60 protein-coding genes (2 of these 60 cut by a window edge) are annotated in these 57,671 nt (G+C 41.2%); 23 read left to right on the top strand and 37 right to left on the bottom strand.

Annotation, left to right across the window (positions count from 1 at the left end):
- From ABWV45_RS07485 to ABWV45_RS07410, 16 genes are all read right to left on the bottom strand, one after another.
- On the bottom strand, nt 1–1,299 hold the 5' portion of the coding sequence (locus tag ABWV45_RS07485; protein WP_353350248.1) for a DUF6701 domain-containing protein. 1,740 nt of this gene lie to the left of the window's left edge; 1,299 of the gene's 3,039 nt are visible here — the first part of the coding sequence; its start codon is at nt 1,297–1,299; its stop codon lies off the left edge, out of view.
- On the bottom strand, nt 1,296–1,712 hold the full coding sequence (locus tag ABWV45_RS07480) for a hypothetical protein (RefSeq protein WP_353350246.1): 417 nt from the start codon (nt 1,710–1,712) through the stop codon (nt 1,296–1,298). The genes ABWV45_RS07485 and ABWV45_RS07480 overlap by 4 nt, the downstream gene beginning before the upstream one ends.
- Complete coding sequence (locus tag ABWV45_RS07475; RefSeq protein ID WP_353350244.1) at nt 1,702–2,529, bottom strand: type II secretion system protein; 828 nt, start codon at nt 2,527–2,529, stop codon at nt 1,702–1,704. Before ABWV45_RS07475 ends, ABWV45_RS07480 begins: the two co-directional genes overlap by 11 nt.
- Nucleotides 2,529–3,029, bottom strand: a complete 501-nt coding sequence (locus ABWV45_RS07470) for a prepilin-type N-terminal cleavage/methylation domain-containing protein (RefSeq protein ID WP_353350242.1) — start codon at nt 3,027–3,029, stop codon at nt 2,529–2,531. The genes ABWV45_RS07475 and ABWV45_RS07470 overlap by 1 nt, the downstream gene beginning before the upstream one ends.
- Nucleotides 3,019–3,534 carry a pilus assembly FimT family protein gene (locus tag ABWV45_RS07465; RefSeq protein ID WP_353350240.1) on the bottom strand — a complete coding sequence of 172 codons (516 nt, stop codon included), beginning with the start codon at nt 3,532–3,534 and terminating at the stop codon, nt 3,019–3,021. Before ABWV45_RS07465 ends, ABWV45_RS07470 begins: the two co-directional genes overlap by 11 nt.
- An 11-nt stretch (nt 3,535–3,545) precedes the next feature.
- Complete coding sequence (locus ABWV45_RS07460; RefSeq protein WP_353350238.1) at nt 3,546–4,037, bottom strand: type II secretion system protein; 492 nt, start codon at nt 4,035–4,037, stop codon at nt 3,546–3,548.
- A gap of 71 nt (nt 4,038–4,108) precedes the next feature.
- The gene (locus ABWV45_RS07455) at nt 4,109–4,648 is read right to left on the bottom strand and encodes a pilus assembly FimT family protein (protein ID WP_353350236.1); all 540 of its coding nucleotides are present in this window, start codon (nt 4,646–4,648) and stop codon (nt 4,109–4,111) included.
- 5 nt (nt 4,649–4,653) lie between these two features.
- Entirely contained in the window at nt 4,654–5,874 is a 1,221-nt protein-coding gene (locus ABWV45_RS07450) for a type II secretion system F family protein (RefSeq protein ID WP_353350234.1), read from the bottom strand.
- 4 nt (nt 5,875–5,878) lie between these two features.
- Entirely contained in the window at nt 5,879–7,609 is a 1,731-nt protein-coding gene (locus tag ABWV45_RS07445; RefSeq protein ID WP_353350232.1) for a GspE/PulE family protein, read from the bottom strand.
- Nucleotides 7,599–8,501, bottom strand: a complete 903-nt coding sequence (locus ABWV45_RS07440) for a hypothetical protein (protein ID WP_353350230.1) — start codon at nt 8,499–8,501, stop codon at nt 7,599–7,601. Before ABWV45_RS07440 ends, ABWV45_RS07445 begins: the two co-directional genes overlap by 11 nt.
- 12 nt (nt 8,502–8,513) lie before the next feature.
- The gene (locus ABWV45_RS07435) at nt 8,514–9,422 is read right to left on the bottom strand and encodes an ExeA family protein (RefSeq protein WP_353350228.1); all 909 of its coding nucleotides are present in this window, start codon (nt 9,420–9,422) and stop codon (nt 8,514–8,516) included.
- A complete protein-coding gene (gene mshL, locus ABWV45_RS07430; RefSeq protein ID WP_353350226.1) occupies nt 9,415–11,007 on the bottom strand; it encodes a pilus (MSHA type) biogenesis protein MshL in 1,593 nt (530 codons plus the stop codon). Before mshL ends, ABWV45_RS07435 begins: the two co-directional genes overlap by 8 nt.
- Nucleotide 11,008: 1 nt before the next feature.
- Nucleotides 11,009–11,347 (bottom strand): hypothetical protein, encoded by a 339-nt coding sequence (locus ABWV45_RS07425; protein ID WP_353350224.1) that lies wholly within the window; start codon nt 11,345–11,347, stop codon nt 11,009–11,011.
- Nucleotides 11,344–11,991 (bottom strand): hypothetical protein, encoded by a 648-nt coding sequence (locus ABWV45_RS07420; protein ID WP_353350222.1) that lies wholly within the window; start codon nt 11,989–11,991, stop codon nt 11,344–11,346. The genes ABWV45_RS07425 and ABWV45_RS07420 overlap by 4 nt, the downstream gene beginning before the upstream one ends.
- Nucleotides 11,954–12,586, bottom strand: coding sequence for a PilN domain-containing protein (locus tag ABWV45_RS07415; RefSeq protein ID WP_353350220.1), 633 nt, complete (start codon nt 12,584–12,586; stop codon nt 11,954–11,956). The genes ABWV45_RS07420 and ABWV45_RS07415 overlap by 38 nt, the downstream gene beginning before the upstream one ends.
- Nucleotides 12,573–13,505: a hypothetical protein gene (locus tag ABWV45_RS07410; RefSeq protein WP_353350218.1), complete on the bottom strand. Its 933-nt coding sequence runs from the start codon at nt 13,503–13,505 to the stop codon at nt 12,573–12,575. Before ABWV45_RS07410 ends, ABWV45_RS07415 begins: the two co-directional genes overlap by 14 nt.
- Before the next feature lie 141 nt (nt 13,506–13,646).
- On the opposite strand from ABWV45_RS07410, the gene trmL reads away from it, so the two are divergent.
- Nucleotides 13,647–14,111, top strand: a complete 465-nt coding sequence (gene trmL / locus ABWV45_RS07405; RefSeq protein ID WP_353350216.1) for a tRNA (uridine(34)/cytosine(34)/5-carboxymethylaminomethyluridine(34)-2'-O)-methyltransferase TrmL — start codon at nt 13,647–13,649, stop codon at nt 14,109–14,111.
- A gap of 60 nt (nt 14,112–14,171) precedes the next feature.
- On the opposite strand, the gene secB is transcribed toward trmL, so the two are convergent.
- Together secB and ABWV45_RS07395 are read right to left on the bottom strand one after the other, a co-directional pair.
- Nucleotides 14,172–14,648: a protein-export chaperone SecB gene (secB, locus tag ABWV45_RS07400; protein ID WP_353350214.1), complete on the bottom strand. Its 477-nt coding sequence runs from the start codon at nt 14,646–14,648 to the stop codon at nt 14,172–14,174.
- Nucleotides 14,649–14,666: 18 nt separating this feature from the next.
- A complete protein-coding gene (locus ABWV45_RS07395; protein ID WP_353350212.1) occupies nt 14,667–15,083 on the bottom strand; it encodes a rhodanese-like domain-containing protein in 417 nt (138 codons plus the stop codon).
- 186 nt (nt 15,084–15,269) lie between these two features.
- Between ABWV45_RS07395 and gpmI the strand changes: the two genes are divergently transcribed.
- From gpmI to ABWV45_RS07375, 4 genes are all read left to right on the top strand, one after another.
- Complete coding sequence (gene gpmI, locus ABWV45_RS07390) at nt 15,270–16,817, top strand: 2,3-bisphosphoglycerate-independent phosphoglycerate mutase (RefSeq protein ID WP_353350210.1); 1,548 nt, start codon at nt 15,270–15,272, stop codon at nt 16,815–16,817.
- A complete protein-coding gene (locus ABWV45_RS07385; RefSeq protein WP_353350208.1) occupies nt 16,817–17,953 on the top strand; it encodes a murein hydrolase activator EnvC family protein in 1,137 nt (378 codons plus the stop codon). Before gpmI ends, ABWV45_RS07385 begins: the two co-directional genes overlap by 1 nt.
- 126 nt (nt 17,954–18,079) lie before the next feature.
- The gene (locus ABWV45_RS07380) at nt 18,080–19,423 is read left to right on the top strand and encodes a S41 family peptidase (RefSeq protein ID WP_353350206.1); all 1,344 of its coding nucleotides are present in this window, start codon (nt 18,080–18,082) and stop codon (nt 19,421–19,423) included.
- A complete protein-coding gene (locus ABWV45_RS07375; protein WP_353350204.1) occupies nt 19,389–20,288 on the top strand; it encodes a divergent polysaccharide deacetylase family protein in 900 nt (299 codons plus the stop codon). The genes ABWV45_RS07380 and ABWV45_RS07375 overlap by 35 nt, the downstream gene beginning before the upstream one ends.
- Here the strand turns inward: ABWV45_RS07375 and ABWV45_RS07370 are convergent.
- Entirely contained in the window at nt 20,281–22,191 is a 1,911-nt protein-coding gene (locus tag ABWV45_RS07370; protein ID WP_353350202.1) for an ATP-binding cassette domain-containing protein, read from the bottom strand. The two genes, ABWV45_RS07375 and ABWV45_RS07370, sit on opposite strands and share 8 nt — an antisense overlap.
- A 64-nt stretch (nt 22,192–22,255) precedes the next feature.
- Here ABWV45_RS07370 and ABWV45_RS07365 point away from each other — a divergent pair, with 64 nt between their 5' ends.
- Nucleotides 22,256–22,708, top strand: coding sequence for a TIGR02444 family protein (locus ABWV45_RS07365; RefSeq protein WP_353350200.1), 453 nt, complete (start codon nt 22,256–22,258; stop codon nt 22,706–22,708).
- Between the two features lie 9 nt (nt 22,709–22,717).
- On the opposite strand, the gene ABWV45_RS07360 is transcribed toward ABWV45_RS07365, so the two are convergent.
- Both ABWV45_RS07360 and ABWV45_RS07355 read right to left on the bottom strand, forming a co-directional pair.
- Nucleotides 22,718–23,617, bottom strand: coding sequence for a hypothetical protein (locus tag ABWV45_RS07360; RefSeq protein ID WP_353350198.1), 900 nt, complete (start codon nt 23,615–23,617; stop codon nt 22,718–22,720).
- Nucleotides 23,618–23,706: 89 nt separating this feature from the next.
- On the bottom strand, nt 23,707–24,438 hold the full coding sequence (locus tag ABWV45_RS07355) for a nucleotide-binding protein (protein ID WP_353350196.1): 732 nt from the start codon (nt 24,436–24,438) through the stop codon (nt 23,707–23,709).
- A 160-nt stretch (nt 24,439–24,598) separates the two neighbouring features.
- Between ABWV45_RS07355 and ABWV45_RS07350 the strand changes: the two genes are divergently transcribed.
- Nucleotides 24,599–25,057: a DUF4124 domain-containing protein gene (locus tag ABWV45_RS07350; RefSeq protein WP_353350194.1), complete on the top strand. Its 459-nt coding sequence runs from the start codon at nt 24,599–24,601 to the stop codon at nt 25,055–25,057.
- Here the strand turns inward: ABWV45_RS07350 and ABWV45_RS07345 are convergent.
- The 3 genes from ABWV45_RS07345 to ABWV45_RS07335 all read right to left on the bottom strand — a co-directional run bounded on the left by ABWV45_RS07345 (nt 25,054) and on the right by ABWV45_RS07335 (nt 27,249).
- The gene (locus ABWV45_RS07345) at nt 25,054–26,001 is read right to left on the bottom strand and encodes a WD40 repeat domain-containing protein (protein ID WP_353350192.1); all 948 of its coding nucleotides are present in this window, start codon (nt 25,999–26,001) and stop codon (nt 25,054–25,056) included. The two genes, ABWV45_RS07350 and ABWV45_RS07345, sit on opposite strands and share 4 nt — an antisense overlap.
- Nucleotides 26,002–26,101: 100 nt before the next feature.
- Nucleotides 26,102–26,578 carry a sigma D regulator gene (gene rsd / locus ABWV45_RS07340; RefSeq protein WP_353350191.1) on the bottom strand — a complete coding sequence of 159 codons (477 nt, stop codon included), beginning with the start codon at nt 26,576–26,578 and terminating at the stop codon, nt 26,102–26,104.
- Between the two features lie 167 nt (nt 26,579–26,745).
- Nucleotides 26,746–27,249, bottom strand: coding sequence for a disulfide bond formation protein B (locus ABWV45_RS07335; RefSeq protein WP_353350189.1), 504 nt, complete (start codon nt 27,247–27,249; stop codon nt 26,746–26,748).
- A 114-nt stretch (nt 27,250–27,363) separates the two neighbouring features.
- Here ABWV45_RS07335 and ABWV45_RS07330 point away from each other — a divergent pair, with 114 nt between their 5' ends.
- A complete protein-coding gene (locus ABWV45_RS07330; RefSeq protein WP_353350187.1) occupies nt 27,364–27,783 on the top strand; it encodes a flagellar basal body-associated FliL family protein in 420 nt (139 codons plus the stop codon).
- A gap of 48 nt (nt 27,784–27,831) precedes the next feature.
- On the opposite strand, the gene rmf is transcribed toward ABWV45_RS07330, so the two are convergent.
- From rmf to ABWV45_RS07315, 3 genes are all read right to left on the bottom strand, one after another.
- A complete protein-coding gene (gene rmf, locus ABWV45_RS07325) occupies nt 27,832–28,035 on the bottom strand; it encodes a ribosome modulation factor (protein ID WP_353350185.1) in 204 nt (67 codons plus the stop codon).
- Between the two features lie 121 nt (nt 28,036–28,156).
- On the bottom strand, nt 28,157–29,719 hold the full coding sequence (gshA, locus tag ABWV45_RS07320) for a glutamate--cysteine ligase (RefSeq protein ID WP_353350183.1): 1,563 nt from the start codon (nt 29,717–29,719) through the stop codon (nt 28,157–28,159).
- 128 nt (nt 29,720–29,847) lie between these two features.
- Complete coding sequence (locus tag ABWV45_RS07315) at nt 29,848–32,178, bottom strand: Tex family protein (RefSeq protein WP_353350181.1); 2,331 nt, start codon at nt 32,176–32,178, stop codon at nt 29,848–29,850.
- 245 nt (nt 32,179–32,423) lie between these two features.
- Between ABWV45_RS07315 and ABWV45_RS07310 the strand changes: the two genes are divergently transcribed.
- The 9 genes from ABWV45_RS07310 to ABWV45_RS07270 all read left to right on the top strand — a co-directional run bounded on the left by ABWV45_RS07310 (nt 32,424) and on the right by ABWV45_RS07270 (nt 41,024).
- Nucleotides 32,424–32,822 carry a hypothetical protein gene (locus tag ABWV45_RS07310; protein ID WP_353350179.1) on the top strand — a complete coding sequence of 133 codons (399 nt, stop codon included), beginning with the start codon at nt 32,424–32,426 and terminating at the stop codon, nt 32,820–32,822.
- Between the two features lie 11 nt (nt 32,823–32,833).
- On the top strand, nt 32,834–33,550 hold the full coding sequence (locus ABWV45_RS07305; protein WP_353350177.1) for a hypothetical protein: 717 nt from the start codon (nt 32,834–32,836) through the stop codon (nt 33,548–33,550).
- A gap of 202 nt (nt 33,551–33,752) precedes the next feature.
- The gene (locus ABWV45_RS07300) at nt 33,753–34,148 is read left to right on the top strand and encodes a YybH family protein (RefSeq protein ID WP_353350175.1); all 396 of its coding nucleotides are present in this window, start codon (nt 33,753–33,755) and stop codon (nt 34,146–34,148) included.
- Nucleotides 34,149–34,206: 58 nt separating this feature from the next.
- Entirely contained in the window at nt 34,207–35,049 is an 843-nt protein-coding gene (locus ABWV45_RS07295; RefSeq protein WP_353350173.1) for an RNA polymerase sigma factor, read from the top strand.
- 422 nt (nt 35,050–35,471) lie between these two features.
- Nucleotides 35,472–36,170 (top strand): helix-turn-helix domain-containing protein, encoded by a 699-nt coding sequence (locus ABWV45_RS07290; protein WP_353350172.1) that lies wholly within the window; start codon nt 35,472–35,474, stop codon nt 36,168–36,170.
- A 102-nt stretch (nt 36,171–36,272) separates the two neighbouring features.
- Nucleotides 36,273–37,274 carry an AvrD family protein gene (locus tag ABWV45_RS07285; RefSeq protein WP_353350170.1) on the top strand — a complete coding sequence of 334 codons (1,002 nt, stop codon included), beginning with the start codon at nt 36,273–36,275 and terminating at the stop codon, nt 37,272–37,274.
- A 12-nt stretch (nt 37,275–37,286) separates the two neighbouring features.
- Nucleotides 37,287–38,057 (top strand): AAA family ATPase, encoded by a 771-nt coding sequence (locus tag ABWV45_RS07280; protein WP_353350168.1) that lies wholly within the window; start codon nt 37,287–37,289, stop codon nt 38,055–38,057.
- An 8-nt stretch (nt 38,058–38,065) separates the two neighbouring features.
- On the top strand, nt 38,066–38,704 hold the full coding sequence (locus tag ABWV45_RS07275) for an HAD-IB family hydrolase (RefSeq protein ID WP_353350166.1): 639 nt from the start codon (nt 38,066–38,068) through the stop codon (nt 38,702–38,704).
- Nucleotides 38,688–41,024 (top strand): efflux RND transporter permease subunit, encoded by a 2,337-nt coding sequence (locus tag ABWV45_RS07270; RefSeq protein WP_353350164.1) that lies wholly within the window; start codon nt 38,688–38,690, stop codon nt 41,022–41,024. Before ABWV45_RS07275 ends, ABWV45_RS07270 begins: the two co-directional genes overlap by 17 nt.
- 194 nt (nt 41,025–41,218) lie before the next feature.
- On the opposite strand, the gene ABWV45_RS07265 is transcribed toward ABWV45_RS07270, so the two are convergent.
- The gene (locus tag ABWV45_RS07265; protein ID WP_353350162.1) at nt 41,219–42,754 is read right to left on the bottom strand and encodes a phosphoenolpyruvate carboxykinase; all 1,536 of its coding nucleotides are present in this window, start codon (nt 42,752–42,754) and stop codon (nt 41,219–41,221) included.
- A 566-nt stretch (nt 42,755–43,320) separates the two neighbouring features.
- On the opposite strand from ABWV45_RS07265, the gene ABWV45_RS07260 reads away from it, so the two are divergent.
- Both ABWV45_RS07260 and ABWV45_RS07255 read left to right on the top strand, forming a co-directional pair.
- Nucleotides 43,321–46,203: a hypothetical protein gene (locus ABWV45_RS07260; protein WP_353350160.1), complete on the top strand. Its 2,883-nt coding sequence runs from the start codon at nt 43,321–43,323 to the stop codon at nt 46,201–46,203.
- Nucleotides 46,204–46,291: 88 nt separating this feature from the next.
- Nucleotides 46,292–47,161 carry a hypothetical protein gene (locus ABWV45_RS07255; RefSeq protein WP_353350158.1) on the top strand — a complete coding sequence of 290 codons (870 nt, stop codon included), beginning with the start codon at nt 46,292–46,294 and terminating at the stop codon, nt 47,159–47,161.
- Nucleotides 47,162–47,243: 82 nt separating this feature from the next.
- Here the strand turns inward: ABWV45_RS07255 and hslO are convergent, their stop codons facing one another.
- From hslO to ABWV45_RS07235, 4 genes are all read right to left on the bottom strand, one after another.
- Complete coding sequence (gene hslO / locus ABWV45_RS07250; RefSeq protein WP_353350156.1) at nt 47,244–48,131, bottom strand: Hsp33 family molecular chaperone HslO; 888 nt, start codon at nt 48,129–48,131, stop codon at nt 47,244–47,246.
- A 50-nt stretch (nt 48,132–48,181) separates the two neighbouring features.
- Nucleotides 48,182–48,583, bottom strand: coding sequence for an RNA-binding S4 domain-containing protein (locus ABWV45_RS07245; RefSeq protein ID WP_353350154.1), 402 nt, complete (start codon nt 48,581–48,583; stop codon nt 48,182–48,184).
- Nucleotides 48,576–49,250, bottom strand: a complete 675-nt coding sequence (gene yrfG, locus ABWV45_RS07240) for a GMP/IMP nucleotidase (protein WP_353350152.1) — start codon at nt 49,248–49,250, stop codon at nt 48,576–48,578. The genes ABWV45_RS07245 and yrfG overlap by 8 nt, the downstream gene beginning before the upstream one ends.
- 157 nt (nt 49,251–49,407) lie before the next feature.
- A complete protein-coding gene (locus ABWV45_RS07235; protein WP_353350150.1) occupies nt 49,408–50,997 on the bottom strand; it encodes a hypothetical protein in 1,590 nt (529 codons plus the stop codon).
- Between the two features lie 299 nt (nt 50,998–51,296).
- Between ABWV45_RS07235 and nudE the strand changes: the two genes are divergently transcribed.
- The 3 genes from nudE to ABWV45_RS07220 all read left to right on the top strand — a co-directional run bounded on the left by nudE (nt 51,297) and on the right by ABWV45_RS07220 (nt 53,212).
- Complete coding sequence (gene nudE / locus ABWV45_RS07230; RefSeq protein WP_353350148.1) at nt 51,297–51,860, top strand: ADP compounds hydrolase NudE; 564 nt, start codon at nt 51,297–51,299, stop codon at nt 51,858–51,860.
- Between the two features lie 7 nt (nt 51,861–51,867).
- Nucleotides 51,868–52,683, top strand: coding sequence for a 3'(2'),5'-bisphosphate nucleotidase CysQ (cysQ, locus tag ABWV45_RS07225; RefSeq protein WP_353350146.1), 816 nt, complete (start codon nt 51,868–51,870; stop codon nt 52,681–52,683).
- Nucleotides 52,684–53,005: 322 nt separating this feature from the next.
- The gene (locus ABWV45_RS07220) at nt 53,006–53,212 is read left to right on the top strand and encodes a hypothetical protein (protein ID WP_353350144.1); all 207 of its coding nucleotides are present in this window, start codon (nt 53,006–53,008) and stop codon (nt 53,210–53,212) included.
- 75 nt (nt 53,213–53,287) lie between these two features.
- On the opposite strand, the gene ABWV45_RS07215 is transcribed toward ABWV45_RS07220, so the two are convergent.
- The 5 genes from ABWV45_RS07215 to ABWV45_RS07195 form a co-directional block, all read right to left on the bottom strand.
- Complete coding sequence (locus ABWV45_RS07215) at nt 53,288–53,650, bottom strand: response regulator (protein WP_353350142.1); 363 nt, start codon at nt 53,648–53,650, stop codon at nt 53,288–53,290.
- A 35-nt stretch (nt 53,651–53,685) separates the two neighbouring features.
- Complete coding sequence (locus tag ABWV45_RS07210; protein WP_353350140.1) at nt 53,686–54,048, bottom strand: response regulator; 363 nt, start codon at nt 54,046–54,048, stop codon at nt 53,686–53,688.
- Nucleotides 54,049–54,125: 77 nt separating this feature from the next.
- On the bottom strand, nt 54,126–55,238 hold the full coding sequence (locus ABWV45_RS07205) for a GGDEF domain-containing protein (protein WP_353350138.1): 1,113 nt from the start codon (nt 55,236–55,238) through the stop codon (nt 54,126–54,128).
- Between the two features lie 106 nt (nt 55,239–55,344).
- Entirely contained in the window at nt 55,345–56,058 is a 714-nt protein-coding gene (locus ABWV45_RS07200; protein WP_353350136.1) for an LrgB family protein, read from the bottom strand.
- Entirely contained in the window at nt 56,055–56,417 is a 363-nt protein-coding gene (locus ABWV45_RS07195; RefSeq protein WP_353350135.1) for a CidA/LrgA family protein, read from the bottom strand. The genes ABWV45_RS07200 and ABWV45_RS07195 overlap by 4 nt, the downstream gene beginning before the upstream one ends.
- A gap of 605 nt (nt 56,418–57,022) precedes the next feature.
- Between ABWV45_RS07195 and hemC the strand changes: the two genes are divergently transcribed.
- Nucleotides 57,023–57,671 carry the 5' portion of a hydroxymethylbilane synthase gene (gene hemC, locus ABWV45_RS07190; RefSeq protein WP_353350134.1) on the top strand. The gene runs 290 nt beyond the window's last position, so only the first 649 of its 939 coding nucleotides appear in the window; the start codon lies at nt 57,023–57,025; the stop codon falls past the right edge of the window.

The raw sequence follows: 57,671 nt of genomic DNA, 5'->3' as shown, positions 1-57,671 counted from the left end.
ATCATATAAAAACCGGAAGATAGAAGTTTGAAATATAATATCTTCATCATCCGCTTGATTCGCATTACCTGTTGTCTCTGAAATATTAAAACCATCTACAATATTAATATTGGTTGTTTCCACATGCGTATTAGATAAATACAACTGCACGGAGCCATTATCAAGAGATGAAAATTGGTATTCAGCAATACCTGAATCGCTTGCACCAGTGATCAGCGTACCTTGCGTACTACCACTAATGGACCAATCACCATTGGATGTTGTTGTGGACAAGTCTATGGTGCCAGTGTAATTACTCATAATGCTATTATCCGAACGCATAGCATCAATAGTAATCAACTCCGCTTCACAGTTTACACCGATACCCGTGTGAGTAATTGAAAAGTGATCCGCCAAAGAGGCTTGTATTATTGTGATTTTAGCAACTTGATCAACAACATCCGCATTAGTTGCACTTTCTATAGTCATAAAAAAATAACTATCTACTGAATTATTTGTATCTATCGTATCAACATTTACAGTAACTTGAGTTTGACCTGCGCTTATCGTCACACTGCCTGATTTTAAAATATAATCTGTACCCGCAGCGGCATCACCATTTACCGTGGTATAATTAATCACTACATCACTAGTAAAAGAAGTATTTAAAACAAATGTCAGCACTGCACTACCACCTTGACTCACTACAACATCTTCTAAAAAACTCAGGCTAGGTGCTCCAGCAGGCAGTGGAGGTGGCGTCGAGTTATCTTCCCCTTCTGTAGGAGGAACTGAATTCCCTGTAGGGACTTGCCAGTCTCCCACACCATCTGGAGTTCGATATGTTCTTCGAGTAGAAGCAGCACCACTTGCTGAAATAGGGAATGGATAAACACAGTTTTCAAATTGTGGATTCACATTATTAACCGTTAAATAGTCAACAACATCATCATTTTCATCAGTTAATATAATATCAAACCCACCAATCCAATCGATGTAACTTGAAGGCTCAGGGGAACCGGAGTATACCCAATACTTTCCCGTTCGATCAGCATCGGATAAAGACAAAACACTAGAACAAGAGTAAAAAATGATAAATATAGTTTCACATATTTGTATATTCCAATTATCTAATAGTGAATTATTGATCGTATTATCTAGTTTTTTAATCTCGATAAAATCATCATCATTATTAAAAAATTGATGCTCTTTACTCACTTCATTAATACTAACCAATCCGGCATATGGAGAACAATCAGACCAAACTGGGTTAGTTAATAATAAAATAATGAATCCGAATATGAGCGATAAATTCATCATGGTACGACCCGAATTTGAACAACCCTTATGGCCTGATCCTTCTCTAAGCCACAACTACCCTCACTGGTAAACGTGTAGTAATTTTTACTAGAAACGGTTTTAACATCACAGCTTACGTTGAGTATGCATTCAGAAAAACCTATACCCGTCATTAACTGATCTTGAATAAAGTTAGCAGTGCATGAACTTAGTGTCTGCTCAGAATTCAAACTATAAACCGCAGCAATTTGCGCACCACTTTCCGCCACGTAGAATGCTCTCAGGCTTAACCATTCGCGTCCATAAGCCGCCGCATTTACATCATTAAATCGGTTCATAGCTGAAAGTAGCAATGTCAGTATCAGAATCAAAAATAGAGCACTTGGCAAACCTAAACCTAACTGATGCTTAACATGAATAGAATTAAGGTACATTTCTAATTTGAACCTCCCTATTCACTTGTAAAACTTCAGCATTACCACCATTGTTTAATTGATAATTAATCGAAACAATACTGCTACGCTGTAACGAGCCTAAATCTATTTGGAACTCTAAACTATTATCAACCAAGCCATTTGCAATTAGCTTTCTATTAGGTAGTGAATTGGGTAAATTTGCAGATAGATTATTAATACTTCCAATGAAGCCATAATTAGAAAACCAAAATAATGAATTATCAATCTGACAGAATGCATTTGGCTCACTTACAAAAAACATTCTTTTTTGACTCGACTCAAATTCAAATCGAAAACCACTAGCAAAATTAAACACACTTGCGTCGCCTACATCACTAGTATAAGTGGCTTGAGAAGATGAGATCATTCCAGGATTTCGACTATTGTCAAAAAGATCGCTTCCCTGTTTTCTCGGGTATATGGCAACATAACCCAATTGAGGCAGTGAACTATCAATACTTACAACATGAATTTCGGTATCTATATTTTCCGAACCTAAAATAGGTGCTTGTAAATATTGGCTGGCACTTAATATAGGAATAAATTCAACACATGAACTATCAGAGTTTATCCGCACACTATTTGGTAATGCATTACGAATTTGTCTTGTTAATTTCTCATTTATAATTGATGCTATCGCGCTGTGATTTGTTCTCTCCAAAGTACCGACAAACGATATAGCAGTTAAGCTGACAAACTCTACACTACCAACGGCTAACACAGAAATTATCACCATTGTGATAATTAACTCTATTAAAGTAAAACCGGTCATTTTTTTAGGCCACTTAATAACCATTAAAAATTCCCTCGGTACGCACTCATACGTCTTTGCAAAGAATTAGACGAAGTTACACTCACGGTAATGCGTTTTACCAAATGGTTTTCACTCAGACCTAATTCTAAGCCTGCACATTCAACGTTAATTGTCACAGCGAAATCAGTATACTGTGTGGTATCAAACCCACTTTGCAAAAGTACAGGGGGCTGATCATTGATACCGCCATAGTCATCAACATCGTCAAACTGATTTCTACTTTGTCCCTCATTTGAAATGGTGCATGGTGACTGAGCTAATGCAACTTCACCACCACCTTGGGGGGTTTGATCATCAAAATTAAGGGGTAATATTTCGTCTAAGTACCCCTGCATTAATGATTGAGCTTTTGCCTCAATAATAGGCGCAGTACCTTGAACAATTGATGTAGAGAGTGAAGATGTTAATGTTGATAATGCTATAGCCAATATAACAATCGCGATTAACATCTCAACAAATGTAAAACCCTGACTACGGTACACATTCACCTCCATATGCATATCCGCTTGGCGACAGGCACCAATTCTTACTTTGAGTTGAAGGCACACAAAAACGATGATTACTGCTTAATTTATTATTTGACGCATCTACCAAATCACCATAGCCATCAAAGCGAAACGTAGCAGGAAACGACATAACCGATAACAAAGCACATTCATTTGAAAAACTAGCATTGGAGTAATTGATAGATAAGCCATTATGCTCAACATCAAACTCATCAATGAATTGTCCAGCCTGCGATAATGTAAATCGCCAAACTTCGGAGGTTCTAGAGATAGTCAATAATAAAGGCTGAGTAAGCTGCGTTTTTAAAAAGGCTTGTCGCTGTGAATAGCGAAGCTGGTTGATCCAAGCTTCGCTTGCAAGTGATGGCGTATACTGTGAAGGGCTTGAAAATAGACCAATGCCCACGGCGCTTAATATCGAAATTAATACGATAACAACGATGAGCTCAATTAAGGTGAATCCATTCGCCTTGGTGGTCATAATGAATCACATTAACAACCTGATAAAGCACTAATAGCTGGTGCTGCAGGGTCGCCATCAAAATCTGGCTCAGTATAAGTAAAACCACATGTCTTACCATTTAATACAATACTCATCACCCTTGGACTATTCGCTGTACCATCACCAGATGCCGTAGTACAGGTATAATCAGCAGAATCTAATCCCGCTGCATCACAAATATTTACGACAGCAGCGTTAGCCGAAGGATAACCCCCTACCATAACGACAGTGATGTCTTCTAGAACCACACTGGCTGGACTTCCGCCATCAGCTAAATATTGCGCATGAGCTATGGCCGAACTGGATTTCACAGCGCCTCTTGCCCCTTCAATACTGGAGGTTTCAGCATCACTAGAAAAATCAGCAAATTTGGGTAAGGCAACAGCACTTAAAATCCCTAAAATCACAATAACCATAATTAACTCAATTAAGGTAAACCCTACTTGATTATAATTAGACTTAATTGTATTTGTTATCACCATAGTATTCTCCATTTTTACTACACACCCTTTGAGAGCATTGCCCTACCTAATTTAAGTGTAGTAGAAAAATATCATTTCAATATGGTTAGTACTGCGCCTGAGGATAAATCATATTCGATTCTGCTATTACTAGCGCCCTGCTGATAAGTATAAATACATTTTGAATCGGCATTGGTTGTCACAAGATAATTGACCCCCTCACCCGATACACTTGAAACGGTAATCCCGTTTGTCGATAGCAATGCATCCCATATGCGAATACAGCGTAAAACATCACCGGACAAAGAAGGGCTATGGGATGAAGCTGTCGTTTGTTGAGCATCACTTGGCCATCCCTGTTCAGTGGTAGCCACATCATTACGCCCGAACCCTTTAATTGAGTCCACAGGGCCATTCCCACCGATTGCCACCCACTGAGTGCGAGCCAACATAACCGCACTGGCAAGTGCGCCTCCAGTGGCTAGAACTGAACTATGATGGGCATCATCGTAATTATTGGACATGCGTGGCAATGCAATTACAGACAGTATCGCAAGTAATGTGATAACAATTACCAGCTCCAATAATGTAAAGCCCAACATATCACTAGAAACCGTACGTGGTTTAAACATATATATCACCGAGCACTAGTATTGAGGTCCCACAGTGGGAGGAAAATACCTAAAGCTAATATCAAAACCATAACCCCCATAAATACTAATAGTATAGGCTCAATTGCACTACTTAACTGACTTACCTCGTAGTCTGTTTCTTCATCATAAAAATCACTGACATCACCTAATAAACTATCAAGCGTGCCGCTCTCTTCTCCTACTGATATCATTTGTAGAATAAGTGGTGTAAACATACCTGATGCATTAGCGGTTCTTGAAAGGGATTCACCTCTCTCAATGCCTTGGCGCATTTCTTTAATGTTTTGTTCGATATATAAATTACCAATGGCATCTGAACTAATTTCAATTCCTTGTAATATGGGCACCCCTGAAGAAGTTAATAACGAAAAGGTGCGTGTAAAACGAGAAAGACAAATATGTTTTATTAAGCTGCCAATTATGGGGATTCCTAATTTAAACTTATCCCATTTAACAGAACCTAATTCAGTATTTATATACTTAACAAATGCTATGATTCCAATAATAAGAAATAAAATGAAAACCCACCAATATTGCAAAAAGAAATTGGATATATCCAATAGTAGTTGTGTTAAAAATGGTAAATCCCCTCCAAATTTATCAAATACTTTTGAAAATTTAGGTATGACCAAAATGTTAACTACAATAATGGCAATGCAAATCGCACTAATAACGATAGTAGGATAACGTAATGCACTGCTTACTTTTTTCTTAGTCTCACGTACCATTTCAAGATATTGTATTAATTGAAGAAAAGCTTGATCTAAGTTACCAGTACTTTCACCCACATGAACCATATTGATAAAAATTGGACTAAAATAATATTCATGATTTTTCAGCGCTAAACTTAATGTATTTCCTCGACTTAATACATTCCCAACGTCTAACAAAATATCTTTTAATATCGGGTGCTTAGTCGTCTCTGACAAACCATAAACAGCACGCATAATAGGAATACCACTTTTCGACAACGCATGCATTTGTCGACAAAATAATACCATATCGTTCAAGGGGATTTCTTTTTTAGGAAGATGCTGTTTAAACCACTCCCCCACATCAATAGAAGGATTGATCTCCTCAATAAATACAGGGATTAATCTATCATCTATTAAGCGAGCCGCAACAAGATCCCTATTATTTGCCTCTTGCTCGCCAGTGTATAGCTTTCCGCTTTTATCACGAGCCTTATAGCTATAAATAGGCATCTTGTTACCTCAAACTTTCTAGTGATAGTGCATGGTCATCTAAGCTTGCTGACACTTTAAATACTTCACTAATCGATGTTTTTCCTTCAATTGCTAAATCCAAGGCACAAGTTGCCAGTGGTAAGTACAGATCACTGGATTTTGCTAATTTTATAAATGAATTTGCATCATTACGCCTCAATGCATCTAGCATATCGTCATTCAGTTCTAATAATTCATAAACCCCTGTGCGGCCAATATAACCCGTATTTGAACAATGGTGACAGCCTTCACCTTTGTAAAATACGTTTTCTTGTAAATCCCCGCCCATACCTTTAAGCCAGCTTTTTTCTTGTGCAGATAATTCATATGGTATTTTACAATTTTGACAAACTTTACGAATAAGCCGCTGCCCCACCACTGCCCTTAAACTAGAAGCAACCAAATATGGATCAGCCCCCATATCCATTAACCTCATGGCTGTTGATATAGCATCATTTGTATGAAGGGTAGACAAAACCATATGTCCAGTCATGGCTGCACGTAAGGCAATTTCTGTTGTTTCTGTATCCCTCATTTCGCCAATTAAAATAATATCAGGATCTTGTCTTAGTGCTGTGCGTAATATTTTTGAAAAAGTTAAATCAATCTTATTATTTATTTGTACTTGATTGATTCTAGGCAAGCGATATTCAACAGGGTCCTCTGCGGTAATGATTTTTTTATTCTCTGCATTAAGAGAATTTAAAGCTGCGTATAATGTAGTACTCTTACCACTACCTGTAGGGCCTGTCACTAACACCATACCATGAGGGCGTGAAATAAGAGTTTTAAAACGATTTAATAATTTCTCACTCATACCAATTGAGCTAAAGTTTAATAAACCATGACTTTGATCCAGTAAACGCATGACCACCGCCTCACCATATTGAGTTGGCAAGGTCGATAAACGTACATCAATACTTCGATTTAAAATTCGTATATTAAATCGGCCATCTTGTGGCAGCCTTTTTTCAGCTATATCTAATCCACTCATTATTTTTAATCGGCTTACCAGCGCACTCACAACTCGGCGTTCTTTCATAACTTGTTCTTGTAATTCGCCATCAATTCTTAATCGAACCCTTAGTACCGATTCATCTGGTTCGATATGAATATCCGACGCATTAACCTGTACTGCATCTTCGAATATATTCTGCAACAAACGAACAACAGGTGCTTCGCTAGCGTCAGATTCAGCCAATAAGGCTTCCAGATCCAAATCGCTTTGACCTAGTTCCTCGTCCAATTCAACAGCAATTGTGGCAATTTGCTCAGTACGGCGATAGATACGATCGATTGCATTAATAACTTCATGTTCTTTCACAAAAGCTGGTATTATTTTTTTCTTAAGTACCCGTTGTACTTCGTCCACTGCCAAAATATCCAATGGATCCATGAATCCAACAAAGTATTGGTTAGGCTCTTCAATTAAAATAATCGCACGATAACGCCTAGCCAGGCTCTCTGGTAACCTTCTGGTTACTTCACTATCAAATTGGAAACGGGATAAATCGATAAACGGCATTGCAAAATATGAAGATAATTCCAACAGCAATTTATCTTCACTAATAAATCCAAGGTCAATTACTGCACGACCAAACTTTCTTCCTGAGCGCTTTTGCTCATCTAAAGCCATCATTAGCTGTTCTTGGCTTATTAAACCTTTTTCTACTAATAAATCACCAACGCGAACCTTATGACCTCTATTTTTCATTGGTAATCCTCGCATCAATATGGGATATACGCTCTATTACAAACGATTTCAATAAAGGCCCTAATTTTCTTGATTTTAATGAGATCAAATATAATTTCTTGGCGACTAAAATTTTATTTTCTTTTTCATAGCTGATTGCTGCCCCGATTTTCCACTTTGGATCGTTATTATCTATGGAGATCAGCCTTGTATATAAATTAATGGCACTCAGATGCCTCTCACTACGTTGCTCTCCCTGAGCTGATAGCGCCAACATTTTTTTATTCGTTAATAAATCAGGTACGGTTTTCAATATTAAAGGATACACAGCACTAGGATCAGAACTAAGTAGTCCAGCATAATCATAAAGTGGGCGTATATTTTTATTAATTATTAACTCTGGTGGGGAAATATCTGAATTAACAATCTTAGGTTTTTCTTTATTTTCTTTATTTTCTTTATTTTCTTTATTTTCTTTATTTTCTTTATTTTCAACAATTATAGATTCTTTTAATTCATCAGATGTATTTGATGAAATAACATTTAATTTTAGGTCATTTGTAGGAGATTCTTTAGTTGGTATAACCACTTCATTTTTTTCATATATAACATCAGATTCTAAAATTTCTAATTTACTTACTGAATCTTCAATAATATTATCACTAGTTGTAGTTATATTTTTTTCATCACGGCTAACATATGGCAAGCCAATATCATTGCTTTCAATATTAAGGTAGTACAAAACCACGTACGCAGAACATAAAATAATACACAATAATACTATATATTTTAACACTGGCTTATATGAGTGATCATGTCGATTATCTTTCAACATAAAATCAATAGTGCCAGCATATTGATGCTGCCTCTTTCTATTATCTAAGTCTCTTAATACGTCATTTACAACACTCATATTGATCACTATTTACCTAAAAAACCAATGTGAATATTTATCGACACCTTCGGTATCCATAGCAGCACGCTTAACCATCGACGCTGATACTTTATTTACTCCTTTTGAAAAGGCTATTAACATCGCCTTTCCACTAATAATATTAATTAGCCTAGGTATTCCCTTGCTGTATTTATGTAATTTTCTTATTGCTGAACGTTTAAAAACAGCTTCACCTTGATAACCAGAATAGGCTAAGCGATGAGAAACAAACTGATCTACCTGACTGATATTCAATGCCTCGATAATATAGCTATAGGTAATTCTTTGGCGTAATTGTCGCAATGAATGTCGACTCAATAACTCGTCTAACTCAGGTTGAGCAAAAAGTACAATTTGCATCAATTTTTGACTTTCTGTTTCTAAATTAGTAAGTAGTCGTAATGCCTCAATACTTTCCTCTGGTAAAGCTTGTGCTTCATCTATCACTAACACCACTTTTTTATCATTAAGTGCTAGTCTGATTAGCTGTTTATTAATAGCCTCCATTAATTCATCATCGGCAAGCCAGCTTAAATCTGGAACTTGTAATTCTTTAGCAACTGATCGTTTTAATTCAACAGGATTAAGGCTTGGGTTAGGGATATATGCACTGCAGTACTCGTTTTCGTCTAGTGAATTAAGCAAGCAACGACAAACTAACGTTTTACCTACCCCCACCTCTCCTGTTACTTTTATGATGCCTTCTGCACTACTTAAAGCAAACATCATCATAGATAAGCATTGCTGTGTGCTAGGTAATGCCACATAGAACTGTGTGTTTGGAAGTAACGAAAATGGCATTTCTCTAATATTAAAAAAATCTTTAAAATCTTCGAGAATTGCCCCCATAGTCGCGGTTGACTGGGAAGGGCCTAGTACATTTATAGCTTGACTACTCATCGGCCTGATCCTCTTTATTTTTCCAGCTAGGATATTGCCTTTTAATCTTATCTATCTCTTGAGCCCAAACATCGCTATCAGTTATGGTCGGTTGTAATAAGATGACCAATTCACTTTTTGTTTTTGTATGCTGCTTTTGAGTAAATAAAGCACCAACCAATGGAATTCTTGATAACCAAGGTACTTTTGCATCTGTTTGCTTTTTCTTGTTTTGTAGTAAACCGCCAATAACAACCACCTGTCCATTTCTTGCTTTTATTATACTGTCGGTTTCTCGAATGCTGCTAAACGCCATAGGTAATTCGAAGGTATTCCCCCCTACTTCTATTACCTTACTTCTTTCAACCACTTCTGTAACACTTGGGTGAACGTGTAATATGACTTCATTATTTGATCCAATTTGAGGTGTCACATCTAAAGCAATTCCCGAAAAGAATGGTGTAAGACCAACCTCAGGACTGGTATTTGTTGATGTAGTCGTTGTAGTTGTATTGGTACTAACATTCGTTACAAAAAATTCATCTGTACCAACTTTAATCACCGCTTTTTGATTATTTACTGTGCTTATTCTTGGTGAAGATAATACTTGTACTTCACCTTGTCTTTGTAGTAATTGAATAACACCAGTAAAGTCAGATGTATTGAAATTTAGCGAAAATATACCCGCTAAACTGTCTGGATTGGTAATATTTGCCGATGATAATGAGACTGCCGAATCTTTGCTTGAATCAGAAAATGAGGCCCCAATACCCGCTCCAAATGAATCCCACTGAATACCTGCTTGAAATCCATCGTTTAGTGTTACTTCTAATATTTTTGCCTCTATTATTACTTGTTTCTGCAATGATAATTCAGCTTTACTCAAAAACTCTTCAACTGCCATTAATTCAGAAGGAAAAGCCCTCACAACCACTAATCCAGCTTGGGCATCCACAATTACCCTCCTTCCTTCACCATTCCCCACCATTACTTGAACTGACTGCTGTAGGCTTTTCCAAAAATCTGTATTTGCTTGGGTTTCAAGACGAGTGGCTGTAGAAAGATTTTGGTTGCCATCATTTGTACCTTCAGAGCCACCACTATCATAAATATGACCACTGGAAACAGACATACCACTACTGCCTTGTCGTGATACATTTAAATAATTCAAATGAAATACTTTATTTTGTAAAGTCTTAGGTACAATTTGATATCCATAGTTTGTCTTTACATATTCCAGTTCATAATTATCTCTAATTGCTTCTAGTGTTTCTTCCAGTGTGACATTTTTTAAATTTAACGTGATATTCTGCTTTATATCTGGATGAACAAGTATGTTCACGTCTAAACCATCGACAAGCCCTAAAAAGAATATTTTTGCCGGATTCCGCTTTGCAACCACATCAAAACGCAATGGCTGTGATTCTTCATCTAAATTTGGCAACAAGGCATCATAAGTAGATTTTGAAACATCTAACTCATTATATTTAGGTAAATCCTCAACTACCTGATCAACTATATCTAATGTCTTTTCAGGATTTGATGAGCAAGAAATTACAAACATAGCTGTAATAATGTTCAGTATTGCAAGTTTGATTTTTTGCATATCAACGCCTCACATTAGGTGCTGAATCTGTTAAATTTAAAATCCATTTCATATCGTCCCTTACCAAAACTACTTCATCCGGTTTTATACTAATGACTTTTGCCTGATGTATATGTTGCCCTTCCCTTAATACATAGCCATTGATAACGGCACTCTTCCCTGCTTCATTAATGACTACTTGCCTGAGATTAAATTTCTCACTTACTATATTGACTTTCTTTTCAATCTTAATATCTGTAATCTTTTTCTTTAGCCAAGGAGGCATCATTGGATCAAATTCACCAACTTGTGCATACGCTATCCCATTAATCATTAACACTGATAATAAGATTAATCTCATAGCCCCAACACCTTATTACTGGTACTGAGTGTATGAACATTAATTTTTAAGCTTCCAGCAGGATAATCAATAATTTCGTAAGATAAGTCATTCCAATATAACTGCCACTCTTCGTTTTCTATTTGCCCTACAAAATTCAGTGATGAAAAATAATCTCCTATTAACTCCATTGCCAGTTCATGTTTATATAATATTTGACTGCCTTCTGAGCCTTTATTAATCTCTAATTTTTCAGGTGGCGAATTCTTTAGCTCTTCAACGGTTAGTTTGTTTTTTGCCAACAGCCCTTTAAATACTAAATTCATCTTATTTGGGCCTATTAATGCCGATGTCAATTCATTAATTTCCTGATTCTGCTCTTCAACTCGAATCTTTAGCTTATTCAACTTGTCTTTATAGGGTTGATCTAAATCTAGTTTTGATCGTGATTCTAACTTCGATATCCTATTTTTTGATTCCGCTATTTTTTTACTTAAATTGTCACTCTGTGATTTATATTCCATCCATTTATCGTATATTGGTAACCACACAGTCATTACTAAGATCATTGCTACGGCGCTGGCACTTATTAGCGCCATCAAACGTCTTTCGCGCAATGTCAATCCATTAATTTTGTAATGAAATGTTTTCCAATACTCCTTCATTGGATTCTCCTTCACGTTGACTACCAATCTTAAATTCTAGATATTCACCATTCCTACTCACATTAAATGTTTCAAATTCAAAATTTTTTAATTCCTTTATGCTTGATAATTTTTCAATGTATTCTGACAATCCATTAGATTCAATGGTATATCCAGTTAACTCGATGTTTTTACCTGAGTCTCGAATTCTTAACTTTGTTAACCATGCACTTTTAGAATTTACATTTGTCAATGCAGTTAAAATACTAGAAAAATGTATACCATTATTATCGAGCTCCTTATTTTTCAAATACGATAGAATATTCCTATTTTTTAATTTTTTATTTTCATATAACTTAATTTCCTCTAGTAATATTTTATCTGTTTCGGGTTCTGGAAATTTCTTGACTGAAGCATTTAATTGGTTTTCCCAATATAGTGTTTGCTCCTTAAGTGATTCTTGATTTTTATATTGAAATTCACTCATAAATGACAAAATTACGAATACAAATAAACCTATAACTAGTACATAAAAATTAATTATTACAATAATACTGGCTGAAAATTCCGGCTCTATTTTTCGAAACTCTTCAAGATATAAATTAACCTGTTGCATAGGAACCTCGACGAAGCAGTGTTCCTATTACATGTAAACAGTCTGAATTTTTACACTTTTCCAGTTCTAGCTCCCCGCTAAACGACAAAAATTCCTTGCAGTCATAATTAATTACATTTTGTTCCAAAGACCGTTGAAGGTGCTCTCTAATATCAATATCTATTAACTCGGATGGCAATATATAAATCTTATTTGCGATGCCTTTTCCAACTTGGCTTTCGTAATAATCTAAGGAACGCTGAATATCCAATACGAAACGTTCGACCATGACATCCTGACTTTCATTTTGTATTTGAAGTTCTGTTGTGTCTTGTGCAATAAAACTCGAATAACCCATTTCAATTAAACGTGTTAGGTACATGCCTTCATGTGAAAACATATGAATTTGTCCGTTATTTTCTTTTAAGCTAATAAAGGCCACCGTTCCTTGCTCTGCCTCTGGCATCAACAATGAGAGGTTCCTTAAAGCCAATTCTTCTATATCTATTATTTTTAAGTCCAATCCACAGTCTTTTATGAACTGTATTTTTTTCTCAATTAATGTTTTTGACGCAGCAACCACATACAACATTTTCATGCGTCCACGGTAGGCATCGTCAGGTAAGTGAAAGATGTCTATTGCAGCATCTTCAATAGGTAGGTTAATTAGGTCTTTTAAACGCCAGCGAACCGCTTCAGGTAGCTCATCTTCCTCAACAGGTGGGCACTCTATTAGTTCCAGTTCATATTCATCTTGATCAAGAACCACATAGCAATCGGCATTTTTTAACTTGTGTTGTGTCACCCATGATTTCACATAGGACAATTGTTCAACCGTTGGAACTACCCTATTCTCTAGGCTGATAATCTCCAGATCACTTCCTTTATAAATCCCATGGCATAACGTGACCTTATCCTCATATAGGGCAACGCCAACCACGCCATCTGGCTTTTTCTCTTTCTTTTTGAACCACTTACGTGGGTCTAACGTCCAGTTAAACAGATGCCTACTCCTTTAGACCTAACAATCAGGTAAACTGTCCTTCTTTTAATCCTAGTCAATCATGGTAGAAACACCACTATGCTGCACGTTGTCCTGTTTGAACCCGAGATCCCTCCAAATACTGGGAACATCATCCGCTTATGTGCCAATACAGGCTTTCAACTTCATTTAATTGAGCCCCTAGGGTTTGAGCTAGATGAAAAGCGTGTGCGCAGGGCAGGCTTGGACTATCACGATCTTGCCAATGTTAAAATCCATAAAAACTGGGATGCTTTTGTAAGCGAGATCAACCCACCTAATGCCTATGCCATAACCACAAAGGGCACTCGCTGGCATACACAGGTAGAGTTTAAGGAAGGGGACGCCATTGTAATGGGGCCTGAAACACGGGGCTTACCTGATGCCATGTTGGATACCCTGTCTCAAAACGAGAAAATCCGTATCCCCATGGTGCCGGATAGCCGCAGTTTGAATCTCTCAAATGCTACGGCTGTTATTGTGTTTGAAGCTTGGCGCCAGCTGGGGTTTGAGGGGGCGAATTAACGATTTTCAGGTATAAAAAAACCGAGCATTGCTCGGTTTTTTTATCAGCTTAACCTCAAATTAATGAGTGGCTTCTGCTTGAGCTTCTTCTTGTTTTTTCTGTAGGTTTTGCGCGTAAATCGCTTCAAAATTCACAGGGGCCAACATTAACGCAGGGAAACTGCCTTTAGTTACTAGGCCATCTACGGCTTCACGAGCATATGGGAATAACAAGTTAGGGCAGAATGCACCTAGGGTTTGGTGTAAAGCAGGTCCTTCAAGGCCATCAATTTGAAAGATGCCACCTTGTTGTACTTCAGCTAAAAATGCCGTTTTATCTTCGTTTTTAGCCGTAACCGTGATGGTTAGAACCACTTCATAGATGTTTTCATCTAATTTATTGCTACGGGTGTTTAGATCCATATTAACCTGGGGCTTCCATTGACCACGGAATATCTCTGGCGAATTAGGGCTTTCAAAAGACACATCTTTAGTAAAAATGCGCTGAATGGCAAACTGGCCTTTTTTCTCTTGCTGTGCTGCTGCTTGATCTGTCATGTTACTTCTCTAGTTTTATTATTTTTTGACCAAAGGTAAATTGTTATTGGTCCATTCCATTATGCCGCCACTTAGACGATAGACTTGTGCAAAACCATTGTCTTTGAGGGTCTTACTGGCCGCCGATGCTGTTTGGCCTGTCTTACATACCACAATGATGGGGTCAGATTTATGTTTTTCTAGGTCTGATATGCGTTCAGCCACCTGACTGTTAGGAATATGAACCGAATCCACTAAATGACCCGCCTTAAAATCAGCCTTATCACGGATATCCAATACCACAGCATTGTTCTGATTGATCAAGCGAGTTGCCTCGTGAGTACTCACTTTTGGCCCTGCTTTTTGACCGCTGTCCCAAGCCAATAAAGTCAACAGTACAAGTAGCGCACTGACCAATATCCAATTATTTGCAACAAACTCAACAAACTGTGCCATATACCACCTCTAAATAGTTGTGCGAAGTATACCGGATTTAGCGTTTATCAAAAGCTCTAAACACCCAATTATCTGGCTCATGCGGTGATCAATAGCAACTATTTTTTGCCCTTGCAGATCCATGGCAACATGACGCACAAACAGGTAAAATCGAATAAATTACTCATTAGCTTTTTATAGGGTCCTATGTCTACGTCACCTAAACCCGTTGCACTAATTATCCTTGATGGCTTTGGTGAGCGTGAAGATGCCACCGATAACGCCATCAGCGCGGCAAACACTCCCACTTGGGACGCGCTAAAATCAAATTACCCCCGCCAACTCATAAGTACTTCAGGTGAATCCGTCGGCTTGCCCGATGGGCAAATGGGCAACTCTGAAGTGGGTCACATGAATTTAGGCGCTGGGCGCATTGTTTACCAGAACTTCACCCGCATTAATAAAAGCATCAAAGATGGGGAGTTTTTTGAAAACAGCCAATTAGTCAACGCAATTGATGCGGCCATTGGCAAAGGGAAAGCCGTTCATCTATTGGGCTTATTAAGCCCTGGCGGCGTTCATAGCCATTTGGACCACATTAAAGCACTGGCCACTATGGCTAAAGATCGTGGTGCAAAAGCTATTTATGTACACGGCATATTAGATGGCCGCGACGTAGCCCCACAAAGTGCGCAACCATTTATCGAAGATATTGAAACCCATATGGCCAGCCTTGGCCTTGGGGATAATGCAAAGCTAGCCACATTAGTCGGCCGCTATTATGCAATGGATCGTGATAATCGCTGGGAACGCATCCAAAAAGCCTATGATATGTACACCCAAGGTAAAGCTACTTATCAAGCCGCTAATGGCGTTGAAGGATTATTAGCCTCTTATGAGCGTGACATTCATGACGAATTCATTGATGACACCATTCTAGGTGCTCCGGTTAAAGTTGAAGACGGTGACAGCATAATTTTCGCTAACTTCCGCCCTGACCGCGCCCGTGAAATCACTCGCGCATTTGTCGACGCTGAATTTGATGGCTTTATGCGTAACGCCCATCCAAAACTAAGCGACTTTGTAATGATGACAGAATACGCTGCCAGCATTAAAACCAGCTGTGCGTTTCCCCCTTCGACAATGGTTAATGATTTAGGGGAGTATGTGAGTAACCTTGGAAAAACTCAGCTGCGCATCGCAGAAACTGAAAAATATGCTCACGTTACGTTTTTCTTTAGCGGTGGCCGTGAAGATACCTACCAAGGAGAGGAACGTATCTTAATCAACAGTCCTGATGTAGCCACTTACGACCTACAGCCTGAAATGAGCGCACCAGAAGTCACCGACAAACTGGTGGATGCCATCGAAAACCAAAAATACGACTTAATCATTTGTAACTATGCTAATGGCGACATGGTCGGCCATACTGGGGTATTTGATGCTGCGGTTAAAGCCGTTGAAGCACTCGATGTTTGCCTTAAACGTGTTACCGATGCCATCTTAAAGGTGGGCGGCGAATGTTTAATTACCGCCGATCACGGCAACTGCGAACAAATGATCGACAGCAACGGTGGCCCCATGACACAACACACCACAGGCCCTGTAAACCTTGTGCATGTTAGCCAACAAGGTAAATCTGTCAGTTTAAAAACCGGTGGCTCACTGTGTGACGTGGCGCCAACGCTTTTAAGCATGATGGGGGAAAACCAGCCACCTGAAATGACAGGCCACTCTCTACTAGAGAAGCAATAATGCGCTTATTCGTTATTGTCAGCTTACTGCTTATGTTACCTTTTGCCGCAATGGCAGAAGGTAAACAACAGCTAAGTGAACATCATTTAAAACAACTTAGAGACGACATTAACGAGCTACAGAGCTACTTAAAAAAAGCCAAAGATGATCATAAAGGCCTAGTGAGCTCATTGCGCAAAAGTGATGAAGAAGTAGCAAAAGCCAGCAAGCAAGTTGAAGCCATTAAAAAAACGTTACAGGAGGAACGAGACCGCCTAAAAAAGCTCAAAGCCGAGCAGGGAGCGCTCAGCCAATCCCAGCACAAACAACAACGCATCCTTAACGACATTATTCTTGCCAGTTATAAATTAGGGCAAGAACCTCAACTAAAAATGCTGTTAAACCAGCAAGATCCGGTGCAGGTTTCGCGCAATTTAAGCTATCTTGCATATTTTAATCAGGCCCATGGTAAAGAGATCGAGCAATACCGATCAACTCTCAATTCTTTGGCAAAAGTACAAGCTGAAATAGAAAAAAACGAAGCCAGCTTACAAGCTACTTTTTCTTCGCTCAAAACCACCCACCAGCAACTAAAAGACAAACAAAGACAGCAAAGAAGCGATGCATTGGCGCTGAATAAAAAAATTGAAGGCAGCGGCCAGCAACTTACCCGCTTACAGCAAGACCGCCAGAACCTAATGGAAGTGTTAGGCAAAGTAGAAGAGGTCTTTTTACCGTTTGAGCGCAATCAAGAGAGCCGCCCCTTCAAGCAATTAAAAGGCAAGCTTCCCAGCCCACTCAACTCAAAGGTTCAACGAATATTTGGCGCATGGCAAACAAACGGCAAACAACGCTGGCAAGGTTGGCTATACCCAGGAAATACAGGGGATCACGTACGTGCAATTCACCATGGTCGTGTGGTATTTAGTGACTGGTTACGTGGCTTTGGCCTGCTAACCATTGTGGATCATGGGCAAGGTTACATGACACTCTATGCACGCAACCAAGCTTTATTAAAAAGTGTAGGGGACTGGGTGGAAGCCGGTGAAGTGATTGCCAATTTAGGCCACAGTGGTGGCTACACTGACAGCGCACTGTATTTTGAAATTCGCTATAAAGGTAAACCACAAAACCCTAAACGCTGGCTGAAAAGTTAAATACGTCTATTGAATAACATAAAACACCTAAATAACGAGGAAATGCGAGGGATTCACACTCTCTTACCTTCAAATTTCATAACAATCTGTTATAACTTATAAAGCTATTATAAATTGAGATTCTCTATGTTCCGCTCATTCCTCTTTACCCTACTAGCAGTGATGGCGCTTAACGTTTCCGCTCAAGACGTCATCGAGGGTGAAGCCCAAGTTTCTCCTTCTCGATTGCCCCTTGAAGAGTTACGCGCTTTTGCTGAAATTTACGAACGCATTCGCACCAGTTATGTTGAAACCGTTGATGATAGCACCCTCATTGAAAACGCTATTCACGGTATGCTAAATGGCCTCGACCCACATTCGTCCTATTTAGGGGAAGAAGACTTTGAAGATTTACGCACCAATACCAGTGGCAAATTTGGCGGCTTAGGCATTGAAGTAAGTATGGAAGACGGTTTCATTAAAGTCGTAAGCCCAATTGATGACACCCCAGCGCAAAAAGCAGGCATTAAAGCAGGCGACTTAATCCTAAAGCTCGATGAAACCCCAGTGAAAGGCCTTAGCTTAAACCAAGCCGTTGAAAAAATGCGCGGCGAACCGGGCAGCCCAATTGTTTTAACCATTTTGCGTGATGGTGGGAATCAGCCATTAGAAATCACCATTGAACGAGCTGAAATCAAAATCACCAGCGTAAAACAAAAACTATTAGATGAACAATACGGCTACATTCGAGTAACTCAGTTCCAAGAAAATACAGGGGCTGATGTAAACTATGCATTACAAATCCTCACCGAGAAAAGCGACCAACCTTTAAGTGGTATTATTCTTGATTTACGTAACAACCCCGGTGGCGTACTTGATGCGGCTGTAGCAATGAGTGATGTATTTATCGACAACGGATTAATTGTTTACACTCAAGGACGCCTTAAAAACGCCGATATACGTTATGAAGCCACCATAGAAACCGCCGCCCCTGACATTCCATTAATCGTACTTATTAATGGTGGCAGTGCCAGTGCCTCGGAAATTGTGGCAGGTGCATTACAAGACCATGGCCGCGCTATCATTATGGGCACACAAAGTTTTGGTAAAGGCTCGGTACAAACCGTACTACCACTTAATGGGGATCACGCGTTGAAACTAACCACCGCTCGATACTACACACCCAGTGGACGCTCTATTCAGGCCCAAGGCATAACCCCTGACATTGAAGTCCATCAAGGCAAATTCTCGGCAGAGAACGAATCCCGTTATTACAAAGAAGCGGATTTATCTGGACACTTGGAAAACCCAGAAGACACTACAAATTCAGAACAAGAGGAAAGCGAGCCTTCTGAAACCAAACTGCTAACCGATAAAGATTACCAATTACAGCAGGCCCTAACTATGCTTAAAGGCATGCAAATACTAAACAAAAAAGCCACTATTGAGCCAAGCGATGACGTACCTGCTGAAACTATTATTGATCAGTAGCCTGACATATGGCGCTTGGGCACAAGACCTTAAACCTGTTCAACTGGCCATCATCATTGATGATCTTGGAAATAGCCTGAACGCCGGTTTAAATGCCATTGCTCTACCAGCTGACATTACCCTTGCGGTTATGCCTCACCGAAAACACAGCAAGCTATTAGCTGAACGAGCTGGGCGATTAGGCCGAGATGTTTTATTGCATGCACCTATGAGTACGGTTAACAAACGTTTTTTGGGAGCCGGTGCATTAGATGAGCAACTATCAGAAGAAGACTTCAAACGTAAACTCGGGTTTGCCATTGAAAGTATCCCTTATATCAAAGGGGTGAATAACCATATGGGCAGCGCATTAACCACCAATGTTCAAGCCATGAGCTGGGTAATGCAGGTATTAAAGCCTAAGTCTCTGTTTTTTGTAGATAGCCGTACCAGTGCCGCTAGCGTGGGGTATGCCACAGCCCAACAGATGGGTCTAGCCAGTGCCACACGAGACATTTTTTTAGATAATGACATTACAACTGAACATATTCATCAGCAATTTAAGAAAGCCATTGCCGTGGCCGAGCAATATGGTAGCGCCATTGCGATCGGTCATCCTCACGCAGCAACCATTAATTATTTAGCCCATGTTTTACCGCAATTACAGGGGACTCATGTAAACGTGGTAAAAGTCAGTGATCTGGTGAAAACCAATACTCCACTAAGACCTCACGACGCGCGAGAACGCCCTGCCGCTATTCGCCCAGACCTTGATGCGTTTGTGCAGGAATTAATCAAGCGCAACGCCCCTGCTGCACCACTCCAGCTAACCCAATTGAAAACCAAGCCAGTCACCCAACCTGAAAGAACTCCCAGTATTAACTAGACAGCTGTTCCTCTAATGCTTCCATTTCTTCTAGTGCTTCCATCCATAAAGCTTCGGTTTCGTCTAAATCACTTTTAGCTTGTGCTTGCTGCGATAACACCTTTTGAAGGGTATCTTTGTTAGCTGCTTCATAAAGACCAGTATCAGCCAGTTGCTGCTCTAATTCATTTAACTGGTCTTGTAAGCTTTCCACTTGAGCTTCTAGTTTATCTACGTTCTTTTTTAACGGGCTTAGCTGTTTACGTATTTCTGCCTCACGGCGCTTTTTGTCTTTTTTTGCTTCAGCACTGTTTACAACTGCTTTACTACTTTCGGTTTTTGTTTCTTGGGCATCATCACTGATTTTAATGAAGGCACGGTAGTCTTCTAAGTCCCCATCAAATTCACTGACTTTGCCTTGATGCACTAAGTAAAATTGATCCACGGTGTTCGCCAATAAATGGCGATCATGGCTAACCACGACGATGGCGCCTTCATAATTTTGCAGGGCTAAGGTCAATGCATGACGCATGTCTAAATCAAGGTGGTTTGTCGGTTCATCTAAAATCAAAAAGTTAGGTTTAAGCCAAGCAATACGCGCCAACGCCAGTCGCGCAAGCTCGCCACCTGAAAACTTATCACAAACCTCTAAAGCTTGATCTCCGTGAAAACCAAAGCCGCCCAAAAAGTTACGAATCTTTTGATCAGAGGCCTCCGGCATCAGTTGCTGTAAATGCTCAGCCGGGGTTAGGCTTAAATCTAATTCATCCACTTGGTGCTGAGCAAAATACCCCACTGATAAATATTCACCTGCAATGGAGTCTCCGCTCATTAGTGGTAATTCACTCACTATGGCTTTAATTAACGTGGACTTACCCGCGCCATTGGCACCAAGCAAACCAATTCGGTCTCCAGGACGCAAGGTTAAGTTTACCGCCGACAATTGCACGCTTTTGCCATAGCCAATTTCTGCTTGCTGCAAGCTTAATAGGGGATCACTGTACTTTTCTGCATTGGGAAATTCGAAATGAAATTCGCTGTCCACATGAGCAGGTGCTATGCGCTCCATTCGTTCTAATGCTTTTACTCGACTTTGTGCTTGCTTCGCTTTACTGGCTTTTGCTTTGAAACGCTCAATAAAACTTTCTATGTGGGCAATTTGTGTTTGCTGTTGCTCATACAAGGATTGTTGCTGGGCTAATCGCTCCGCGCGACGTCGCTCAAAATCACCATAATTGCCTGAATACAAATTTGTTTTTAGTTGATATAAGTGAACAATGCCATCCACCACTGAATCAATAAAATCTCGATCATGGCTTATCAGCAGTAAGGTGCCACGATATCTTTGTAAAAAGCTCTCTAACCATAAGCTGGCATCTAAATCCAAGTGGTTAGTTGGTTCATCCAGCAATAATAAGTCACTTGGCATAATCAAAGCTTTAGCCAAATTTAAACGCATGCGCCAACCGCCACTAAAGGCACTAACAGGTTCGGATATTTGTTCTTGCTTGAAACCTAACCCTGCCAACATGGTTTGTCCAAGTTGTGGTACTTGATAACCATGAATTAACTCAAATTCCCCATGCAAATTTGCCAAAGCTAAATCATCTTGAGATTGCTCCGCTTGCTCAATGGCACGCTGAATTCGGCGAAACTCGTGGTGTCCGTCTAATACATAATCCAAGGCGCTCTTATCGCTGGCCGCCACCTCTTGAGCCATATGCGCGATGCGCCAATTTTTCGGAAGATATAATTCCCCTTGATCAGGGACTAATTCATTAAGCAACAATTTAAATAAGGTCGACTTACCAGCGCCATTGGCACCCACAATGGCAAGCTTGTGGCCATCGTGCACCGTTAGGTCCGCTTGTTGTAGAATATCTTTCGTGCCTAGGTGTAAATTAACCTGTTGCAGACGTATCATATTTAAACTTCACAAATAAATAGGGTGAGCTGTGTTTCAAGGCGGGCATAATGCCACAAAATCATTGGATAACCCATTCTGGCACTATTCATTAAAACAATATTCAAACCCTGCCTGTGCGTCATTTTTATTAGATGCTCAAGATAACTATGGGCTAGATATTAATATTTTGTTGTTTATCGGCTGGTTAAGTACGCATAAGCCTTCCCTAATTTCGATCTCGCATCTCAATTCCGCCATGAAATGGAACCAGAGGGTAATTCAGCCAATTCGATGGTTTCGGCGAAAAATTAAAATACTCAACGTCATTAAGGCTTATAACTGGATAAAAAAACAGGAGCTATGGGCGGAACAGGTAGAACAAGCAATGCTATTTTTGAGTAGCCAAGAACTCGCTCAGTTTAACGAAACGGGTTATGAAAATTTTGAAATGAATATACAGGTGTACTTAAAAGGAAAGATAGTGATTGAAGAGACTTGGTTGCAAGCGCTTTTCAAGCACCTGCAACCCAAGTAGAGCTATTGCTTATTCAGCAAATAGGCTTTGTACAGCTGGCGCTGGTGCTTCAGCTTTAGTTTCAGCAACAGGTGCTGGCTTAGCTACTTTTTTGGCTGGCTTTGCTGCCTTCTTAGCAGGTTTAGCGGCTTTCTTAGCTGGCTTAGCGGCTTTTTTTGCAGCTGCTTTCTCTTTAGCAGCAGCTTTTTTTGCAGCGGCCTTTTCTTTCGCTTTAGCGGCTTTAGCGGCTTTAGCTTCCGCTTTTTTGATTTTAGCTGCGGCTTTTTTAACTTTATCGGCTTCTTTTTTCGCTTTGGCTTTTTCTTTGGCTTTTTCAGCGGCTACCTTAGCTTTGGCCTTAGCTTTGGCTGCTGCTGCTTTTGCTTTCGCTTTTTCTTTGGCTGCTGCTGCTTTTTCTTTAACAGCTTCTGCTTTTAGGTAAGCTTTTTCAGCGGCTGTACGTACTTTCTCAACTTTAGCGGCTTTAGCGGCTTGAGCTTTAAGTTCTGCTTGTGCTGCTTTAGCTGATGCGACAACGGCTTTAGCTGCTTTTAATGCAGTTACTGCTGCTTGTGCTTTAGCTTTAGCACCAGCTAACTGTTTAACTGCTGCTGGAGTTTTCTTGGTTTTAACTTTAGTTGCTACTTTTGCTTGAGCATCTTTAGCTTTCTTGGCTGCTGCAGTGGCTTTTGTTAATTCTTTAGCCGCTTTAGTTGCTTCTTTAGCCGCATTGGCTACTTCAGCATTACGAGCTTTATCTAGCTGAGCCACTAATTTTGAGATTTCAATCTCAATTTTAGCAGTTTGGCTCACTGCCTTAGTTGCTGCTTTCTTTGCAGGTGCTTTTTTAGCAGCCACTTTTTTAGCGGGTGCTTTCTTTACTGCTGGTTTTGCAGCTTTTTTTGCAACTGGTTTTTTACGTGCGGCCATGATTACCTCGGGTATGCTCTGTGTGGGTATGGCAATTATACAAACACATTTTCGATACGCCAGAAGTAAACTGTATTTTTTAAAGAAAATTAGGTATTTTTCTCATTATTCAGCTGAACATTAAGCCATTTGATTAATGGCTTCCATTCTTCGAGGTCTTTTTCTTGAGGTTGTGAGAAATCAAAAACCCCCATACCAAATTCAGATGCGCGCACATACTGCTGAGTATCGCGAATAGAAGTGATGAAAGGAATGTTTAAACTATTCAAAAAGACTTCTAATTTATTATATCCAAGGGTATTTCTTTTCACTCGATTAGCAATCACAGCGATGGGTTTAGGTTTAATGCGAAAGCCCGGACTTAGAAGAACTTCTTTAATAAAATTGGTTGCGGCACGAATATCAATCACCGAAGGCACTACAGGAATCAATATGACATCACAGTGCCTCAAGTGGTCAGATAATACATTTCCTGTCACCCCTGCAGGGGTATCAATAATAATATAGTTAGTATTTAACGGGACTTTTAATTGAAAACTGCGAGTCGTTAAAGACCCATCTTTACGAAATGCGGCAACCGAATAGATTGCGGGTAATCCGTTTGAGCGCGCGGTTATCCATTGAACACTGGAACCTTGAGGGTCGTGGTCAATCATAGCCACTTTGTTTCCATACTTTGCAAAATACGAGGCCGCATTTGTTGCTAATGTGGTTTTACCACAGCCACCTTTTGCATTAGCAATCAATATTCGCTTAGGTGTCACTTGCTCAACTACACGAGCCGTCTGCGATTTAATGGGTTCGAAAATACGTTTAGACACCTGCTCACCTTGTTAGATTGAACATTCTATTTGCGTTTATTCTGACAATTTGACGGCTAACGCTGACTTTATTTCTATTCATATCTTAGTGCTTTAAGTTATCACTGCAGTTTGCTTCATTTTTCGCTAAACTATCCATTTTACTCACAAGGATGTACCTATGGGCATTTTTAATAAACTTCTGTTACTCATTTTGGTACTTGCTGTTGCAAGCCCATTTTTTCTTAAAAAGCCTGATGGAACTCCAATAATGGATATCAATGAGTTTTTAAAACCCGTTACATCCGTCAAAGAATCTGTTTTGCCTACGGAATCAAAAACCTTATATCGTTGGCAAGATGAAAAAGGTAACTGGCAATACAGCGATCATCCTCCGCAAAATAATCAGGCTGAATCAATTAAGGTCAAACATAACATCAATGCGATGAAGACCATTGATCTACCGGAAGGGTACCAAGATAAACCTAAGGAATCCGAGAGCTTTGACCCTACGGATAATTCTGGTTCATCTTTACCTCTTACCACTGCGCCTATTGAAAAAGTCCCTGAAATGCTCAACCAAATTGACAATTTTCAGCAAAACTTAAATGACCGCCAAAAGCAATTGGATAACCTTTAATTAAGTTCATAAGTTATGCCGTTTGCCCCAACCGCTTTATAGCCAGTTGGGGCAAATGCCACATCCAATACCTGTGTCTTTTTATTCACCCAACCACTACGTGGTGAAAGCTGCCAGCGTTTTATAATTTGGCCCACTTTTACATCCCATAAAATCACGTGACCACTGGAGTTTCCGGTTAATAATTCAGTTCCCTCTGGGTTGAATCGAGCACTGGTATAAAAGCCATTATTTTGCGCAAGCTTCAATAACTCTTGCCCATTGGTTAAATCCCATATGATACTGTCTTCTCTATGACTGGCTGCAAAACCTAGCGAGCCATCTTGTGAAATAGCGACCACTTTTATTTGATTTTCTAATTGCCACGAGAAGCTAGATTTACCCGTTGATAAATCCCACACTTTCACCCATGAATCGTCACCACCCGTTATGCCCCATTTGCTGTTTAAGCTGACATCTACTGTCTGTACAACACCTTCATGAGGCAAGCGAAACTTCACTCCCCCATTTTGAATATCAAATAATGCGGCTTCATAATTATCCATACCTAGTAATGCAAATGAGCCGTCTTGAGTTAATTTCATAGATTCTATGTTGGCAGGGGCTTCCCATAACCAAAACGCTTCTCCGGTTTTGGCATTCCACAATACTATTTTTCTATGCTCTGCTGTGCTGGCATATTGGTTATTGTTGCTGATAGCGCAACTTAGAACCCCTGTTTTAGTATCTGTCTTATGGTTCCAGTCGAATAAGCGCTCTACGGGGTCTACTTGCCAATAACTGCCTCCATGATGAATTGAACCCACTAACACGCGATCACCACTACTGGATAAACAGGCGCTATAAACCCCTTGAACAGCCATTTCCCATTGGGCAGTTGGACTACTGCCACTGGAACACCCCAGTAAAATTTGAAATAGAAATAATATAAAAAAGAGTTTCATGTTCGCCCTCACGTTATATTAAGTGTAGGCGAGGAATTATGTTTTAGCAGATTAAGAGAAAGGCAAAAAAATAGACGCAATGCGTCTATTTTTTCAGGCATTAAGCGATCATTTCTTTATGAACGTTATGCAGTGCTTCAATGAGCTCGTCTTCTAGTTCAAAGCGTTCTTCTAATAACTCACCTAACGTGGATAAGTCTTTAGGTAATTCCGTGAGTTTTTCAATACAACTTTCTGCTGTGTCATAGCTGTCATTAAACTCGACACATGTTTCTGTGATTTGTTCTAGCCGCGGATAATGATGTTTGGCAAGCTCAATGCCGCCATCATTAAATTCTTTAGCTTCGCGAATAAGCTGTTCGTATATTTCAAAATGTCCAGCACTGCAATAGTCCATCAGCACCTGACAAAACGCCGCCACTTTGACGGATACTGGTGTTTCTCTGGGGCTGTATGGCTTTAGTCCACGAATGGCGCAATACAATACCAGTAACTCCTGTCGTTCATTCAACCAACGATCAATCATTGAATGAACACCACCCCAACGTTCTTTAGCGTCTTTGCAACTCTCTAGCATGGCTAGTCCCCTTACTTATACTTATCCCACTGAAATAAGTTCCAGTTTATTCAATATAGGCTTGGTTGTTGGGAGCTGCAAGCACCAAAATTTCTATATTTTTAATGCTTGAGTATGCTTTGAAATTGAAATAGTATCGCTAAAAGGGCTTGTATATTTTATTGATGTTAGCCTTTGGTTTTCTTAGTTGTTAGCAACAAATAAAGTCCTGCCAGTACAAACCCCACAAACCATACCAGCATCCATTGAGGCATCGACAACCCAATAAATGACCAATGGCTATCAGCACAATTACCATTACCACGTAACATCACAGTTAATACCTCAGCCCAAGGTAATGTATCTACCATGTACTCTAAACTTGGCCCACAGGTAGGTACCTGATCCGCAGGTAAGCTTTGAATCCAAGCGTGTCGACCCGCGACAGAAATTCCTAATATCCCGCTTAGCACAATTAACACGGCGAATACTGTGCGTGCAATTAAGTTGCCCCCAAATAAAAACCCTGCAAGCCCTGTTAATCCAACCAGTAATACCGCAATTCGTTGCATCATGCACAATGGGCATGGGTCCATATACAAAACATACTCAAAATAATACGCCGTTGCCAATAACGCTGCGCAAGATAAAAAGATGCCTAAGTTAATCACTCGATTTGAAATGGGTAGCATGTGTTGCCTTTATATTAATACAGTACTTATAGCTAGACAGAAAACTTAGCCATTGGTTTCAGCAAGGATGACAAGCTGATCTATGCTTAAAACAGCATGAATCAATGAGGAACCATGATGAAACGACATAATCTATTGATTGTAATGGCATTAATGACCATTAGTCACCTGATTTGGGCAGAAGACCCTCCTCCTGCAAGTGGTGGTGCCACGCAATACGTCCACCTACAGCCTGCTTTTGTCTTAAATTATGGCAGTAATGTCACGGGACGCTTAAAGTACATACGTACCGATGTGGCATTAAGAGTGGTCGGCGCAGAAGCCGCAGGTAAAGTGAATCACCACCAAGCTTACATTCGTAACCAGTTAGTGTTGCTACTCAGCCAGCAAGATGAAGATACAGTGAATGATGCACAAGGCAGGGAAAATTTAAGACAGGTTGCACTGGATGAGATTCGAGCACTTCTGACTGAATTAGAAGGCAATCCATATATTGAAGACTTGTACTTCCAAAATTTTGTGGCTCAGAATTAACAATTAAGCCAAAAAATAGGCCGCTTAAAAGCGGCCTATTGATTAAAATTAAACAGTTTTCTTGAAAGATGCAGGGTATTTAATATCAAATTGCTCTTTGCCATCACACCAACCCGCTTCCCAAGCATTGATCACTAGCTCAGTTTTATGGGGACAAGTAGAAATCTCTTTTCCTACCATACCGGCCATAAATCCACGGCGATAGGCTTTCTCTAAATTTTCAACGTCCCACTGCGGGTCCACTAGTTTCATAGGCATTTCCAAGTCCGTATGCGCTAGAGGATAAATCTAACCAATAAGGCACCAATATCAAGCATCAAGCTGGGCTGAGTGCGCCAAGCTAGTTAGGTATCTAACTGTTTTGTGATCTATCTCACTCTTTGATTAGGTATTCCTTAAGGTACTGTGCAAAAGGTATTGTGCTTTCGCACTCTAATTGGGATTGCTGCGCAATGGATTTTTCAGCAAGCTGTTCCCATTTTATGTTTTTTTCTGTTGCCAATGGTTTACGAAAATATGTTTCAACTTGCTTTGCTTGGTCTAATGCAAATTGACTAAACGATTGATTTTTTTCTTTCATTTTCGCCAATACGTTTGCACTTGGCGTTAAAGAAACATCGCTCACTCGTAATTTCATTTTCGCTAATGCATCTTGGAAATCTGAAGTTTGTTTTTTCTCATCTAATAACTTGGCCAAAGGTTCAAGTTCTTTTAATAACTCGCCACCCCACTCTTTAACCGACACTAACGAACCTAAACGCTTAAGCCTAAATTCGGGGTTACGCCCATCCATAACAATGTTTTTAGAATTTTGCGATACTTCATTGCACTCTGCTTCAGATAACTTAGGACTTGGATTCAACAAACAATATGATAGAAATAAATCCAAAAAGTTAATTTGTTCTCGATCTATTCCTAATGGTTCAAACGGATTTAAATCCAAACAACGTACTTCTATATACTCCACGCCGTATTTATTCAAAGAGGTGAGGGGTTTTTCGCCGTGTTGACTGTTTCTTTTAGGGCGTATATCTGAATAGTATTCATTTTCAATTTGCAGCAAATTGGTGTTTAACTGTTTGTATTCAGCATTTTCTTCTACGCCTATCACTTCATATTGTGCAATGGTTTGATGCATCGCACTTTTAAGCGTTTGGGTATAAGTTGGTAAGCCATTAAAACAAACAAATAAATCGTCTTGCGCATTGTTTTGATAACCTAAACCACTCATGCGTAAGCTGGTGGCATAAGGCCCATAATATGTGCTGTCATCCCATTTAATTAAGTCATGATTACTATCATCTAAAAAGCTCGCATCCAAAGCAGGGCTTGCACCAAATAAATAAAGCAACAACCAAGAGTAGCGACGGAAATTACGAATCAATCCAAAATAACCTTGGCTTATGAAATCTTTATCCAGCGTAGCTCCTTGCTGTTCAGCTAGAAAGCCCCACAACTCTTGTGAAACAGAAAAATTATAATGTAAGCCCGCTATACACTGCATTTTTCGGCCGTAACGATGCCATAATCCGTGTCGATATACGTGCTTCAGAGTACCTGTATTAGAAGTACCGTAATAGGCAATGGGTACATCTAATTCATCCTCAATAACACCGGGCATAGAGGCAGGCCAAATAAATTGGTTATCTAACTTTGTATAACTAAAACGCTGTACTTCATCCAAATATGTCAGAACATCATCAGGGTTATCACTTACAGGAGTGATGAACTCCAATAGGGCTTCACTGTAATCCGTTGTGATGCTGGAATGGGTCAGAGTACTTCCTAATGCACTAGGGTGTGGCTGCTGATTGATTTGCGTATCGGCATTAACACGTAACCCTTCTTTTTCAATCCCCCGCGTAAAACGTAACGCGGATGGGTGCACAGACTGAAGTTGATGCAATATTTGATCGAATGACAAAGACTGAGACAAAAGGGTAATCCTAGTGTGGGGTTTGGGGCGATTATAGCCAGCTTAACTTGGGATAAAAACCAGCTAGTTGCAACAATCTATCCTAAATAACCTAGGCTTCATGCAAACCTAGGTTATTGATAGGCATATTATAGGCGCTTACTTTTCTTTTTCTGGGCTTGAGCAAACAAAGCGGCCATAGAGCTATTTTGAGTTTGCCCCTGAGGCTGACTAGTGTGCTGGCGCGCAGTACTTTGACGCGGCTTGCGCTCACCCCTAGGTGTGGCTTTTTCAGCTTGGTAATCAGTGGCGTTATCACCCATGCGCATGGACAGCGCTATACGTTTACGGGGTGCATCCACTTCCATTACCTTCACTTTCACCACATCTCCCGCTTTTACCACTTCACGAGGGTCATCGATGAATTTATCGCTCATCATCGAGATATGCACTAAACCGTCTTGGTGAACGCCCACGTCAACAAACGCACCAAAGGCGGTTACGTTAGTCACAACCCCCTCAAGGATCATGTCGTCACGTAGGTCTTTGATCTCTTCTACGCCTTCTTTAAACTCGGCGGTAATAAATTCAGGGCGCGGGTCACGACCGGGTTTTTCAAGCTCGACTAAAATATCTTTAATGGTGGGCAAACCCACTTGGTCAGATACAAATTCGCTGGCGTTAACCGCATGCAAGAATGCACCATCTCCAATAATGGATTTCACATCTTTTTGTGCATTGGCCGCAATTTGCTTCACTACATCATAAGATTCAGGGTGAACAGAGCTGGCATCCAGTGGGTTTTTACCATTGGATATTTTTAAGAAACCTGCAGCTTGCTCGAAGGTTTTACCACCTAAACGAGGGACTTTTTTCAAATCGGTACGGCTTTTATAGGCGCCGTTTTCTTCACGAAACGCCACAATATTGCTGGCAATTGTAGAGTTCAAACCAGAAACACGAGTCAATAGGGGCGCTGACGCCGTATTTAAATCCACACCTACCGCGTTTACACAGTCCTCAACAACGGCATCCAGCGAACGCGCCAATGCGGTTTGTGATACATCGTGTTGGTACTGGCCTACACCAATAGCTTTCGGGTCAATTTTAACCAACTCGGCTAGCGGGTCTTGTAAACGGCGGGCAATGGAAATAGCGCCACGTATGGTCACATCTAAATCTGGGAATTCTTTAGCGGCTAATTCAGATGCCGAATACACAGATGCACCCGCTTCACTGACCACTATTTTTTGCACCTTAAGGCTTGGGTTTTCTTTCAGGAACTCCGCCACCACTCGATCCGTTTCCCGAGAGCCTGTTCCATTACCAATAGCGATCAAACCTACATTGTGCTTTTCACATAATACTTTCAGCGCCGCTTTACTTTGGGTAATTTGATTTTGCGGCGGCGTAGGGTACATCACACCGTGATCCATCACCTTGCCCGTAGCATCCACCACCGCCACTTTCACCCCTGTGCGTAAGCCTGGGTCCAACCCGATGGTAGCTTTATGACCAGCAGGTGCCGCCATTAATAAATCTTTCAGATTGGTGGCAAAAACCTTTATCGCTTCATCTTCGGCACTTTCACGGATTCGTGAAATAAGCTCGTTCTCTAATGAGGTGAGTAACTTCACCCGCCATGTCCATTTCACCACTTCCGCTAACCATTTATCAGCGGCACGGCTTTTAAATTCAATATCATAAAAACCAGCCACCATACCTTCACACGGGCTTGGTGTCAGTTTGTCTTCCGGATCACCGGTCACCAAGTTAGCCCCCAAGAAACCTTCGTTACGGCCACGCAAGATGGCCAACGCACGATGACTTGGTACTTTGTTTAGCGGCTCATCATGTTCAAAGTAATCTTGGAACTTGGCGGCTTCATTTTCTTTGCCTTTCACCACCCGCACACTCAAAGTGGCTTCTTGCCATAAAAAATCACGCAACTGTTGAATTAAGTCGGCGTTTTCGGCAAAGCGCTCCATAAGGATGAATTTCGCGCCATCTAATACCGCTTTCACATCCGCAAAACCTTTCTCGACATCAATATAGTTATTGGCTTCACTTTCTGGATTTAAATTTGGATCAGCTAAAAGTGCATCGGCTAATGGCTCGATTCCCGCTTCGATAGCGATTTGGCCCTTGGTGCGGCGCTTTTGCTTATAAGGTAGGTATAAATCTTCAAGACGGTTTTTGCTGTCGGCCAGCATGATTTGGCCTTTTAGCTCGTCGGTGAGCTTGCCTTGCTCTTCAATGCTTTTCAAAATAGTACTACGTCTGTCTTCCATTTCGCGCAGGTAACGTAGGCGCTCTTCTAGCTGACGTAATTGGCCATCGTCCATGCCTCCGGTGACCTCTTTACGGTAACGAGAGATAAACGGCACCGTGGCTCCTTCATCTAACAAAGCAACCGATGCGACAATCTGAGGTAGCTGAACATTTAGCTCTGTGGCCAGTGTTTGAAAAATACGATCCATAAAACAACACTCTTATCATTGTTCTCGCCCTGCCAAACCCATTAGGCAAGGGGGGATGAGATTATACCCTATGAATTGATGGTATGTATGGGGGAAATGTAACCATGAGAAGTGGCTAAAATACGAGCAGAAATCAGCATCTGCACCAAAGTATCAAGTGAAACTTGTATAAATAACTTATAAAAATATAATTCGCCCCTAGTAATTTATTAGTAGTTAATAACAATTTAATTAAGGGACTATTTATGATCCGATCTTTAAGCCTAGCTGCAACTCTACTGGCTGCCCAATTTTCATATGCAACCACAGCACAAATTCAAGTTGCCGAAAGGGATTGTAGCAATACGACTTTAACCAAACTATTCAATGGGCAGTCTAGATGGACATCCGCTTATTCTGCGATCAACCGTGAAAACTCAGATGACTCTAAGTGTACACAAAGTGATGTGCAAACATGGTTAACTACACTTCAAGCTTCATGTACTACTTATTTTGACATCATCAGCATTACTCCGATTACGAAAGGGTACGCTCAAATTGCCTATCACGATTATGCTTATGCAAGTACAGATGAAAATGGTCGTGCAGGTGGCTACGGGTATAGCTATACCGACCGTCTCATCATGACCTATCGCTGCTTATGATGCATATTAAAATGAAATGGTTCAGCTCATTATTATTCGCTGTTCTACTAGTAGGCTGTGGAAGTTCTGCTGAAGATTCCGATAAACCAAAAGATACGATTGTACCTACTCAGCCTGAACCAGAACCAGAACCAGAACCTGAGCCAGAACCTGAGCCAGAACCTGAGCCAGAACCTGAGCCAGAACCTGAACCTGAGCCAGAACCTGAGCCAGAACCTGAGCCAGAACCTGAGCCAGAACCTGAACCTGAACCTGAACCTGAACCTGAACCTGAGCCAGAACCTGAGCCAGAGCCAGAGCCAGAGCCAGAGCCAGAGCCAGAGCCAATTAACCCTATTGTTGAGGTGTTTTATAATGCAAATCTAAATGGGAGCAGTATAAAGGTTGATGGTCAATCGCTTGATTTTTCGGGTGTATTTATTTCTGAATTTGGAGAGTTCTCTGGAATAAGTGTTGGCATTTCAGGGGAGATTTGGGATTGGAATGATATCTCACTAAGTGAATCTGGAGAGTTTTCCGGTAATTTATATATCAATTATCAAGATCAATGTGCCTTTGATAGTGTAACGGTTTCCGAACATTTAGAATTCTCAGGAACTGCTATTTGCATTTCTGGAATGCAACTCAACTTTGATAGCATTACAGTTTCCGAACTGAATTTTAATGGATCGATAACACGCTTTGACGGTAATCAAATTAACCTAAGTGACATATCAATAGTTCATTAACTTATACATACATAAGTACAAATAAAAACACCGAAGCATTCGCTTCGGTGTTTTTATCAATCAACTACTAATCAAAGATTAGCCTACTAAAAAATAATTCATTACTTTTGTCACACCTGCCTTACCCCACTTGTCTAAATCAATATGCATCATAAAGAAGTTGCATGAATTAGATAATTAATCATCAATAGAAGGCAAGATAATGGATTTTAACCAAACCAACATACTCAAAACCATCAAAAGCATGACGGCTGCTTTTAATAATAAAGACATAACAGGTGTACTTGCCGCTTACGAACAAGACGCGGCGGTTATGTTTGAACCGGGTACAAGCGTCTCATCAAAAGATGCATTAAGACAAAACTTTGAATCTATGTTTCAAGTAAACCCTAAATTTACTTATCCTAAAGGGCATGAGGTATACATCTCCAATGACATTGCTTTACATGTGGCTCCTTGGGAAATGAGCGGCATGGCACCAGATGGCAGCGCCATTAAGCAGTCTGGATTATCGATTGCGGTTTTAAGAAAAAAACCGGATGGAAATTGGTTAATGGTATTGGATCACCCTAATGGCCAGCATTTAATGTCAAACTAACCCTATTAAGCAATGAACAAGCGCCCGTTTTCATAAAAATGGGCGTACAGGATTTTATATGGAAATTGAAGCATTAGTGTCAGCAGCCACCAAAGGCAATAAAAACGCCTTGGAACAAATAGCGGTATCCATTCAGGATAGGATTTACGCCTTAGCGTTAAGAATGTTGGCCAATCCCATGGATGCACAAGATGCCACTCAAGAAATTCTAATCAAGGTGATCACCAACCTGTCTACCTTTAAATTCAACAGTCAATTCACTACTTGGGTATATCGCATTGCCGTGAATCACTTAATCAATAGCAAAAAGATGTTAGATAAAGAACTGGGCTTAACGTTTGATATGTATCGAGAAGATTTAGAAAGCGATTTACAAGCGCCCAGCCACTGGCAAGAAGACGCTCACGTAGACGTGCTCTTAAACGAATTACGAATTTCCTGCACCATGGCCATGCTGCTATGTTTGAAGCCCGTTTATAGGATGGCGTATATTTTAGGCGACATTCTGGATATGGAGCATCAAGAAGCCAGTGACATCCTTTCTATATCAAAAGATAACTTTCGCCAACAGCTTTCACGAGCGAGAGCAAAAATCATTAACTTCATGAACACCAGTTGTGGTTTTGTGAATCACTGTGCCAAATGCAGTTGTGAGAAAAAACTCACGGGAGCAATCAGCCGAGAAAGAATTAACCCTGATAGTATTTTCTTCTCAACCAAAAACCAATATACCTATTCTGAAATTAAAGAGTCTCTCGCCACCACCCAGCAAGACTTAAAAGCATTGGCATCACAAAAATCAATTCAAACATATAAATCACCTATTGAACTGGGCGGTATGATTGAATCACTAATTAATGAAGGAATACGACTTAGGAAAAATACTAGGATTACGCAATAAACACACAATAAATAATCAGACAGCCACCGCCCCCTTGCCAGGGACACTAAAAACTAGTTCGGTCTTTTATCAGAAAAGGAACTATAAAAAAAAAGGCATAGAGCATTTTAATACTTAAGTATAGGATCAACAAACACGAGAGTGTCGATAGGTCTGAATTCAGGCTAAGTGCAAGACATATTTATCAATCAATACTTTTTCCTTAGTGATAAGTCGCTAACAATCACATCAAGTTTCTCCCCCATAAGTAATTAATGAAGATATAAATTTCAAAAAAATAATTTACTCTAATACTAGAGCATTATTTCATTAGTAAAACTGAGACTTATAACCCATCGCCTTGAATAAAAAGGGAATTAAAATTGAAGCGTTAATATGGTTGGGGTAGTATTTGGCGCCAAAAGGATCAACAGGCATTAACCATGGAAGCCAACTCCCAGCAACTTCGTGAAACGCTGAGGCTAACGCGGGACTTACTCGATGTACAATCCGAAGCAGACTTAGAATATGCATTAGAATGGTTTGCAAAAATTATAAAATGCGACTCTATTTTAGTACTCAATTTTAGAAATAACGTTCAAGTTACCTCACTTGAAACCAATGCCGCTTACCATACACAAAAAACACATGGCAAATGTGACCAAGATTCTATTCTTGAAAACCCCTTATTCCAATTGGCTAAATCATCATTTGAATGTATTCGTGAAGATTTTAAAATCTGCTTACCTCCGTGTGGTGGCTTAGGCACCTTACATGGTGAAAAAGACATAGAAAATAATTCTATGACATCTCTATTAATGGTAACAAAAGACCGATCATCACTTCAAAGTGGCAATGAAATTACTCAGTTCTTGTTGCCACATATTACCTCCGCCATTTCCAGATACAATCGAACTAAAGCATTGAATAAAAATTCACATTCAGGGATTTTAAGTACACGCGAGCTTGATGTTCTTAATTGGATAGGCGCAGGAAAATCTAACTGGGAAACCGCAATGATTTTAGGTATTTCAGAGAATACTGTTAAATTTCATGTTTCTAATATTTGTAAAAAATTAAACGTTAGGAAACGTGGCCACGCCATCGCAAAAGCCTCTCAACTAAATTTAATTACTATTTAATTTCAATATATATTTTTTTACCTACCTTTTCGGGTAGTAGAGATTTATGAGTGTTAACAGTAGTTTTCATGTTTACAAAATATAAAAGCATGGAGCTAAGATATGTCAGCTATAGGCACTCACAATATCGATGAAATACTCGGTAAAAGTCATCAACGCTACTTCGGTGCGGGCTATAAACATGTTAAACATAACATTGAAGACATTCACATCGACCCAGATAAAAATAATTTCGATGCAATGGTGAGCATTCAATATCCTAGCAGCTGGTCCTCAAAAAAAACATCTAAAGAACTAAAGCCACACTTAAGTACCATAGATGTCTTTGTAGTAGCCGCTCAAATGTGTGATGTATTTATGTCTCATTGCTTTAAATTATCCGAAGGCGAAAGCAAACAAGCATGGCTGCGATCACTTACTGTAAAAGCGGGAAAAGACTCCATCTTAGATTTAAGCCAAATCCCTCTCTCAGGCGCTTTAATTAAAAGTATAAAAACCGATGACTCCATTAATGGTTTTCTTTCAGAGTTCAAACTCACTTTAGGTGGATTCAGCTTAACTCTAGAAGTAGATCACAGCGCACTAGCCACAAAATGCTCTAACTCCGCAATTACCTTTAAAAGCTTAAATGAAATATTTGATGCAGATAGAAGAGCCTATTATGGCGATCAATATGCTCATATCATGCATAACATATATATCAGCAATATGAGCCCACTCGAAATTAATGGCCATTTAAAATTTGAAAAAAACTCAGACTATAATCCTACCTCTGGTATCGGAGCGGCCTTTTCCGGTTGCTATAACCCGTTAGATCTAATGATCTGCGGAGCTCAATTAAGCCAAGTTTTGGTATATCAAATAGATCAACTTTCCCGTGAAAATACTAAAAACCTATGGATGCGATCTGTCAAAGTGGTTTGCCCCCAACCACTAATTAAAGGCGGCAGCTTTCCTATAAAAGTTGAAACAAAGAAAACACGCTTAATTAGCAAGGGAGGCGAAAGCTGGCGCATGGCTGATTTACGTGCCACGTCACCTATTGACCCTGATTTTTATATGGAATCAAACGTCGCCCACGAAATTCATGATGCAATTAACTAATCGGTAATCAAAATGAAAGAAAATCTAAAATTAGCGGTATCTGGTACTTATTCAACCGGTAAAACCACAACGACAGAAGCACTATCCATCGCAACAGGCGTACCTAGAACTCATGCTCGTACAGCTCGTGAAATTCTTAGGGATATACTGCCGGGTAAAGCATTAGAAGATTTAGATGCGTCTGAGCTAATCCAAATGGGCTTGCGTCGATTAGAAGAACGTATTCACCACGAAGCCGAAATCCACGGTGCATTTATTTCTGATGGCAGTGTCATTCATGAATGGGTATACGGTGAAGTACGCATGCGCCAAGGTATTAATCCAAATGCCACAGTATTTCATAAGCTACTGACAGAGGTTGCAGGCTGGCGAATTAAAAAATTCTACCAACAATACATGAATGCTTACGGCGCAAATGTGAAAGACCGCGCCCGCCGTACGTATGATGCCTACATTCACTTACCAGTTGAATTTGAAATGCATAAAGACGGCCATCGTCCTGTTTCTGAAAAATTCAGAAATGGATCAGACAAGTTATTACTTGATAGCATTAAAGAAATTGGACTTCCTTGCCATGTGATTGGTGGCAGCATCGAAGATCGATTAGAAAAAATCATAGATGTAATGGAAATGCCTATTGTGGTTCCAATAAAAGAAGCCGCTGAAATTGCTAAGCAACAGGTTGCCAAATATCACGAAGAGCTAGAAGTAGAAGCTAAACGAGTACAAGAACTGCGCGATAACGATTGGATCTCTAAACTTAAATACAGTTTTCGTTATTAGAGTAACCCATGATTTACGCGTTTTTCGATTTTGATGGCACCCTAACAAAAAAAGATACCCTTAAAGGTTTTGCCCAGTTTTACTGGGGCAAAGCTTTTAAGTGGAAGCTATTTAGCTTCCTACCTATTTTGATAGGGTTCAAACTTAAACTCATCAATCACAATCAAGCGAAATCCCTCTTTGTTCGTTTTTTTTACAAAAACCAAACCATAGACCAACTTCTCCAAGCAGGGTTAGATTACAACCGCTACATCATGCCTGATAACATACAGCCAGCCATGATGGAACGGCTCAATTGGCATCTAAATCAAGGCCATGAAGTCTGCATTGTCACGGCTTCATTGCCTTATTGGATTGCCCCTTGGTGCAAACAGAAAGGCGTCAACCTGATTGCAACCCAAGCTGAAGAAATAAATGGGCGACTCACTGGTCATCTTTATGGAACGAATTGTTTTGGCCAAGAGAAAGTAATAAAAATACAACAAGAGTATGAGATAAGCCCGACAGATAACGTTTATGCTTATGGTGATACCGAATCGGATTACCCCATGATGGACATGGCTCATGAAGCGTTTGATTGTTCGAACAATCCAAATTCTCCATATACACTAGCTAGAAAGGAACCCTGGTATGCTAAAGCAATATAGCGACCTTATACTCAACAACAGGTGGAAAGTTCTACTTGTTTGGCTGTTATTACTCATTTCATTTGGTATCGGCTTAGGCAAAATTACATTTTCATCTGATTACCGTGTTTTCTTCGGCGAGGACAATCCTGAACTCCTTGCTTTCACTAAGATGCAAGACACTTTTTCCAGTTCGGATAATGTATTAATTGCAGTCACCCCTAAAGATGGCAGTTCTGTTTTTACTGCGGCATCGTTACAAGCCATCCAAGACATTACCCAACGCTCTTGGAAAGCACCCTATTCAACCCGAGTGGATTCTTTAACCAATTATCAATACAGCTATGCAGAACAAGATGATTTGATTGTGGCTGATTTAGTCTCCGAAGAAAATCTCTCTGAAAGTGCCATAGCATTAGCAAAAACACGTGCGCTTGCAGAAAAACAATTGGTTAATCGGTTAGTTTCAAACGAAGGCCATGTAGGTGCAATTAACATCACCATTCGTCTACCGGGTAAATTTCGAGAAGCTGAAGTACCTGAAGTGGGTGCATTTGTTAAAGAAATGATGCAAGACGTGAGAGCCACCTACCCTGATTTGGATTTCCATGTAAGTGGTCAAATCATGATGAACAATACCTTGGTAGAAGCCAGTCAGTTTGATATGGGCGTGTTATTCCCAATCACTTTATTGATCATCATATTAGGTACTGGCCTATTTGTGCGAGGTGTATCCGCCACCTTAGGTGTGTTCTTAGTTATTATCATGTCGATTATTAGTGCCATCGGTATTACCGGCTGGATGGGCATCCAACTATCACCGCCATCAGCCTCTGCACCGACCATAATACTCACCTTGGTGGTTGCAGACTGCATGCATATATTAAGTACTTATTTTTATAACTTAAGGAAAGGTTTAAGCTCAATTGCAGCCATGCATGAAAGTATTGTTATCAACTTTAAAGCGATTTTCATCACCACTGTTACTACCATTATGGGCTTTTTAACCCTTAACTTCTCAGACTCTCCACCATTTAGAGATTTAGGTAACATCACCGCCCTAGGTGTGTTCGCTGCATTTGCTCTTTCAGTTAGCTTTTTACCTGCGTTAATCACGCTACTACCGGCTCGTAAACGTAAGGTACGCGAAGAAGGCAACGGTTTTCTGGGTCGTTATGTAGAATGGCTAGCAAACAATACTAAGAAAATTTCCTTAAGTTTAGTAGCCCTTACGCTGTTTGTAGTCTGGGCACTGCCTAAGAATTCTATTGATGATAATTTTTATGATTATTTTGGCACCCACTTTGAAACCCGCCAAGCTAATGATTTCATCTTTGAAAACTTAACAGGCATTGCCACTTTAGAATACAAAATCGATAGCCAAGCCGAAATGGGTATTGCAAACCCTGAGTTCCTTAGCAAAATTCAAAGCTTTGCTGATTGGTATGAAACTCAACCAGAGGTATATAACGTTAATGTCATCACCGACACGTTCAAGCGTTTAAATAAAAACATGCACGGTGAATCCGAAGCATTCTATAAACTACCAAGTGACAAAGAACTCGCATCACAATATTTATTATTGTACGAATTATCGCTGCCGTTTGGTTTAAGTTTAGATAATCAATTAACCACCCAAAAATCGGCAACCCGTATGGTGGTAACATTAAGAAAAGGACCATCTAGCCAGCTACTAAGATTAGACAACTCGGCCCAACAATGGCTACAAGACAATCAAATGGCAGAATTTGTCAGTGCTGGCGTCAGCCCAGATATGATGTTTGCCAAAATTGGTTATCGTAATAACCGCGCGTTACTTTGGGGAGCCTTAATCGCACTTGTGGTGATATCACTAACGCTAATAGCCGTATTTAAAGATGTGAAAATTGGTTTAATCTCTTTAATTCCAAACCTGTATCCAGCCGCTATCGCATTTGCACTATGGGGATTGGCAATTGGCGAGGTAGGATTAAGCTTATCTGTGGTGGGAACCATGACGCTCGGCATAGTGGTCGATGACACTGTCCACTTTTTAAATAAATATATGCATGCGACTCGCGAGTTAGGGCAAAAAAGTGCTCAAGCCATTCGCTACGCCTTTGAGACAGTTGGCCCTGCAATCATTGGCACCACACTGGTATTAACATTAGGCTTTTTGGTATTAGCAATGTCACCGTTCCGCTTAAATAGCGACATGGGATTAATGACATCCATCACCATTACACTGGCATTGATTTTGGACTTTGTGATTTTACCCGCGTTATTGCTTATCTTTGATAAGGTGCCTACACCAACTCAAAAAGCAGAAGCCATTGGCACAAAAGAAGCAACGGCTAATTAAGAAGCCCTGTGACCCGTCCTGATATATGTTGACGGTTTTTAATGTATCAACTTATTTCAGGGCAGGTCATTCCATACAAAAAAGGCGCAACCAAGTTGCGCCTTTTTCAATTACCTAGGGTGAGGTAATTATTTTTGACCATTAAAGGTCGATATCCGAAACGCCTTCAATGACACTTCAGATAAAACTGCATATTACAGCTTTGGACCTGCATCACGGATCGCATCAGATACATCATACTTAGCAAAGTTATCAATGAACTGCTGCGCAAGACCCGCTGCCACTTCGTCGTATTTACCTTGGTCGGCCCATGCACCACGAGGGTTAAGCAATGTACGATCAACACCTTCAACAGACTTAGGCACTTGTAGGCCAAAGACTGGAATCGTATCTGTATCAGCATCACGAAGCGCACCAGACTGAATAGCCGCAATCACAGCACGAGTAGTCGGGATAGAGAAACGCTCACCGCCTGCACCGTTAGGCCCGCCAGTCCAACCTGTGTTCACAAGATAAACTTGAGAGTCATACTCAGTCACACGCTTCATAAGAAGCTCGGCATATTCACCTGCTGGACGCGGGAAGAACGGCGCACCAAAACAAGTAGAGAACGTGGATTTAAGGCCTTTAGATCCACCCATTTCAGTAGAGCCAACTAATGCCGTGTAACCAGAAAGGAAGTGGTAAGCCGCTTGCTCTTTAGAAAGAATCGAAACCGGAGGTAAAACACCCGTCATATCACATGTTAAGAAGATAACCGCTTTAGGCTCGCCAGCTTGGTTTTCTAAAACACGCTTTTCAATGTGCTCTAAAGGGTAAGCACAACGGCCGTTTTCAGTTAATGAAACGTCGTTATAATCTGCAACACGAGTTTCTGGGTTGATCACCACGTTTTCAACAATGGCACCAAATTTAATAGCATCCCAAATAACTGGCTCGTTCTTTTGAGAAAGATCGATGGTTTTTGCATAGCAGCCGCCTTCGATGTTGAATACTGTACCTTTGCCCCAACCGTGCTCATCATCACCAATTAGGTAACGGCTTTGGTCAGCGGATAGTGTGGTTTTACCTGTTCCAGAAAGACCGAAGAACAAGCATGTATCCCCTTCTTCACCTACGTTGGCTGAACAGTGCATTGGCAGCACGTCTTTTTCAGGCAATAAGAAGTTTTGTACAGAGAACATGGCTTTTTTCATTTCGCCGGCATAACGCATACCAGCCAGTAGCACTTTACGTTTTGCGAAGTTGATGATCACACAACCATCAGAGTTAGTGCCATCACGCTCAGGCACACACTCAAAACCCGCTACGTTCAGGATTTGCCACTCTTCTTTGTCAGAAGGGTTAAACGTATCAGGACGGATAAATAGGTTACGACCGAACAGGTTCTGCCAAGCCGTTTGTGTTGTCATTTTAACCGGTAGATAGTGGTTAGAGTCTGCACCTACGTGCACGTTCGATACAAATTTGTCGTGCTGGTCTAGGTAAGCTTCTACGCGATCCCAAAGGGCATCGAATTTGTCGGCATCGAAAGGGCGGTTTACATTACCCCAATCGATGGCATCTGAGGTGCTTGGCTCTTGCACAATGAAACGATCCATTGGTGAACGACCTGTGCGCTTGCCAGTTTCGATAACTAATGCGCCGTTATCCTGTAAACGGCCTTCGCCGCGCTCTAGTGCTTTTTCTACCAATAAAGCAGAGGAAAGATCGGTGTAAACGGTGGTCATAATGCCCAATCCAAAAAATATGTTACCAGCTTGTGGCCAGTGAACTTAATACATTACCGCCAAAGGGAATCACCTATGGCGCATTTAAAATTTTAGGTGCGCGATTATGCCAGAAAATCCAATCTAGGCGAATAGGCAGGTTACAAAAAGCCCAAACCAGAGCCATTTAATCGGTTTATTCCGCACTAAGAGTCAGCATTGGTAGGGGGTATACAGGATATTTATGTTGCCTATACCTGCTATAAGTTGGATTTATTATCGTTTATATGGCGCAAAAAGTGGCACTCATAGGGTGATTTTTAAAGTGAGATCTCACTACTTTTTGGACATAAGCAAATGAAACTTAAAAAAGATTCATCAGTAATAAATAAATCTAAGCCTATAGACTTGATCTAAATCATTTATTGGGAGCAAAACATCACGCTTTACCCTGTTATTTAGGCTGTCATAACTGAATATTATTAAACTCAGAACCTTTGCAATACACCCGTCTTTGACGAATTCCCCTTACGAACTAAAACTTTATTACGCAGATACATTTTTGTCTTATCTCATAGGGAAGTTCTATGTCGTATTTTTCTCTCTCCAGTCATTCGTCGGTTTCACGATTCAAAACCATATTACTCAGTGCGGTCCTATTTAGCACAGTTGGCTGCTTTGATAGCGGCGGAGGCGGTGACGATAACAGCGGAACCGGTGGTGATGGCGGTGGTGGAGGCTCAACCCCAACCCCAACCGATACCTCCACAACACCAACGGTCAGCTTTAATCTCAGCGGGGCGGTTTCACTTGTTGCTAACGAAGAAGCCATTGTAGAGGACACCTCAAGAAGCATTTCAAGCAAAACAGGCAAACCAATATTTAGCTATACACTGGCTAAGAATGCCAAAACCCCACTTGCTCGAAGTATTAATGGTCGAGAAGACGAAGAAGAAGGTGTATCTAATTTATTAGCCATTGATGAGGAAGGGGATGCCTCGTTAGCAATTGATACGAACATGCCAATGAAAGTCATGTACAGCGTTGTATCGCCAGATGGCTCAAAGGTTTATATCGCTTTAGATACAGGCTGGCATGACAACAGCAGCAGTGAATTTGATTACGCCAGCACCATTGCCGCACTCAATTGTGGACTATTAGAAGTGGACACCGATACAGACGAGCACCGCTGCGTAGAAGAAGGACTCATGGTGCAATATATGGACGACAGCTACATGCAGAATGTATCGGGTAATCAAAAACCCATTCAATTCGATACGGATGGTAATGTTTACTTTACGGCCACCAGTTTTACTCGACAAGAAGATTCTTTTTGTAACGAGTTCGATAATGATGGCAACTGCATCAGTGAACAGTCTAACTTCTGGCTCAATCAAGTGGATTGGAATCCGTTAATCTACAAAATGAGTGCCAGCGACCAAAGCGTCACCAATATCTCGCAAGACAACGAACACGTCCAATTTTTCTTAACCCTATCTTCTGGTGAAGTGGCCTACCAAGCATGGCAGGACACCAACTCTGGTAATCTTGTACTAAAAGTAGTGAACAGCGCAGGCTCGGTTGTAAACCTTAGCTCAGATTCATGGGTGAAATTTTTCACCAAAGACAGCGAAAACGCCTTGGTTTGGGGTGAAGAAGATTGGAGTAACGCCAGTAGCGGCCTAAAAATGGCTAAGCCCATTCAAGATGATAGCCTCGGCCGCTTTCAGTTTGCTAGCCTAGATACCAGCTTGTTTGGCGCACAAGACCAGAATAATGGCTGGAGTTCCCCTACCCCGCGTCGCATCATCATGGCCGACGATGGCCGTGTATACGGTGTGTTTGAAAGTGGCAGCAGTGAATACAACTCCACCAACGACACTTGGACTTGGAATAACTCACTAAAAGTATTCCAAATGCTACCATTTGATGGTGTACCAAAAGTAGAGCTTGATTTAGGCGATGATGGTTGGTGGAGCTGGATGCAAGATACCCCGTTCCAAATTTCCCGTGGTTTCTTGTATTACACCGAAGAGGTAGTCGTACCGGGCTTAAATGAAGCCGACGTGATTCGCATGGTCAATTTAGAAACTCGCGAACTGACTACATTGATCGACCCAAATGAAAGCGGTGCCACTGGCCGTTATGAAATCTATAACTGGCGCTTAAGTGGCAATACACTGTTCTTCTCTGCTTTAGAGCTGGGCAGCAACACAGTAGTAACAGGACAAATCGACACACTAGGGGTGAGAGCCGCTGCTGACGATGCCGATTTATCTCAGTTTTTAACCTTACAAGAAACCGCCACCGCATCTGGTGCTGCATCTAAAGTACAAGATATTGAAGTGATTGCACCAAGTGCACCGCCCGTTGAAGCAGGGAACTTCCTAGTACAAGACGTACACGTGGACCCTGTTAACATCTACAGCGTGAGTGTGGACTTTAATAAATATCCAGACGCCAGCTCAGTAGATGACAACATTACCCTCACCTCAGCTGATACCACAGAAGGTGACAACGGTGTCATTCCAACCTTTAAGTTATGGCTCTATAAAACCTTACATATGGTGCCTGATTTAGAGCAGACCGGAAGCAGTGTCGACCCATTACTGCTACCAGAAACCGTACCAATGTCATTTGATGAAACCTATACCGTGGCATTTAATGCAAGCAGCATCATTGATTTAAGCGGCTTTCAACTACAATCCGCCAGCGATGCAACATTGGAAACACGCCCACAAACTGGCTGGTACAACACAGGTTTATTAGCCAATGTAGACACTGCCATTGCTGACGATAAAGTACTGAAATATGCCACCAGCTTTGATACATGGGAGAAAAAAGGTTGGGATATCTTAGGCGCAGATATTGGCGCTAACTTCCAAGTAGACTTTGCAGCGAAAAACTTCAGCTGGGATGGTATTGATGTCATGTTATTCGACAAAGCCAATTCAGAAGCCCGTAACGCCGATCAATCTAATTGGGATAACGACTGGGCAAGTTTGGTCTTCAACTACCGCTTAGGTGGCTGGTCGAACCTTGAATACGCCAACGGCTCCAATGCGCAAACCGGATGGGTTTGGTACAACCACACATGGTTCGACAAAGACACTCACGACACCTTATTTAACGGTGTATGGAAAAACTATCGTGTGAAAGTCTACGGCACCAACATTGAGCTGTACTACAGCGATGACGGCACCACCTATACCCAAGTGGCTGACTTAAGCAAAACCGACCTAGTAAGCCGCGCTGGTACGGACTACCGTTTAATACTCAGAGCCGCCAGCCCATTAGCTTTGGATAATCTCACGCTAACGACTCTGGACGGAAGCGGCGATGTGTCCACCTCCACAGGAGACTTATTAGATAAAGACTTCAACGATGGCAACACCCCTGCCAGCTTGGCAACACCAATGACAGACGCCAACCCTAACGAATGGTACCCAAGCTCCAACGATATTTGGTAGCCCATTCATTAACCTGAAATAAAAAACCCGACTACTCTTAAAGTAGTCGGGTTTTATTTTATTAGGGGCACACCCACAAAGGACTAACATGAAAAAAACAGGATTATTGTATGTACTTTTCATCTATAGCATCTCGCTTAACAGCCAAGCACAAAGTGCATCGTTAGACATAAAAGACAAACCCGCCAGCTACAGTTATTTTGCCATTGGTAATGAAAACATAAACTACAAAGAGACCATTAGTATCAGTGGTGCCAACTTTGAAACCGACACCACAACCGATAACCTAGTATTGTTATCCGGAGGCCGCACCTTTGTTAGCCCTGATTTATCGTTCTCGATAAATGCTATTTCGACTTTATATCCGCAACATGTTACTGAAACATGGCGACTCACTAATACGTTCCAAGGTATTGAGCCACACGACTTACAAACCAATCAATTCACTTATTCACAAGTTTCTACTCAATTCTTACTGCACTACCACCCACAAGCTTGGTGGTCACTGGATCTCGGCGCAACTTACTCTTTGGGGACTTTTAAGCGCTTTTCATTTAATTATCTAAGTGTTTTATCATGCAATCCAAGTCAAACTGATTGCACTGGAGATAATGTCGTAGAAGAAACATTTGGTGAATTAATAATACAAGGGGGTGGCTCAAGTTATTTTTCATTGACAGAGGATTGGCAATTACACTTCACCGCGTTAGTTGGTATCCCTGTATTTAGTCGAATTGAAAATACGCTATACCCTGAATTGCAATTTGACTCCACTGCCGGTTGGAACACAGAAATTATCAGCAGTTTAAGTTATCACCTGAATGACGATATCTCGTTAGGGCTAATCTACGACTTCCAATATCAATTTAAAGACATTCAAAACATCGGCACGGTTTACATTCCCGAAAACGAGCGTCTAGCTCACCGCTATGGCTTATTAGTAAACTGGGCCTTTTGATTTAAGTCGTGCCATCACCCACAAAAAAAGCCGCGTATTTTTCAATAAGCGGCCTCATATTGATTTCGACTTTTCAAAAAGATTAATGCAGGCCTTTGCCGTTTTTTGCGCTTTCTAGGGGGAACAATCCATTCACATCACTTTGAGTGAAGCTGTAGTGTTGACCACAAAACTGACAATCGGCTCGGATCTTTTTCTGCTCGTCGATGATGTCTTGGCATTCCGCATATCCGATTTGAGTCAGGGCCACGGATAAACGTTCTTTTGAGCAACTGCAACTAAATTGTAACGGTTGCCCTTCGTAGACTCGTACTTTTTCTTCGTGATATAAACGATATAAAATATCTTCATTGCTAAGGTGCAATAATTCATCACTGCGCAGGGTGTGCGCCAATTGGTTTAGGCGGTTCCATGCGTCGTCATCCGCCTCTATGGTTTCTTGAATTTCACCAAGCTCTGGGAGCTCTTGTAAAAACAAACCTGCTGCCATGCCGTTTTCACAGCTAATCCATAAGTGGGTATCTAGCTGTTCGGATTGTCTAAAGTACGCTTCTACCGACTTAGTAATACTGCCTTCTTCGAGTGCGACGATACCTTGATAGCGACGGCCTTGGTTTGGCTCAATGGTGATAATAAGCTGGCCCTTTTGCCCAAGTAGGTGCTCTTCACTTAAGTCTTTGTCTTCGTCTAAACGGGCAATGCCTTTGAGTTTGCCGTCATGGGTGGTTTCCGCAACCAATAAGCGTACTGGGCCATCGGTTTGCACTTGCAGGCTTAAAATACCTTCAATTTTAACGGTGGCACTTAACAGTGCCGCAGCCACTAATAGCTCCCCTAGAAGGCCATTGACTGGCTCTGGGTAGGTTTGACGCTGAAACATGTCTGCAAGGGATTGCTTAAGCCCGACTAATTCACCACGTACATGGCAGTTATCAAAGGTAAAACGTTGTAAGGTGTCATGAGTGGCCATGGGTTTTCTCTTACTTATCCTGCGGATAAGCTTATCAATAGGGTTTTAAATTAAAGCGTGGTTTCGTCTTTAAACTTACTAATTTGACGGCGCTCTTTTTTGTTTGGCTTATGGTCAAACAAGGGGTTGGATTGGGCAAATTTGCGACGACGATCTGCTTCGTCCATGCGTTTTTTGATGCTGGCTGCGGTTTCTTCGTATAACAGCTGGGCATCCGCTGCGCCTTTGCGTTGTTCGCTGATTTTGAGCACGGTGATGATTTTATCATCATAGCCTTGGCGTACCTGCAAGGTGGCTCCAACATCAACCGTGCGACTGACTTTACAGCGCTGCCCATCGTACAGAACTTTGCCACCTTCAATGGCGGCTTTAGCCAGTGCACGGGTTTTAAAAAATCGGGCCGCCCAAAGCCACTTATCTAAGCGTACTTTTGCGGGCTTTTTATCACTCACTTGGGGCTTCCTTATTCGCTGGCATCACATCTTTAAAGGCATCAATGCTGCGAAACTGGGTTATCTCTCGCTTGGGTTTTTGGCTATCTGGTTCATGAATACACATTAAGTGTTGAATACCATAGCGCTGAGCAGATTCTAACACAGCTAAACTATCATCAATGAGAACAGTGCGTTGCTTATCAAAGCCTTCATCTTCCATTAAGTGTTGCCAAAAACGCTGATCTTCTTTGGCGTAGCCGTAATCGTGGGAGCTAATAATGCGATCCACCATGTTATCTAAACCCGTATGCAGCATTTTTAAGTCCACACTATCGCGATGGGCATTGGTCACAATCACACTTCGCTTTCCGGCTTTGCGTAAAGCTTCAAGAAAATCAGGTACATGGGGGCGAAATTTAATTTTGTGCGAGATATCTTGCTTCAATTGCGCAATGGGCATGTGTGTCAGCTCGCTCCAGTAGTCTAAGCAGTACCATTCTAGCTGGCCTTGCTTTTGCTCCATCTGCAAAGTGAGAGTTTCTAATGCTTGGGATTTATCCATACCGTGGTGTACGGCGTACCTTTCCGGTAGGTGTTCCAACCAGAAAAAATTATCAAAGTGCAAATCCAGCAGAGTGCCGTCCATATCCAATAATACGGTATCAACTTCATTCCAATGGATCATGTAATGGGCACCCCTTTAGGCACGTGTGACGATTCCCATTGATTATAGTGTTTTCAGCATGGGCCAGAAACCGCAAATATGTAATAAGCCGCAATTGCGTCAAAAGAAGTGCTTTGAAAGGTAAAGCCCACTGAGTATTCAGTGGGCTAAATAGATGTTACTGAGGAGCAGTAGGCGCACTTGGTAAAGTAAAATCAATACTGGCTTTGTCGAGTAAGTCATTGGTAATGGCGGCGGAAGATGAATCCAATGTGCCGTTATCAATCACCGTTTGCTCATGAGTTGATGGCGTATGGCTTGAGCTGTTATGGCCACCAAACGCTGGGGTGAACGTACCCGTGTTGGCATCCATATCACAAGTGGTTGTGGGCACGTATAAAATATTAGATGAGGTGGCTGTCCATTCACCAGAGCTTAAACCTAAGGCTTGATATTGCACTTTATCCACTGGAGTGTGACTGTTACCTGGGCCTGCCCAGTTGCAAATCATGCCGGCATCTGTGGCGGCTAAATCAAGGTCGATGACCTCACTGGATGCCGCTGGGGATGGCACATAACCATAGTACGCACGACCTGTACCATTACCTGTGCTTTCGGTCACCACGTTTAACGCACGGTAATGGCTGTCACCGCCCCCTGCTTTCCATGCATACGCTAAACTGCCGTATCCGTCAGCGAGGCTAATTTGCGCTTGCATCACATGAATGTCTTCACCGGCCTGTAAGCTGATTTGACCATCACTGGCGTAGCTCACCTCGGGGTCTGAACTACCTTGTGGCTGGGCACGAGAAGAAATCATCCGATAACTAGCCTGTGAGCTAGATAACTCATAAATAACCGATACACCGCGTAAATCCGTTGCTTGGTTATTCTCTTCCGTGGCTTCTATGGTCAGCAGGCCATTATCATTGTCACTGTCGTGCAATACGGTTAAATCAATTTCTTGGCCATGAAGCGTACCGACAATATGGGTTTCGTATCCGGTACTGGCACTTAGGGTTTTGTGGATAACCGTTGCGGTTTCAATCTCAATGCCAGACTGATTACTGCTCTCACTAATACTTGATAGCTGTGAGCTCAAATCGAGCGTGGCACCATTTTCTGGTAAGTCTTCACCTAGTAATGCGGCCGCACACACCATCATGCCCATACTGCCCACGGCAAGATCCACATTATAGGCCGCCTTTGCCACCAGCTCGTTTAACTTGGCTGCCGCACACGCCTCACCTGTACTGGGTTCGTCTTCTACCCATAAACCTAAATCACCTGTGGGTAGTTGGCCGTCATCTGTACCACTTGATGAGTCTGGGTGGTCGGTGTAATCAAGGGCAGGGCCATAACATAAGGGCGATGACACCTGAGGCTGGCTAGGAATGGCATCTAAGCAACTGGATAAATCAGTGGCACCACGAATGGTATCTAAAAATGCGCTTGCCGCTTCTTTTTTACTTTCAAACTCACTGCTGTTACCCGCATCAGCACTGGCGGTTGATGAGGCAATGATTAATCCTTGAGGAATACTGTCAATTAACTCATCTAAGGCAGCAGCCCGTAAACATTGATCCAGTTCGCCATCGTCGCACGCTTCGTTGGCCAGTTCTAATTCTTCATCTAAGGTATCACACGCTTCTTGATCCCCTGCCGAGCAGTCTTCTGCGTTTTGTTTATCATCCTCGCCCAAATCAATACAGGCGACGAGACAGAAGCTTAGTAAAAATAAAGTTATTAATTTAAATGAACGACTCATGGTTTCTCCATAGATAATGAGGCTGCATATTGTTAGCCTAGCCAAATTCAAGAAAATCCATGATGCTCTTTTAGATGATTTTGTTGTGACAAAATGTTGGATATAGCCAAATGTTTGAATTGCATTATCCGCTACTAATGAATACACCTTCATAAGGGGTGCGGGTTGATACTCAATCAAAAATAATGATCAAAGTTCAAATCCTTTAAAACGATTTCAATTTCATTTCCATACACCATTTTAATGGCCCCCCTTTACCGTCATAATCGCCCTATTGTTACCATTAAAGTATGCCGCCCATGCCCCAAAAACCGCAAATATTAGATCGCCATATTGTCACCCAAAGCCGTTTATTTACCGTTGAGGCCATGAACCTTAGGTTTTCTAACGGGGTTGAACGTCAATACGAGCGGTTAGTTCCCGGTGGCTCTGGGGCTGTGATGATGGTGCCAATAAATGAAAAAGGCGAAGTACTGTTAATTCGTGAATACGGCGCGGGCCTAGAAGATTATAATCTGACGTTGCCTAAAGGCGCTGTAGATTTAGGCGAAAGCCTTGAGCAAGCGGCTAACCGAGAACTACAAGAAGAGATACAATTTGCAGCTAAAGAGCTGCACTTTTTAAAACACTTAAGTCTTAGTCCAAGCTACATGAAAAGTGGCATAGACGTGTTTATTGCACTAGACCTATACGAGGCAGCTTTATCAGGAGATGAGCCAGAACCATTAGAAGTGGTACCATGGCCGTTAAATGATATTGATGCATTAGTACAACGGGCAGATATGACAGAAGGCAGAGCCATTGCTGCGTTATATTTAGCTAAAAACTGGTTCCAGACACAACAAAATAATATTGATAAGTGAATGACCCATGCAACCAAATTATGCCGCTGTCATTGAGCTTGCAAAGCAAGCCGGTACCGCCATTTTACAGATCTATAACCGCAGTGCATACACTGTGGTTGAAAAGTCCGATGACAGCCCGTTAACTGAAGCTGATCTCGCTGCTCACCATATTATTAACAATGGCCTTAGCAAAATAATTAATGTACCCGTTATTAGCGAAGAAGCGGATATCCCAAATCAAGAACAACGGGCCCAATGGCAACAATTTTGGCTAGTTGATCCACTAGATGGCACCAAAGAATTCATCGACCGAAATGGCGAGTTCACAGTGAATATTGCGCTGATTCAAGAAGGAGAGCCAGTATTCGGATTAATTTATGCACCTGTTACCGATGAGTGCTATTACGGTGGCGACGGCAAAGCTTTTTGTAAGGTAGGTGATGAGCCTGCCATCCCATTAAAAGCCAGCAACCCCAATATACAAATCGGTGAGCATGATCGAATTCGCATACTTTGCAGTAAGCGTCATGCCCTGCAATCGCTAGATCGATTATGCGAAAAACTGGAACATAGAGTCGCCCGAGTAGAGCGTATATCCGTAGGAAGCGCATTAAAACTTGGCTATCTTGCGAGCGGCCAAGGTGAAGTATATCCAAGGTTTGGTAATGTTAGTGAATGGGATATTGCCGCTGGTCATGCAATTTTACGTTGTGTAGGTGGGGATATTTTATCGCTACAATATGAACATATTCGCTACGGCAGCAAACCCTCTATGATTGTGCCGGGCTTTTATGCAGTGGGCCAAGTAGATTTTGATTGGCGTACGCTGTTACTATCTTGAACATATCCTTTCGACATATAAAAGTCTGTTTTCAGACGATTCAAAAGACAGGCTTATGAATTATTTCAACGCCCTCTTTTAGAACACTTTATTTGCGGTTCAGCGCCCTATTTATAAACCAGAAATAAATATTTTTGCTCTATATTTATTATGCTGCGCTATAAAAACATCTTTTATGACCCAAAAGTTTTCAAGAGAATTTATTCATATCTTTTTTTATATTTAATGGATTTTTTAATTCCAATTTAGTTGAATAATTTTGATACGTGCTTCACATTAATTAACTATGCTTACTTAGAATCAATCACAAGGATGGCTCGTAATGACGCATAGCATTCATCCCAAGATCTATCGCTTACAGCATGAAATTATCACGATTGAACGACACTTGCATAACGCAGAACAACGAATGGGGGTAAGTAATCCAGCCATTTTACAAAACTACCGAGAAATGATTCGTGCTCGGCAAGAACTCATGGAGTTGCTATCAGTGTCCCCTGATGGTGACCACACTAGCACTACACATTAACTTTATTAGGTTTGTATTTATAAGAACGCCAAGGCATATCAATATGACTTGGCTTTTTTGATGGGAATAAAATCGTTACCCTACGGTTCGATGTACTGCGGCTAATAATCGATCTTTATCTACCGGTTTAGCAATCCATCCTGTAGCACCTACCCCTTTCGCTTTTTTCTTTTTGTAATCAGCGGTTTCTGTAGTGATCACCAAAATAGGTTTTGACTTATAAGGCTCAAGGCGACGAAGGTGAGACACTAAGCTCATACCACCCATTTCCGGCATATTTAAATCAGTGATAACTAAATCAACTGTATGGTTTTTTGCAAAATCCAAAGCCTCGCGACCGTTTTCTTTTACAAAAACAGTGTGCCCATCGGCCTCAAGTACCACTTTCATTAATGTGCGTATTGCCTCACTATCATCCACCGCTAAAATACTGGCCATTTGATCTCCTTCAGTAAACTCAAGTTAATGCATAACTAGTTAATTGCTTTTTGCACTGCATCTAATAATTTTGCTTTGTTGATAGGTTTCTCAATCCAACCGGTTGCGCCAAGCATTTTTGCTTTTTCTTTTTTGTAGTCCGCTGTCTCCACCGTCATAACCAAAATCGGTTTGTATTGATAATTATCAAGTAATCTCAAATTGGTGACCAAATCCATACCATTCATTTGCGGCATATTTAAATCTGTAATCACTAAATCTACAGTATGGTTTTTAGCGAAGTCTAAGGCTTCATAACCATTTTCCTTGACAAAGACGGTGTATCCACCTTCTGAAAGTACGAGCGAGATTAATTTTCTAATCGCCGCACTATCATCAACGGCTAAAATACTGGCCATATATTTTCTCCAATCACTTACTTTAGAGTAGAGCCCCATAGGTAAATTAACAAATATATGGTGCGACTTAAGTTATCTTATTTAGCTACAATTACGCAGTTTCTACCTGCTTGTTTAGCTTTATATAGTGCCTTATCAGCTCGTTCTAAAACCGCTTCGTGTTTATGCCCTGAATGGTGTTGAGCCAGCCCAAAACTGGCGGTGATATGTAGAGGTTTAGCTTTACCATTCTTCCCTCGCTGGCTCTTTTTGCGCTCTAGATTTTTTGGGTATAACGCATAATCAGCAATTCGAGTTCGCGTCTGCTCTAACGCCGCTTTCACCTCATCCTGAGGCAAATTAGCAAATACCAAGCAAAACTCTTCACCTCCATAACGATAGGCTTTAGCTTTAGGGGTTTTGCTGATTAATTTAGCAATCACTTTTAAGACGTCATCCCCCACTTGATGCCCATAAGTGTCATTAAATTTTTTAAAATGATCCACATCCACCATGGCAACAAAATAATGCTTAGCTTGCATTTTAAGCTTAAACTCCAACGCTCTGCGCCCTGCAATACCTGTGAGTTCATCCACATAGGCCATCACATAACCATCAAGGGAAAGGGAGAACAAAGCCGCACACGCCCCCCACAGAAGTATGTAACTCTCATCAGCCCATTTGAAAGCCACCCCTACTAACACCAAAAGCGGCCAATAACTGGCCCAACGACCAATGCGCAACCAAAATTTCACAAACAATAAAGGGGTTAAGGCGAAAAACACACTAAGCCATGTCATCGGGAAATACGCGTATCCCAGCCACGCATCTGGGACGACGATCTCCCGTCGAGAACATGCAACAAACAGAATCAGCAATATGAAATTAAAAACATGCAGCGAGTGTAGCCAAGGACGTTGCCCCCACTGTAAATTCACCAACCACAAGTACAGCATGAAACAGGGCAATGCGAACGGCGCATAAATATCGATTTCAAATCCAACAGATGCAGGCTGGGTAATAAATAAAAGTGGTAAGACGCTAAACACAGCTTGTTGCTGATATAACAACACCGCTCGCCCAAGGGTCACTACAATAATCGCTGTGGCCACATAATTAGGGATTAGAATAGATTGCTCAGGTAGATAGCCTAAAATGGCCAAGATCAAGCAAGGAATAACAATATTGATAATTGCCAGCTGCAGTTTCATGACCTAGTCCTTGGCAACGTTAGCTTTGAGTATAGCCTAGCAAAACACTTGGCAAGGTATGCTAACCAAACCCCAGCACCCTACCAACAAATCCATTTCTAATCATTCAACTACCCAATAAAAACGGCAAGCTAAACGCACATAGAATACCCATAAAGCTCATGGATAAGGCCGCAAATGCCCCCTGCTCACCACCAAACTCTAACGCCTTTGCGGTACCAACTGCATGGGCACAAACACCTAACGCACAGCCTTGTGCTGGAGCTTGTGTGATGCCACACCACCGAAACAAGGTAGGGGCCATTAACGCACCAAAAATACCAGTAAACATGATAATGGCTGCCGCCACCGACGCCATGCCGCCAATTTGAGGGGCTATTTCCAAGGCAAACGCAGTGGTGATGGATTTTGTCCACATAGAATGAATACTGACATCTGACGCCCCTAGCCCATAAACAATGCCCACCGCCAATAAGATGGTAAACGCACCACCTAATACATTACTTAATAAAAACGGTAACCAATATTGGCGCAATGCTTTTAGGTTTTCATATAACGGGATGGCCAACGCCACAATCACTGGACCTAAAAACTGACTGATCATATGTGCACTGTCCATGTATCGCTCGAAACTCAAATCACTTAATAGCACCACGGCACATACGCTAGTAACACTCACCATAACAGGGTGCAAAAAGGGTTTTTGCGCACTCATGCGAAACAGCCACAAGCCCATCTGAAAACTTAATAACGTTAAGAACAGCCCTAAGTAAGAACTCTGCCAAACCGCATCCCATGCACTTTGCCAATGAAGATTCATAATTGATCTCCTTTATGCTTTGCCGGTGTGCTCATGGTCTTTTGCACTAACCAACCACATAAAGGAATCCCCACAAGCAAACTGACTATCATTGCCAGCAATATAATGTGCCCTTCCATCTTAATCAGATCCATGTAATTCACGATCCCCACGGATGCCGGCACAATAAACAATGGTAAATATGGCAATAAGCTTTGGCTGGATTGCTTTACCGAATCGCTCACCCCCCCACGAATCACCAAAGTCATAAACAATAACAGCATGCCCAACACAGAGCCGGGGACTGGCCAAGCAATTAAGGCTGAAATAAATTCACCTAGCAGCATGTAACTAATAAAAACGATCAAGCCGTATAGCATGTGTTGTTTTCAACCAATTTAAGTTAGGTAAGGCCATGACGGGGGATGGCGTCATGTGTCCCAAAGTTATTCAATGTGTTATCCACAAAATCTGTGCATAACCTTTTTTATCTTAAGCCTATCAGCCGGTCATCAAGTTCATATTAACCTGTTGTTTTTTAAACAGTTTCCCCATAAACACAGGGCTAGCGGCTTGCAGCTGAGTATCCCAAAGTTATCCTAAGCTTTATCCACAACTTACGTGGATAAAAGTTTTCCACATAAGGCTAAGCGATTGATTTACGGTGTATTTTTAAGCGATTTAAGGCATTCACCCGCACCATCACAGCTGTAGGCATCTGTCCCAAAGTTAACCCCAATCTTATCCACAGATTTTGTGCACAAATGTGAATAAACACTAAGAATACACCTCTAACCTGTGAACATTTCCCATGAATCACCCCTGCAAAGAATAACCGGGCTGCGGATAACCTGACTCACATCAGCAAAGCTTAATCAAGAGCGGCAGTTTAACGCTAATGGAGGGTGAATATCAGTAAAACACCCTGAAAATTATTGCAATCTGCCGTATCATACAGCCAATTATAAACTTCTCTGGGACCATTATGTCTGCGAACACTCTGCGCATCGCTACCCGTAAAAGTAAACTCGCCCTTTGGCAGGCTGAATTTGTAAAAGCAGAACTGCAACGCTTTCATCCTAAGCTAGAAGTGGAACTGGTTACCTTTACGACCCAAGGGGATAAAATTCTCGACACGCCATTAGCTAAAATCGGCGGTAAAGGTTTATTTGTTAAAGAACTTGAAGCGGCCATGCTTGATGGCCGTGCTGACATTGCTGTGCACAGCATGAAAGATGTACCGATGGAATTCCCTGAAGGCTTAGGCTTAAGCGTTATTTGTGAGCGTGAAAACCCAACCGATGCGTTTGTTTCTAATAAGTACAAATCCCTTGCGGATTTACCTCAAGGGGCACGCCTTGGTACATCCAGCTTACGTCGTCAGTGCCAAGCATTAGCCGCTCGTCCTGATTTAAAGGTTTCCAGCCTACGTGGTAACGTACAAACCCGTTTAGGTAAATTAGACGCCGACGAATTTGATGCCATTATTTTAGCCAGCGCCGGTTTAATTCGTTTAGAGCTACAAGAACGTATCGCGCAATTTATTGGGGACGACATCATGTTACCCGCTGGTGGCCAAGGTGCTGTTGGTATCGAATGCCGCAGCGACGATAACGCCACAAAAGCATTACTTG

The sequence above is a fragment of the Oceaniserpentilla sp. 4NH20-0058 genome, assembly GCF_040371755.1.
In the GTDB taxonomy this organism is placed as follows: domain Bacteria; phylum Pseudomonadota; class Gammaproteobacteria; order Pseudomonadales; family Oceanobacteraceae; genus Bermanella.
This window is presented reverse-complemented; position numbering and strand designations above follow the sequence as displayed.

Excerpts from the sequence above, each read along its gene's own strand:
- ABWV45_RS07480 (WP_353350246.1), bottom strand. The coding sequence starts at position 1,712 with ATGTACCTTAATTCTATTCATGTTAAGCATCAGTTAGGTTTAGGTTTG.
- ABWV45_RS07475 (WP_353350244.1), bottom strand. The coding sequence starts at position 2,529 with ATGGTTATTAAGTGGCCTAAAAAAATGACCGGTTTTACTTTAATAGAG.
- ABWV45_RS07465 (WP_353350240.1), bottom strand. The coding sequence starts at position 3,534 with ATGACCACCAAGGCGAATGGATTCACCTTAATTGAGCTCATCGTTGTT.
- ABWV45_RS07460 (WP_353350238.1), bottom strand. The coding sequence starts at position 4,037 with ATGGTGATAACAAATACAATTAAGTCTAATTATAATCAAGTAGGGTTT.
- ABWV45_RS07455 (WP_353350236.1), bottom strand. The coding sequence starts at position 4,648 with ATGTTTAAACCACGTACGGTTTCTAGTGATATGTTGGGCTTTACATTA.
- ABWV45_RS07450 (WP_353350234.1), bottom strand. The coding sequence starts at position 5,874 with ATGCCTATTTATAGCTATAAGGCTCGTGATAAAAGCGGAAAGCTATAC.
- ABWV45_RS07445 (WP_353350232.1), bottom strand. The coding sequence starts at position 7,609 with ATGAAAAATAGAGGTCATAAGGTTCGCGTTGGTGATTTATTAGTAGAA.
- ABWV45_RS07440 (WP_353350230.1), bottom strand. The coding sequence starts at position 8,501 with ATGAGTGTTGTAAATGACGTATTAAGAGACTTAGATAATAGAAAGAGG.
- ABWV45_RS07435 (WP_353350228.1), bottom strand. The coding sequence starts at position 9,422 with ATGAGTAGTCAAGCTATAAATGTACTAGGCCCTTCCCAGTCAACCGCG.
- mshL (WP_353350226.1), bottom strand. The coding sequence starts at position 11,007 with ATGCAAAAAATCAAACTTGCAATACTGAACATTATTACAGCTATGTTT.
- ABWV45_RS07425 (WP_353350224.1), bottom strand. The coding sequence starts at position 11,347 with ATGAGATTAATCTTATTATCAGTGTTAATGATTAATGGGATAGCGTAT.
- ABWV45_RS07420 (WP_353350222.1), bottom strand. The coding sequence starts at position 11,991 with ATGAAGGAGTATTGGAAAACATTTCATTACAAAATTAATGGATTGACA.
- ABWV45_RS07415 (WP_353350220.1), bottom strand. The coding sequence starts at position 12,586 with ATGCAACAGGTTAATTTATATCTTGAAGAGTTTCGAAAAATAGAGCCG.
- trmL (WP_353350216.1), top strand. The coding sequence starts at position 13,647 with ATGCTGCACGTTGTCCTGTTTGAACCCGAGATCCCTCCAAATACTGGG.
- secB (WP_353350214.1), bottom strand. The coding sequence starts at position 14,648 with ATGACAGATCAAGCAGCAGCACAGCAAGAGAAAAAAGGCCAGTTTGCC.
- ABWV45_RS07395 (WP_353350212.1), bottom strand. The coding sequence starts at position 15,083 with ATGGCACAGTTTGTTGAGTTTGTTGCAAATAATTGGATATTGGTCAGT.
- gpmI (WP_353350210.1), top strand. The coding sequence starts at position 15,270 with ATGTCTACGTCACCTAAACCCGTTGCACTAATTATCCTTGATGGCTTT.
- ABWV45_RS07385 (WP_353350208.1), top strand. The coding sequence starts at position 16,817 with ATGCGCTTATTCGTTATTGTCAGCTTACTGCTTATGTTACCTTTTGCC.
- ABWV45_RS07380 (WP_353350206.1), top strand. The coding sequence starts at position 18,080 with ATGTTCCGCTCATTCCTCTTTACCCTACTAGCAGTGATGGCGCTTAAC.
- ABWV45_RS07375 (WP_353350204.1), top strand. The coding sequence starts at position 19,389 with ATGACGTACCTGCTGAAACTATTATTGATCAGTAGCCTGACATATGGC.
- ABWV45_RS07370 (WP_353350202.1), bottom strand. The coding sequence starts at position 22,191 with ATGATACGTCTGCAACAGGTTAATTTACACCTAGGCACGAAAGATATT.
- ABWV45_RS07360 (WP_353350198.1), bottom strand. The coding sequence starts at position 23,617 with ATGGCCGCACGTAAAAAACCAGTTGCAAAAAAAGCTGCAAAACCAGCA.
- ABWV45_RS07350 (WP_353350194.1), top strand. The coding sequence starts at position 24,599 with ATGGGCATTTTTAATAAACTTCTGTTACTCATTTTGGTACTTGCTGTT.
- ABWV45_RS07345 (WP_353350192.1), bottom strand. The coding sequence starts at position 26,001 with ATGAAACTCTTTTTTATATTATTTCTATTTCAAATTTTACTGGGGTGT.
- rsd (WP_353350191.1), bottom strand. The coding sequence starts at position 26,578 with ATGCTAGAGAGTTGCAAAGACGCTAAAGAACGTTGGGGTGGTGTTCAT.
- ABWV45_RS07335 (WP_353350189.1), bottom strand. The coding sequence starts at position 27,249 with ATGCTACCCATTTCAAATCGAGTGATTAACTTAGGCATCTTTTTATCT.
- ABWV45_RS07330 (WP_353350187.1), top strand. The coding sequence starts at position 27,364 with ATGATGAAACGACATAATCTATTGATTGTAATGGCATTAATGACCATT.
- rmf (WP_353350185.1), bottom strand. The coding sequence starts at position 28,035 with ATGAAACTAGTGGACCCGCAGTGGGACGTTGAAAATTTAGAGAAAGCC.
- ABWV45_RS07315 (WP_353350181.1), bottom strand. The coding sequence starts at position 32,178 with ATGGATCGTATTTTTCAAACACTGGCCACAGAGCTAAATGTTCAGCTA.
- ABWV45_RS07310 (WP_353350179.1), top strand. The coding sequence starts at position 32,424 with ATGATCCGATCTTTAAGCCTAGCTGCAACTCTACTGGCTGCCCAATTT.
- ABWV45_RS07305 (WP_353350177.1), top strand. The coding sequence starts at position 32,834 with ATGAAATGGTTCAGCTCATTATTATTCGCTGTTCTACTAGTAGGCTGT.
- ABWV45_RS07300 (WP_353350175.1), top strand. The coding sequence starts at position 33,753 with ATGGATTTTAACCAAACCAACATACTCAAAACCATCAAAAGCATGACG.
- ABWV45_RS07295 (WP_353350173.1), top strand. The coding sequence starts at position 34,207 with ATGGAAATTGAAGCATTAGTGTCAGCAGCCACCAAAGGCAATAAAAAC.
- ABWV45_RS07290 (WP_353350172.1), top strand. The coding sequence starts at position 35,472 with ATGGAAGCCAACTCCCAGCAACTTCGTGAAACGCTGAGGCTAACGCGG.
- ABWV45_RS07285 (WP_353350170.1), top strand. The coding sequence starts at position 36,273 with ATGTCAGCTATAGGCACTCACAATATCGATGAAATACTCGGTAAAAGT.
- ABWV45_RS07280 (WP_353350168.1), top strand. The coding sequence starts at position 37,287 with ATGAAAGAAAATCTAAAATTAGCGGTATCTGGTACTTATTCAACCGGT.
- ABWV45_RS07275 (WP_353350166.1), top strand. The coding sequence starts at position 38,066 with ATGATTTACGCGTTTTTCGATTTTGATGGCACCCTAACAAAAAAAGAT.
- ABWV45_RS07270 (WP_353350164.1), top strand. The coding sequence starts at position 38,688 with ATGCTAAAGCAATATAGCGACCTTATACTCAACAACAGGTGGAAAGTT.
- ABWV45_RS07265 (WP_353350162.1), bottom strand. The coding sequence starts at position 42,754 with ATGACCACCGTTTACACCGATCTTTCCTCTGCTTTATTGGTAGAAAAA.
- ABWV45_RS07260 (WP_353350160.1), top strand. The coding sequence starts at position 43,321 with ATGTCGTATTTTTCTCTCTCCAGTCATTCGTCGGTTTCACGATTCAAA.
- ABWV45_RS07255 (WP_353350158.1), top strand. The coding sequence starts at position 46,292 with ATGAAAAAAACAGGATTATTGTATGTACTTTTCATCTATAGCATCTCG.
- hslO (WP_353350156.1), bottom strand. The coding sequence starts at position 48,131 with ATGGCCACTCATGACACCTTACAACGTTTTACCTTTGATAACTGCCAT.
- yrfG (WP_353350152.1), bottom strand. The coding sequence starts at position 49,250 with ATGATCCATTGGAATGAAGTTGATACCGTATTATTGGATATGGACGGC.
- ABWV45_RS07235 (WP_353350150.1), bottom strand. The coding sequence starts at position 50,997 with ATGAGTCGTTCATTTAAATTAATAACTTTATTTTTACTAAGCTTCTGT.
- nudE (WP_353350148.1), top strand. The coding sequence starts at position 51,297 with ATGCCCCAAAAACCGCAAATATTAGATCGCCATATTGTCACCCAAAGC.
- cysQ (WP_353350146.1), top strand. The coding sequence starts at position 51,868 with ATGCAACCAAATTATGCCGCTGTCATTGAGCTTGCAAAGCAAGCCGGT.
- ABWV45_RS07220 (WP_353350144.1), top strand. The coding sequence starts at position 53,006 with ATGACGCATAGCATTCATCCCAAGATCTATCGCTTACAGCATGAAATT.
- ABWV45_RS07215 (WP_353350142.1), bottom strand. The coding sequence starts at position 53,650 with ATGGCCAGTATTTTAGCGGTGGATGATAGTGAGGCAATACGCACATTA.
- ABWV45_RS07210 (WP_353350140.1), bottom strand. The coding sequence starts at position 54,048 with ATGGCCAGTATTTTAGCCGTTGATGATAGTGCGGCGATTAGAAAATTA.
- ABWV45_RS07205 (WP_353350138.1), bottom strand. The coding sequence starts at position 55,238 with ATGAAACTGCAGCTGGCAATTATCAATATTGTTATTCCTTGCTTGATC.
- ABWV45_RS07200 (WP_353350136.1), bottom strand. The coding sequence starts at position 56,058 with ATGAATCTTCATTGGCAAAGTGCATGGGATGCGGTTTGGCAGAGTTCT.
- ABWV45_RS07195 (WP_353350135.1), bottom strand. The coding sequence starts at position 56,417 with ATGCTATACGGCTTGATCGTTTTTATTAGTTACATGCTGCTAGGTGAA.